Origin of the sequence: Paratractidigestivibacter sp., assembly GCF_963660155.1 — a bacterium.
GTDB lineage: Bacteria > Actinomycetota > Coriobacteriia > Coriobacteriales > Atopobiaceae > Paratractidigestivibacter.
In genome coordinates, this window is sequence record NZ_CAVKWG010000026.1 from 1 (window position 1) to 57333 (window position 57333).

Consider the following 57333-nt stretch of genomic DNA (forward strand, 5'->3'; position numbering starts at 1 on the left):
TGCGTCCGGTCACGTGGCCGTTCTCGATCCACACGATGGAGTGGTCGGGGTCCTTCGCCTTGAGGTCGTGGATGACGACCTCGCACCCGCTGCCGAACTGCAGCGCGATGGCGTGCCCGAGGCGCTTGTAGAAGTCGAGGTGGTTCTCCTGCATGGCAAACACTCCGTATATAGCGTGGGCAAGGTGCCCGGACCGAACCCGCGGCAGCTCACCGTAGGCGTTGAATCATCATAAATACAACGATAGCCCACTCGACCTAACTTTTTGTTAGGCAAAGATTAACACCTCAGTTTGCGCACACGGCAACGCGCCTCGCCGCACACGGCAACGCTGCGCGCCGCCCGCGGCAACGCAACACGCGCCGCCCGCGGCAACCCCGGCGCGCCGCCCGCGGCAACCCCGGCGCGCCGCCCGCGGCAACGCGCCTCACCGCCCGCGGCAACGCAACACGCGCCGCCCGCGGGTTCATCTACCGTTTACCGAATAGCAAACACCTCGCTCAGTGGCCATCACACCCCATAAACCTGCAGATATAACAATTAGTCATTGTAAATAACAGATTTTCTGAAGCAGGTGCGCTCGTCGAGTCGTGGTGCCGCGCGCGCCCGCGCTCAGGCAGAATCAATCCAGCTATACCCTCGTTTCTTGCCGCCCGCACACGGACGCGAACCCACCGATGGCCGCAATCCGATCTATTGGGCGGCGTTTGGCAAGAAACCTCGGGAATACTGGCACAAGGTCGTATCACGGGCCACTCGGCACCGCGGCGGCGAGGAGAGGAGAGCACCATGCTTCTGGTCGGCAACGGACGGGTCATCACGCGAGACGCAAAGAACCCCTACATCGACGGCGGCGCCGTCCTCATCGAGGGCGACTCCATCGTGGCCGTGGGCCCCGAGGCAAAGCTTCGCGCCCAGGCCATCGGCTGCTCCTACGTGGACGCCCACGGCGGCGTCATCATGCCGGGCCTCATCAACTGCCACACGCACATCTACTCGGGCCTCGCGCGCGGCCTTTCCATCAAGGGCTGCAACCCCACGAACTTCCTCGAGAACCTCGAGCAGCAGTGGTGGAAGATCGACGATAACCTGACCCTCGACGGCACCCGCGCGTCGGCCTACGCCACCATCCTGGACTCGCTACGCGACGGCGTGACCACCATCTTCGACCACCACGCGAGCTTCTGCGAGATCCCGGGCTCGCTCTTCGCCATCAAGGACGCGGCCGAGGAGCTCGGCATCCGCAGCTGCCTGTGCTACGAGACCTCCGACCGCCGCGGGACCCAGAAGCGCGACGAGTCCATCCGCGAGAACGCCGAGTTCGCCCAGTGGGCGGCCGATGCCCGCAAAGAGGGAAACCACATGGTCGCGGCCATGTTCGGCGGACATGCCACCTTCACGCTCTCCGACGAGACCATGGACATGATGGCCGAGGCCAACAACGGCCTCACCGGCTTCCACATCCATGTCTGCGAGGGCATGAACGACGTCTGGGACTCTCGCCAGAACCGCGGCGGCATTAGCCCCATCGAGCGCCTCCTGCAGCACAACCTGCTCGGCCCCGACACCATGCTCGGCCACTGCATCCACGTCACGCCCGCCGAGATGGACATCATCAAGGAAACCGGCACCTGGCTCGTCAACAACCCCGAGTCCAACATGGGCAACGCCGTGGGCTGCGCGCCCGTGCTCGAGTTCTTCCGCCGCGGCATCCCCGTGTGCATGGGCACCGACGCCTACACCCACGACATGCTCGAGAGCCTGAAGGTTTTCCTCATCATCCAGCGCCACAACGCCGCCATGCCCAACGTCGGCTGGTGCGAGGACATGGACATGCTCTTCAAGAACAACCCCGCCATGGCCACCAAGTACTTCGGCCGCCCGCTGGGTATCTTGGCCCCGGGCGCCGCGGCCGACGTCATCGTCATGGACTACAACCCGTTCACGCCCTTCTCGGACGAGAACATCGACGGCCACATGCTCTTCGGCATGATGGGCAAGAACTGCCGCACCACCATCGTCAACGGCCGCGTCCTGTACAAGGACCGCGAGTTCGTCGCCTTCGACGAGGAGAAGATCAACGCGTGGACCATGGAGCAGTCGAAGAAGCTCTGGGGCACGCTGAACGGGCGCGAGTACTAGAGGGGCGCCCGTAGGCGCCTGACGCCTAGGTTTTGCGAGGCAGGCCTTCTGACCTGCGGCGCATTGCTTGTGTGATCGCGACCTCCGCGGGGTCGCAAACGTCGCGTCGGGGGACGCGGCACGAAAACCGCCCGTCCACGCGGTCTTGGCCGGGCAGGAGAGGAGCTCATATGAGCGACGTCATGAGGCCGATCCCGTTCGCGCAGCTTATGGACTGGATCCTCACCGAGCATGCCGAGAAGGGCTCGATCTTCGGCATCCGCAAGGTCTACCGCCACGAGGGCGGCGCCGAGCCTATCTTTGCCGAGAAGATCGAGACGCCCTTCGGCCCCGCCGCCGGCCCCAACAGCCAGCTTGCGCAGAACATCGTGGCCTCCTACGTGGCGGGCGCGCGCTTCTTCGAGCTCAAGACCGTGCAGATCATGGACGGCGAGGAGCTCTCTCGTTGCGTGGCCAAGCCCTGCATCGTGGCCGAGGATGAGTGCTACAACTGCGAGTGGTCCACGGAGCTCACCGTTGCGCAGGCCCAAGACGAGTACATCAAGGCCTGGTGGGCCTGCAAGCTCCTCTCGCGCGAGCTCGGGCTCGGCGACGCCGACGGCTTCGTCTTCAACATGAGCGTGGGCTACGACCTCGAGGGCATCAAGAGCGAGAAGGTCGACTCCTACATCGAGAACATGAAGGACGCGAGCGGCACGGGCGTGTGGGCCGAGTGCCGCGCGTGGGCAAGCGCCAACCTCGATCGCTTTACCCACGTTGACCAGGCCTTCATTGACTCTGTGAGCCCGCACGTCTCTGCCTCCGTGACCGAGTCCACGCTCCACGGCTGCCCGCCCGCCGAGATCGAGCGCATCGCCACCTACCTTCTTTCCGAGAAGGGCCTGAACTGTTACATCAAGTGCAACCCGACGCTGCTCGGCTACGACTACGCCCGCGCGCGCCTGGACTCGCTCGGCTTCGACTACGTGGCCTTCGACGACAAGCACTTCCGCGAGGATTTGCAGTGGGCCGACGCGGTGCCGATGTTCCGCCGCCTGATCGAGCTCGCCGCCGAGCGCGGCCTCGCCTTCGGCGTCAAGCTGACCAATACCTTCCCGGTCGACGTCACCCGCAAGGAGCTGCCGAGCGAGGAGATGTACATGAGCGGCCGCTCGCTCTACCCGCTCACCATCACGCTCGCGCACCGCGTGTCCGAGGAGTTCGACGGCAAGCTCCGCATCAGCTACTCCGGCGGCGCCGACGCCCGCAACATCAACGAGCTCTACGCGGCCGGCATCTGGCCGATCACCATGGCCACGACGGTGCTCAAGCCCGGCGGCTACGAGCGCTTCAGCCAGATCGCGGGCCTGCTCGCGGGCGCCCCGCGCAAGGACTGCGTGGACGTCGCCTCCGTGGCCGCGCTCGACGCCTCCGTGGCGGCCGACCACAAGTACCAAAAGCCCGTGAAGCCCGTGCCCGCGCACAAGCTCGACTGGCCGCTTCCCCTTACCAGCTGCTTTACCTCTCCCTGCCGCAACGGCTGCCCCATCGAGCAGGACATCCCCGCCTACCTGGCCGCCGTTGACGAGGGACGCCTGACCGACGCGCTCGCCATCGTGGCCGAGAGAAACGCGCTGCCCTTCATCACCGGCAACCTCTGCCCGCACCCCTGCGGCACCAAGTGCATGCGCGCCTTCTACGAGCCCGAGGGCGCGGCCATCCGCGCGTCCAAGCTCGCGGCCGCCCGCGGCGGCATCGACGAGGTGCTGGCGGCCATCAAGGCCGAGGGGCCGCGCGCAGTCGCGGGCGCGAGTGCTCACAAGGTCGCCGTCGTCGGCGGCGGCCCGGCTGGCCTGGCCTGTGCTTTCTTCCTTTCGCGTGCCGGCGCCGACGTGACCATCCTCGAGCGCAAGGAGACTTTGGGCGGCGTGGCGCGCCACATCATCCCGGCCTTCCGCATCGCCGACGCCGACATCGACCGCGACGTCGAGCTTTGCCTGGCGTACGGCACGAAGGTGCAGACGGGCATCGAGGTGGCCTCCGTGGCCGAGCTCAAGGCCGCCGGCTACACCGACGTGGTCGTGACCTGCGGCGCCTGGGCGCCCGGCCAGGTGGGCCTTGAGTCCGGCGACGAGATCGACGTCCTCGAGTTCCTCGGGGCCGCCAAGAGGGGAGAGGACCTCTCCTACCTGGGTTCCGACGTCGTCATCGTGGGCGCCGGCAACACCGCCATGGACGCCGCCCGCGTGGCCAAGCGCCTGCCCGGCGTGCAGAACGTCCGCATCGTGTACCGCCGCACCAAGCGCTACATGCCCGCCGACGAGGAGGAGCTCGCCGAGGCGCTGGCCGAGGGCGTGGAGCTCTGCGAGCTTCTTGCCCCGAAGGCCGTGGCCAGCGGCGTCTTGACCTGCGACAAGATGGCCCTGGGCGAGCCCGACGAGTCCGGGCGCCGAAGCCCCGTGGCCACGGGAGAGACGGTCGGGGTGCCTGCCACGGCCGTGATCTGCGCCGTGGGCGAGCACATCGAGGGCGAGCTCTATGCGGGCGCGGGCGTCGAGGTCGACCGCCGAGGCCGCCCCGCGGGCGTGGCCACGGGCGTCGAGGGCGTCTGGGCCGCGGGCGACTGCCGCCGCGGGCCCGCGCGCTTCGTCGACGCCGTCGCCGACGCGCAGGAGGTCGCCAAGCAGATGCTCGGCGTCGATTTCTCGGCCTACGCCGCAGCGAACGTCCGCGCCGGCCAGGAGGACGCTTCCTACGCCGCCAAGGGCGAGCTGCGCGTCGGCTGCGAGGCCTGCTCCAAGGGCGGCTCCGGCTGCCTTGGCTGCGCGACCGTCTGCGAGGCCTGCTGCGACGTCTGCCCCAACCGCGCGAACGTCTCCATTACCGTGCCGGGTCTGGCCCAGCACCAGGTCGTCCACGTCGACGGCATGTGCAACGAGTGCGGCAACTGCGCCGTGTTCTGCCCGTGGAGCGGCCGTCCGTACAAAGACAAGCTCACCCTCTTCTGGAGCGCCGAGGATATGGGCAACTCCGAGAACCAGGGCTTCTTGCCGCAGCCCGACGGCTCCTTCCTCGTGCGCATCGGCGGCGCGTGCGCCGCGTACGACGTCGACGACGCCGCCTGCGGCCTGCCCGAGGAGGTGCGTTTGACCATCCGCGCCGTGCGCGATTCCTACGCCTACCTGCTCGCTAAGTAGCCCCCCACGGGACGGCGGGGGCCTCAGCCCTCGCCGCCCCGAAATCGACCTGACCGTTGTCCGATTTTGAGCTAACGCATCTACCAGCCATTTATTTCTTGCCGAGGGACCGATTCACATGGCCTACGACAACAAGAAATGCGATTTTGCTAAGGCGCCCGAGGCGATTCCCGGCGCGAGGCCCGCCGTCGCGGCCAAGCCAAAGAAGCCCTCCCGCCCGCGCCCGGTCGCCGTGGTCATGTGCAACGGCGGCTGCACGGGCAACGGGTTCTGCGAGCAGGGCTGCGTCGGCTGCGGGGCCTGCGAGGCGTCGTGCCGCAAAGGGGCCGTCAAGCTCGACGAGCGCGGCGTTGCCCGCGTGGACGCGGACGCCTGTATCGGCTGCGGCCTTTGCGCCCGTGCCTGCCCGCAGGACATCATCCAGATGGTCGAGCGCCGCTTCAACATAACCGCGCGCTGCTCGAACACCGACGCCGGCCCCGCCGCCCGCAAGCTGTGCGCCTCGAGCTGCATCGCCTGCGGCGCCTGCGAGCGAGCTTGCCCCGCCGGCGCCGTCCGCGTGGTCGGCAACCGCGCCGTCATCGACTGGTCCGCGTGCATCGCCTGCGGCATGTGCGCGGCCAAGTGCCCGCGTGGCGTCATCCGCGACGCCTTCGGCATCCTGGCGCAGAAGTAGGAGGGAGGGACCCATGGCCGAGGAATATCGCCTGCTCATCAACGGCGAGGAGCACGTCACATCCGAGAACAAGTCCATCCTGCGCTACCTGCGCGACGACCTGGGCCTCACGAGCGTCAAGGACGGCTGCTCTGAGGGTGCGTGCGGCACCTGCACCGTCATCGTGGACGGGCGCGCCGTCAAGTCGTGCGTCCTCACCACCAAGCTCGCCGTGGGCCACAAGATCGTGACCATCGAGGGCCTTGCCCACGAGGAGCAGGAGGCCTTTGTCTATGCGTTCGGCACGGTCGGCGCCGTGCAGTGCGGCTTCTGCATCCCAGGGATGGTGCTGGCGGGAGCGGCGCTCATCCGCCGCAACCCCGACCCGACGGCGCCCCAGATCGCCGAGGCCATCCGCGGCAACATCTGCCGCTGCACGGGCTACAAGCGCATCATCGTGGGCATCAAGAAGGCCGCGGCCATCCTGCGCGGCGAAGAGGCCATCGACCCGGCGGCCGAGGAGGGCGCCGACTACGGCGTCGGCAAGAAGATCTTCCGCACCGACGTGCGCCGCAAGGTCCTCGGCTTCGGTAAATACCCCGACGACCTCGACGAGCGCGATTTCCCCGGCCTCGCCTACGCGTCGGCCGTGCGCTCAAAGTACCCCCGCGCCCGCGTGCTCTCCATCGATGCCGAGAAGGCCCGCGCGCTCGACGGCGTCCTCGCCGTCCTCACCGCGGCCGATGTGCCGGTAAACCAGGTGGGCCACCTTATCCAGGACTGGGACGTCATGATCGCCGAGGGCGACGTGACCCGCTGCGTGGGCGACGCCGTTGCGCTCGTGGTGGCCCGCGACCGCGCGACGCTCGCGAAGGCGAAGAAACTCGTCAAGGTGTCCTACGAGGAGCTTGAGCCCGTGCGCAACATCGACGAGGCCGCGGCCGAGGGCGCGCCCCTTATCCACGAGAGCTTCGAGGCCTTCGGCAACCACGTGGTGCTGCAGAACAACATCTGCCAGCAGCGCCACGTGACGCGCGGCGACGCGGCCAAGGCGCTCGCCGAGTCGGCCTTCACCGCGACCCAGACCTTCACCACGCCCTTTACCGAGCACGCTTTCCTCGAGCCCGAGTGCTGCGTGGCCGCGCCCTACAAGGACGGCGTCAAGATTTGGTCCACCGACCAGGGCGCCTACGACACCCGCAAGGAGTGCGCCCACATGTTCGGATGGGACGCGACGCCCGAGCGCGTGGTCGTGCAGACCATGCTCGTGGGCGGCGGCTTCGGCGGCAAGGAGGACGTGAGCGTCCAGCATCTCGCGGCCCTCGCGGCGTATAAGCTGGGCGTCCCCGTCAAGTGCTTCCTCACGCGCGCCGAGTCGCTGGTTTTCCACCCCAAGCGCCACTACATGCGCGGCACCTTTACGCTGGGCTGCGACACAGAAGGCCGCTTCACGGGCATGGACTGCGAGATCAACTTCGACACGGGCGCCTACGCGAGCCTCTGCGGGCCCGTCCTCGAGCGCGCCTGCACGCACTCCGTCGGCCCCTACACCTACCAGAACACCGACATCCGCGGCTACGGCTACTACACGAACAACCCGCCGGCCGGCGCTTTCCGAGGCTTCGGCGTGTGCCAGTCTGAGTTCGCGCTCGAGTCGCTCATCGACGTTCTTGCCAAGAAGGCAGGCATCGACCCGTGGAAGATCCGCTACATCAACGCCATCGAGCCGGGCGAGGTGCTGCCCAACGGCCAGATCGCCGACTGCTCCACGGCGCTCAAGGAGTGCCTCGAGGCCGTGAAGGACGTTTATTACCAGAACCAGGAGCGCGCGGGTATCGCGTGTTCCATGAAGAATGCGGGCGTGGGCGTGGGCCTTCCCGACAAGGGCCGCTGCAACATCCGCGTCGAGAACGGCGTGGCCGTGGCCTATGCGGCCACTTCCGACATCGGCCAGGGATGCAACACCGTCTTTACGCAGGACATCGCCGAGGCCTGCGGGCTGCCCAGGCGCTGTATAGCCAACGGGGAGTGCTCGACCGAGAACGCCCCGGACTCCGGCACCACCTCGGGCTCGCGCCAGACCGTCGTCACCGGCGAGGCCGTGCGCGGCGCGGCGTTCCTGCTGCGCGACGCCATGCTTGCCGTCGAGCGGGGGGAAGAGGTCCCCATGGGCCAGGTTCGCGCGGGCGGCGACGGCAAGACCTTCCGCTTCGAGGACGGGCACGAGTACACGGTGCCGGCCGAGGAGCTTATCCCCGGCCATGCCCGCGTGCCGGCAGACCCTGCGGCGTGCCTCGCCAAGCTCGAGGGCCGCGAGTTCTTCTACGAGTACTTCGAGCAGACCGATAAGCTGGGCGCCGACGTGCCGAACGCCAAGAGCCACATCTGCTACGGCTTCGCGGCGCACGTCTGCGTGCTGGACGAGGTGGGGCGCGCCTCCGAGTTCCACGCGGCGCACGACTCCGGGCGCGTGATCAACCCCATCGCCATCCAGGGCCAGATCGAGGGCGGTGTGCTCATGGGCATGGGCTACGCGCTCACCGAGGACTGGCCGCTCAAGGACTGCGTGCCCACGGCCAAGTACGGCACGCTGGGGCTTTTCCGCGCAGACGACATCCCCGAGATCCACGCCATCTACGTGGAGAAAGACGAGCAGCTGCCTGTGGCCTACGGTGGTAAGGGCATCGGCGAGATCGCCACGATCCCCGCCGCGCCCGCCGTGGCCAACGCTTATTTCGCCCTCGACGGCAAGCTCCGGCCGAGCCTGCCCTTGTCGGATACGTTCTACAGCCGCCGCGCGCACCGCGACTAGGGCGGCGCGGCGGCGCTCGGCCTCGGGAGCCCGGCAATCGTCGTTTGTGGCCGACGCGGCCGTTCCGAGCCCCGAAACCGACGTTTGTGGCCTTCTTGTCGTCAGATTAGCCCCGAAACCGACGGTTGTGGCCAACGCCCGTGGCCACAACCGTAAAAAAGAGGCGCGCGAGGGGCGGCGTGGCCACAACCGAAAATTACGGGGCTGAGTCCGTGCCGACCGGACCTTGGAACGTTGCGTATTCTTAACTACAACGACCTGCGGTTTTATACATGGGTTCAACAATCGACCCTTGCGACTAGGCTCTACGCTCTCATAAAATAATCACATTACATCCGTCGTATAAACCACAGACGTCAGACGCGCTGTTTAACTGGGAAATCAGAAAATCAGTTAGACACCCTGCAACTTTTGCTTAACAAATTGGCGTCAAACGGGTGTAAGCCCGAAACCGAAGCGTCACGTTAGAACGCTATCTTTAGGCACGAATCAGCGTAAGCGCGTCATCCCGACGACCAGCGGGCTGCGCGAGAACCTACCAAGGAGAGGAGGATGACGTGGCGGAACTGCTGAGGATGGAAAAAGTCAGCAAGCGCTTCGGCTCGTTCTACGCCAACAAGGATGTGGACCTTACCGTAGGGGAAGGTGAGGTCCACACGCTTTTGGGCGAGAACGGCGCCGGCAAGTCCACGCTCATGAATGTCCTCATCGGCCTTTATCAGCCGACCGAGGGCAAGATTTTCCTGCATGGCCAGGAGGTGCAGATCACGAGCCCCGGCATCGCCGTCGAGCAGGGCATCGGCATGGTTCACCAGCACTTCATGCTCATCGACGACATGACCGGACTCGAGAACATCATCTTGGGCGACAAACGCCACGGCTCGCCTTTGCTTAAGCTCGCCGACGACCGCAAGACGGTCGAGGAGCTCATGGGGCGCTACGGCATGGAGATCGACCTCGACGAGAAGGTCGGCGCCATGTCCATCGGCATGCAGCAGCGCGTCGAGATCATGAAGGTCCTCTTCCGCGGCGCCGACCTCGTCATTCTCGACGAGCCCACGGCGGTTCTCACGGACCTCGAGGTCGAGGGCCTGTTCGACATCATGCACTCGCTCACCGCCGAGGGCAAGTCGATCATTTTCATCTCGCACAAGATGCGCGAGGTCATGCGCATCTCCGACTACGTCACGGTTCTTCGCCGCGGCGAGTCGGTCGAGACCGTTAAGGTGGCCGACACCACCGAGCAGGAGCTCGCCGACCTCATGATCGGTCAGAAGTTCACCGAGAGCACCTACGTCAAGGTTGAGAACCCCGGCGACGTCGCCTTCGAGCTCAAGGGCGTCTCTTACCGCCCGGGCGTCAAACACGGTGGCCTCACCGACGTTAGCCTTGCCATCCACAAGGGCGAGATCCTGGGCGTTGCCGGCATTGACGGCAACGGCCAGTCCGAGCTCGCCTCCCTGGTCACCGGCCTCATCAAGCCTGAGGGCGGCGAGGTCGCGGGCCCCGACGGCGCGAGCATCGGCTTCTACACCCCTTCGAACTTCATCGAGCAGGGCATGGGCAACATCCCCGAGGACCGCAACAAGATGGGCCTCGTGGGCGACATGACCATCGCCGAGAACCTCGTCCTCAAGCAGACCGAGTCCGACCGCTTTTCGGTGGGCCACGGCGCCTGGCTCAAGCTCGACGCCATCCGCGAGTACGCCGAGCAGCTGCGCGACGAGAACGATATCCGCTGCACCTCCGTTGAGCAGACGGCGCGCAGCCTCTCGGGCGGCAACCAGCAGAAGGTCATCCTCGCTCGAGAGCTCGATGCGCGCCCCAAGCTCCTCATCGCCGTCTACCCGACGCGCGGCCTGGACATCGGTGCCACCGAGTTCATCCACAATCAGATTATCGCCCAGCGCGACGCGGGCTGCGCGGTGCTTCTCATCTCGGCGGACTTCGACGAGGTGCTCAAGCTCTCCGACCGCATCGCCGTCCTCTTTGAGGGCCAGATCATGGGCACCTACCCCGGCGCGAACCCTCCCATCAAGGAGATCTCGCTCGCCATGGCCGGAAAGTAGGAGGGGATACACATGGCAGAAATCAAGAACAACCAGGCCCTCTCCCAGGGCAAAAAGGAACCGAAGACGCCCCGTCGCGGAGCCGTGAACGAAGAGCAGCGCCGCGAGCAGCGCCTCATGGTGCTCACCCCGGTCGTATCGATGCTGCTCGCCCTCATTGTGGGCGCCGTCATCATCGTGTGCCTCGGCAAGAACCCCATCGAGGGCTACGCGGCCATGCTACAGGGCTCGGTCGGCGACCTCTCGAAGATCGGCAAGACGCTCGAGCGCGCCTGCCCGCTCATCTTCACATCGCTCACGGCCGTCTTTGCCTATAAGTGCGGCGTCTTCAACCTCGGCGGCGAGGGTCAGTTCATCATGGGCGGCTGCGCGGCGGCCTACGCGGTCATCACCTTCGGCCTCGACGGTGTGCCGGCGCTGCTCGTCGCCCTCGTCATGGGCATCATCTTCGGCGGCCTGTGGGGCCTTCTTCCGGGTATCCTCAAGATCACGCGCGGCCTGAACGAGATGATCACGACGATCATGTTCAACTACATCGCGCTGTACTTCATGGAGTTCCTCTACAAGAACGTCTACTCCGACGAGGGCCTGCCGCAGACGCCGGCCATGCCCAAGTCGGCCCACCTCGTGGACATCGGCCCCGCGCACGCCGGCGTGATCGTGGCCATTATCCTGGGCATCTTCCTGTGGTACCTGATCTTTCGCACCTCGTTCGGCTTCAAGATCCGCGCCGTGGGCCTAAACCCCACCGCCGCGCGCGTCAACGGTTTCCCGGTGCGCTTCCTGGTTCTTGCCGCCTTCGTCATCTCCGGCGCCGTGGCGGGCCTCGGCGGTGCCGTGGAGCTTTTCGGCAAGACCCCCTTCCGCCTGGCCGACGGCTTCGGCTCCGGCTTCGGCTTCGACGGCGTGGCCATCGCGCTGATCGCCCAGCTCAACCCCGCGGCCTCCATCGTCGTCGCCATCGTCTTCGGCATGCTCTCCACGGGCGGCACCATGATGCAGTCCGTCATCGGTGTGCCTACCGCCATCGTCGACATCATCCGCGGCCTCATCATCATCTTCGCAGTGGCCGGCATGGCCATGGTCAAGCTTCCCAAGGTGAAGGCCTTTATCACCGCGATGTTCTCCAAGGACAAGAAAGCTGAGGTGAGCGCGTAATGGACTTCATGGTCGCACTCCCCACCATCGTCAGGGCCATGGCCATGGGCGCCGTGCCCATCCTGCTCGCGGCCCTAGGTGAGGTCTTCTCCGAGCGGGCCGGCCTCGTGAACATCGGCCTCGAGGGCATCATGGCCGTCGGCGCCTTCGTCGCTTTCGCCGTGGGCAAGGCCACCGGCAATCTTTGGCTGGGCCTGCTCGTCGGCATGCTCGCCGGCGTGGCCATCAATATGATCTACGCCTTCTGCGCCATCACCCTGTGCTCCGACCAGACGGTCACGAGCATGGCCGTGAACATCTTGGCCCCGGCCATCGCGCTGTTCGGCTACAACCTGTTCGTCGGCTCCAACTCCGAGAACGCAACGGGCGCCCAGATGGCGAGCATCGCGATCCCCGGCCTATCCGATATCCCCATCATCGGCAACGGCCTCTTCAACCAATCGGCACTCGCCTACATCACCTTCCTGCTCGTGCCCCTCGTCGCGTTCTTCTTCAAGCGGTGTCGCTTCGGCCTGTCGTTCCGCTCCGTCGGCGAGAACCCCCAGGCGGCCGAGACCCTCGGCATCAACGTCATCGCGGTCAAGTACCTCGCCTGCGCCCTGTGCGGCGCTCTGGCGGCAGCGGGCGGCGCGTTCCTCACCATCTGCTACACCCCTATCTACACCGACGGCATCGTCGCCGGCCGCGGGTTCATCGCCCTGGCCACCGTCATCTTCGGGCGCTGGAGCGCGGTGGGCGTCATGCTCGCGAGCTTGCTCTTCGGCTTCTTCGACGGCCTCAACGTGGCCCTTCAGGCGTCTTTCCAGTCCGCCCCGGTCATGTTCTTCAAGATGATCCCGTACATTTTCACCATCGTCGCGCTCGTGTTCTTCGGATCAAGGCACGGCGGCCCCAAGGCCTGCGGCAAGCCGTATTTCCGCGAGTCGCGCTAGCGACCAGGGGCACATCGAGTGCTAAGGTAGGTATCTCGCGCGGGCTGTTCGGCGACCCTCAGCCCGCGCAGTAGTTTGCACGGCCCGCCATCGCGAGGGGCGAGACGGGATAGGAAGCGGGCACCCGCCCGCACAACCGAAGGGAAGAAACCATGTCCAAGATCAACCTCGACCGCCGTCAGTTCCTCGGGCTCTCCGGCGCCGCTGCCGCCACCATGGGCCTCGCTGCCTGCGGCGGCTCCTCTTCCAGCTCCAGCTCCGACTCCAGCTCCGAGAATAAGACCCGCAAGGTTGCCATGATCATGTCCGGCACCGTCACCGACGGCGGCTGGGACCAGGCCCACTACGAGTCCCTCAAGCGCGCCATCGAGAGCCACGAGGGCTGGGAGATGCTCGAGCCCAAGGAGAACACCGCCTCCGCCGACAACGCCACCGCGGCCGAGACCTACGTCGATCAGGACGTCGACCTCATCATCGGCAACGGCAACCAGTTCGCCTCCGCTTGGGCCGAGGTCGTGGCCGACGCCGCCGCCTCTCACCCCAACGTGCACTTCCTCATCACCAACACCAACGCCGACCAGGAGCTCGCCGAGTACGAGAACACCGACAACGTCGAGGTCGTCCTTCCCGACTTCGTGCAGCTCGGCTCCCTCGCGGGCGTCATCGCCGGCCTCATGACCCAGACGAAGTCCATCGGTTTTATCGGCGGCATGAAGCTCCCCTCCACGCTCAACAAGTACTCCGCGTTCCTGGCCGCGGCCCAGAAGATGGACGCCTCCATCACCGGCCAGTACAACTTCGAGGCCGGCTTCTCCGACGCCGCCAAGGGCACCCAGCTTGCCGAGCAGTGGATTGCTTCCTATAACGTCGACGTCATGTGGGGCGACGCTTCCGCCGTCGACAACGGCGCGCGCAAGGCTCTCGAGTCCGCCGGCGCCGACACCCACTTCGACATCTCCCAGCCCATCGACATCCTCGGCGACTCCCAGCCTACCGTCATCGCCTCCACGGTGACCGACTGGAAGATCGACCAGGCCATGGACGAGATCGAGGCCGGCACCTTCGGCAAGGGTAAGGCCATCACCGCCAACATGGAGAACGGCGGCGTCTCCCTCGGCAAGTTCTCCGACAAGATCCCGGCCGACGTCCAGACCAAGATCGACGAGTACGCCGAGCAGATCAAGACCGGCTCCTTCCTCACCGATGCTGAGGTCGAGGCCATCAAGTCCACCCTCTAGGGATAGACGGCACATAACGGGCCGGTCGGCTCGTTGCATTTGGGCGGGGCGTTTCGGCGCCCTGCCCTTTTTGCTGCGTAGTTATCCGTCGTGCCTTAAGCGAATCGAGCCTGTGATTATTAAGAAATGAACTAGGTTCATTCTGACGTTAGGCGACAGCTGTTAACCATCCCAAACTATAACGACCAGCTCAAAGCCCTATTCCTTCCGTTTGGAGAGAAACGTGGCCGCTCGCCGTATAACGGCATAACGTTACGGGTATTCGTCCGTAAAATTAGTTTGGCTGCAAGACTTTCTTTGAGAGGGGAGACGTCATGCAGGAACTCCGTGAGGTGGGACGCCCCGTGGTCCGTGTCGACGCCGCCGACAAAGTGACGGGTCGCGCGAAGTTTACCGACGACCTGTGCCCGAAGCCGTGCCTGGAAGCCAAGATTCTCCACTCGACCATCGCCAATGGCCGGGTGCTCTCCATCGATTACTCTGAGGCGCTCGAGGTCGAGGGCGTCGTTGCGGTCTACACCTGCTTCGACGTGCCCGAGTTCGCCTACCCAGTGGCCGGGCACCCGTGGTATGCGGACTCCGCCGCCGCGAAGCGCGACCAGGCGGACCGCCGCCTGCTGGACGACCGCGTGCGCATCTACGGCGACAACATTGCCGTCGTTGTTGCCGAGGACGCCGTGGCCTGCGACCGCGCCCTCAAGAAGATTCGCGTGGAGTACGAGGAGTACCCCGTGGTCTACGACGCCTTGGAGTCCCTCGCTGGCACGGACCCGCCCGTGCAGGCGCGCAAGCCCGACAACATCGTGGCCCATACCTGCGCGCGCACCTCGGACGACAAGCTTGCCGAGGCCGGCTACGAGACGGTCGAGCAGGCACTCGAGGACCCGGCCTATCACCACGTGTCCATCCACTGCGAGAGTCGCGAGCAGAGCCAGGTCCACATCGAGACCTGCGTCTCTTACTGCTACATGGAGGGCCACAAGATCGTCTGCGTCTCCTCCACGCAGATCCCGCACGTCGTGCGCCGCGTCATCGGCCAGGCGCTCGGCATCCCCTGGGGCGATGTGCGCGTCATCAAGCCCTATATCGGCGGTGGCTTCGGAACCAAGCAAGATGTCCACTACGAGCCGCTGAACGCCTGGATCTGCAAGCAGCTAGGCGGCCGGTGCGTCCGTCTCGAGCTGTCGCGCGAGGAGCTCTTCTGGGATACCTCGGGCCGGCAGCCCAAGACCTTCGACGTCGAGTGCTCCTACGGCGACGACATGGCGCTCCATGCCCGCAAGATCGTGGCCTACTCCAATACCGGCGGCTACATCCACCACGGCCACGCGCTCGTGCTCAACTCCGTGAACTCCTTCCGCTGGCTCTACCACACCTGCGAGGTGGCCACTCATTCGGAGGCCTATACCATCCACACCAACGGCCCGCACACAGGCGCCATGCGCGCCTACGGCGTGCCGGAGGGCAACTGGGCAGCCGAGTGCCTCATGGGAGACATCGCCTACGACAATGGGTGGGACGGCCTCGAGTTCCGCCTCAAGAACGTTTACACCGATGCCTTCGTGGACGAGTTCACGCCCGGCGGCGTCATCGCCGCGCACACTTGCGCCATCCCGGAGTGCGCGGCCAAGGGCAAGGAATACATCGACTGGGACCGCAAACGTGCCGAGTACGCAAACCAGGTGGGGCCGATTCGCCGCGGCGTGGGCGTCTCGTTTTTCGTGTACAAGACGGCCGTAGCCCCCTTCGCCCTCGAGACCGCCACGGCGCAGCTCACCTTGAACCAGGACGGAACCGTCCAGCTGCAGATGGGCGCGACCGAGATCGGCCAGGGGGCCGATACCGTCTTCTCCCAGATGGCGGCCGAGGCCATCGGCATCGACACCGAGGATGTCCATATCGTCTCGCAGCAGGACACCGACGTGACGCCGTACGACTCGGGCGCCTATGCCTCGCGCCAAACCTACGTGTCCGGCACGGCCGTCAAGAAGGCCGGCGAGACGCTGCGGGCCAAGATTCTCGCGTTCGCGCGGCGCCTCTCGCCGGATGCCCCCGGCGAGCTCGACCTGCGCGACCACGCCATTTGGGACGGTAACGGCGAGAAGGTCTGGGACCTGCCCGCCTTCGCCCTCGAGGCGTATTACAACCTGGACGCGGCCGACCAGCTGAGCGCCCACGAGACCGTCAACGTCCACACCAACGCCATCGCGGGCGGCTGCACCTTCGCCGAGGTCACGGTGGATATCCCCCTCGGGCAGGTCACGGTGGACCGCATCATCAACGTGCAGGATTCCGGGCGCCTCATCAACCCGAGGCTGGTCGAGCAGCAGATTCACGGCGGCATGGCGCAGGGCATCGGCTACGGCCTCTACGAGGAACTGCAGATCGACCCCAAGACCGCGCGCGTGCTCAACCCGACCCTGCTCGATTACAAGATTCCGACCACGATGGATCTGCCCGACCTCAAGGCGGATTTCGTCGAGAAGCCCGACCCCACGGGCCCCTACGGCAACAAGGCGGTGGGCGAGACGCCCGCTATCTCGCCGGCGGCCGCCATCCGCGACGCCGTCCTCAACGCGACGGGCGTCAAGTTCTATGTGGAGCCCATGACCCCTCAGCGCCTGTTCGAGGGCTTTAAGGAAGCGGGGCTGATCTGATGTACGACATCGAGTCTCTTTATGAGGCCACGAGCGTGGCCGACGCTTGCCGAGCGCTTGCCGCCGACCCCGAGGCAGAGGTCATCTCAGGCGGCACGGATGTGCTGGTCAAGCTGCGCGAGGGCAAGGGTGCGCCGGCTCACCTGGTAAGCATCCACGAGCTGCACGATGAGCTCGACGGCGTGCGGCTCGAGGACGACGGGATGGTCTGGGTGGGGCCGATCACCTGGTTCCACCACGTGACGATAAACCCCGTCATCCAGGCCACGGTGCCGACGCTCGGCGAGGCCTGCGACACCCCGGGCGGCCCGCAGCTGCGCGTCTCGGGCACCATCGGCGGCAACGTCTGCTCGGCCGCGACCTCGGCCGACACCGGCTCCACGCTCTTCGCCTACGGGGCGCTCCTGGACGTCGAGTCCGTGCGCGGCAAGAGGACCATCCCCATCGAGGAGTGGTACGCGGGCCCGGGCCGCAGCACGAAGGCGCGCGATGAGGTCCTCACCGGCATCCGCATCCCCCGCGACCACTACGAGGGCTTCAGCGGGCACTACTTCAAGTACGGCAAGAGACGCGCGCTCGAGATCACGACCATGGGATGCTGCTGCTTGGTTAAACTAGGCTCTGACCTGCGTACCATTGACGATATCCGTCTCGCTTTCGGCGTGGCGGGGCCCACGCCCATGCGGGCGCTCGCGGCCGAGGACGCGGTTCGCGGCGCGGACGTGGCCGAGGCCGCCGAGAGGATCGGTGAGCTCGCTGCCGCCTGCACGAACCCGCGCGACTCGTGGCGCGCGAGCAAGGAGTTCCGCCTGCAGCTTATCCGAGAGATGTCTAAGCGCTCTTTGGTCTATGCGGCGCGCAAGGGAGGGGCGAGCATCTGATGGACATGAGGATCTTGACCTGCACCGTCAACGGCAAGCGGACCCAGGTGGGCTACGACCCGCGCGAGAGCCTGCTCGACACTTTGCGAAACCGCCTCGGACTCACGAGCGTCAAGCGCGGCTGCGAGGTGGGGGAGTGCGGCGCCTGCACGGTGCTCATAGACGGCGTCGCTATCGACACCTGCCTTTACCTGACGAGCTGGGCCGAGGGCAAAAACATCCTGACCGTTGAGGGCCTGCAGGCACCCGACGGCACACTTAACCCTGTTCAACAGGCATTTATTGACGAGTTCGCGGTGCAGTGCGGCTTCTGCATCCCCGGCATCATCATGAGCGCCATGGAGATGATCGATTCGGGCAAGACCTACACGCGCGATGAGATCCGTAAGAACCTCTCGGGCCACCTCTGCCGCTGCACGGGTTACCAGAACGTGATCAACGGCGTTGAGCGCGCAATCGAGATCGTCCACGGCACCTGCGGCGAGCAGGAGTAGGGCGCCTTAGGCCTCAAGGGGAATGCCTCTCCGTCCCTCTCGCCGCGCCCGCGCGCAAGCAGTCCGAGCCAGTCACTGCTGGCAGGTTTACGTCGCCCGCAAAGAAAACGTTGCCGCTTGGTCTTCTTGCAAAGAAAACGGATTCGCTTGGTCCGTCCTGCAAGGAAAACGCCTCGCGTTGGTCGGTTTTGCAAAGAAAAGGCCCCCGCTTGGTCCCGATTGGACCAAGCGGGGGCCTTTTCTTTGCACCGCGTCCCTGTCGGTAAGCTCGGCGCCGGTACCAGATACGCGCAACGACGGGACCAGGAAGACGGAATAGCGATACTGAATAGGTGTGCCAATCGGCCCCAAACCGCAGGCGGTGACCTACGCCCAGTTGATGATGATGGTGGAGTCGTCCATCTTGCCGTTGCCCTTCTCGGCGCCGCTGCCTACGCGCACAGCGTAGCCGAGGCGCTCGAGGTCGCGCACGAATTTGGCGAGCTGCGTGGAATAGGTGTTGAGCAGACGGGCGGTCTGGATGGGGCTGATCATGTCCTGCTCGCGGCCGTAGATGATGTCGCAGATGGCGTCGGCCACGTAGGTGTTCGAGTTGCCCACGAGGTCGTTGTAGAAGGAGTTGCCCTCGCCTGCGCAGTCGATGTCGCTTGGGGCGAACTTGACCGAGAGCTGGGCCTTGCCGAACCTCGCGTAGGTGCGGATGCGGGCATCGGTGCGACCGATGGCGTTATGGATGGCCCACTTCATGGCGGAGGCGGCGAGCGTGTCGTTCTCGGCGATCTGGCGGTCGGGGCTGGCCGCGGCCACGAGGCGCTTGGCCTCCTCAGCGCTGACGATATCGACCATGTTTACCTCCGAACCGCGAGTCGAGTGCTTCTCTTCTCGCAAAAACGACGCTTTCTCAATCCCCGCTAGCATAACCGAATGCGAAGATGGACCCGTACGCGGGCCGCTCGGCGGCCGCTGGGCAGAGACGAGGGGGCGTATATGCATATCGAGAAGGTCGCCATCATCGGAAAGGGTGCCGTGGGCCTGCTCTACGGCTCTATGATCGAGTCGGCGCTGGGCGCGGGCACGGTCGAGTTCGTCATGGACGGCGAGCGCTACGCCCGTCACGCCGACGATGCCGTGACCATCAACGGCGAGCCTTGCGGCATCGCGACGGTGCCTGCGAGCAGGGCTCAGTTGGCGGATGCGGTCATCGTCACCATCAAGACGACGGGGCTCGCCGCGGCGCTTGACACCATGGAAGCGGTCGTCGGCCCGCAGACGCGGATCGCGTCGCTGTGCAACGGCATCCGCAGCGAGAGGGCGATCGCCGAGCGCTTCGGCTGGGGGCGCACGGTGCTCTCGGTCGCGCAGGGCATGGACGCGGTCTTTATCGGCGACGCCATGACGTACACGCACTCCGGCGAGATTCGCTTCGGCGCGGCGGAGGGTACCGAGGCCGGCGTAGTGGACGACCTCGCCGACCTGTACGCGCGGGCCGGCATCAGCCACACCGTTGAGACCGACATCGTGCGGCGCTTGTGGACGAAGCTCATGCTGAACGTCGGCCTCAACCAGACGTGCATGGTCTACGGAGGGACGTACGGCAGCGTGCTCGAGCCGAGCGGCGAGCAGCTGCGCTGTTTCGTGGCCGCTATGCGTGAGGCGCGGGCCGTGGCCGAGGCCGAGGGCGTGGGGCTCACCGAGGCGGACCTCTCGGCGATGGTGGATCTTGTGCGCGGGCTCGACCCCGCCGGCATGCCGTCGATGGCGCAGGACCGCGTGAACGGAAAGCTCACGGAGGTGGAGGAGTTCGCCGGCACCATCCGCGAGCTCGGACGTGCCCACGGCATCATCACGCCGACGAACGACTGGCTCTACCAGCGGGTTCGCGTCATCGAGGGCAGTGATTCGAGGTAGCTTGGTGTAAGGGTTGGCTCAAGTAATACGGGATGGTCATATGGCCGGCGAGTCGTTCGTTCTTAAGGGAAACATCTGCTGGAGCTCCTCGAAAACGGAGGTCGAGTGCGTCGAGGGCGGCTGCGCCGTGTGCGCAGGCGGCACATGCGCCGGCGTGTGGGAGGCGGCTGAGCTGCCCGACGTATACGCTGGCCTGCCGCTCATTGACTGTGGCGACGCCCTCGTGGTCCCTGGCATGAGCGACATACACGTGCATGCGCCCCAATACACCTTCCGCGGCCTCGGCATGGACCGCGAGCTGCTCGATTGGCTGAACGCCTATACCTTCCCCGAGGAGGCGCGCTACCGAGACCTGGACTATGCCGAGCGCGCGTACACCGTCTTTGTCGATGACCTGCGCCGCAGCGCCACGTGCCGCGCCGTCGTCTTCGGGACCATCCATGTGCCCGCGACCAAGGTCTTGATGAATAAACTCGAGGCCACAGGCCTCGTGAGCTACGTCGGCAAGGTCAACATGGACCGCAACTCGCCGCTCTCGCTCGTGGAGACGAGCCAAGCATCGGCAGCCGCCACCCGTCGATGGCTGGACGACGTCATTGGGCGCTACGAGCGCACGGCCCCGATCCTCACCCCGCGCTTCACGCCGAGCGTGACGGATGGCCTCATGAAGGACCTCGGGTGGATCCGCGAGGAGTTCGACGTGCCGGTTCAAAGCCACCTTTCCGAGAACCTCTCCGAGGTCAAGTGGGTCGGCGAGCTTTGCCCGTGGGCAAGCTGCTACGGCGAGGCGTATAACTTCTTCGGCCTTTTGGGCCCCCGCACGGTCATGGCGCACTGCGTCTACTCGACGGACGATGAGGTCGAGCTGCTGCGGCGCACGGGCACCTACGTGGCGCACTGCCCGCAGAGCAACACGCAGCTGGCCAGCGGCATCGCGCCGATCCGGCGCTATTTGGACGAGGGGCTCTCGGTCGGGCTCGGCTCCGACGTGGCCGGCGGTGCGAGTCTCTCGATGTGGCGCGCGATGAGCGATGCCGTGGCGGCCTCCAAGCTCCGCTGGCGCCTCGTCGACCAGGCGCTTGCGCCCCTCACCTGGCAAGAAGCCTTCTGGCTCGCCACCGTGGGCGGCGGCTCCTTCTTCGGCTTCGTCGGCAAGTTCGAGGAAGGCTACGAGTTCGACGCGCTGGTGGTCGACGACTCTGCGCTCGCCGGGCCGCGCGACCTCTTGCCCCTCGAGCGCCTCGAGCGCTGCGTCCACCTCGGCAGCGAGGGCGCTCGCCTCACCCGTAAATACGTCGCCGGCCGCCTCATCGACCTCGCATAAGACAAGGGGACGGTCCCTTCGTCTTATTTGCCGCGACGGAGGCTTGCAAGTGGTGACTGGGTCGGGCTGTACGCGCTCGGGCGTGGCAAGGAGGTCGGCAAATCATGAAGCCGGCGACACGCTGGCCGGAAGAATGTGCGGCCCGTGCCTGTCACCACTTGCGGGCACGACAGGTCGGCGTGTTCTTTTTGACCGGCTCCTAAAGGTGCGGAGCGGTGGCGCCGCTCTGCTGGGCAGCGCGGCAATTGCTGGTCGGTGTGTCAGGCATGGTTGCCCCCTGACGTCAGCGGAGAGGGGACGGCTGACCATGTATAACGTTTTACGAATTTCCTCGCAGGTCTCGGCATCCGTGGGATACGATGACGTTGTACAAAATGCGGTAGAGGGGCGTGTGAGACTTCTGTGCGCACCCACTTCAAGGTCTCGTCGCAATGCGATGACGTCTCCGCAGATTTCTTGCTGAAGGAACTCGGCTTATCGGGAGGGGAGAGATGAAGGCCTTGTCCGCGCAACAGGTCGAGGAGCGGTTCGGAATCACGCCCGAGCAGCTTGAGCAATGGGAGAAGTACGTCTCCCAGGGCATTCTTCCCAGCGAGCCGCGCGGTCCTGTTATCACGGGGCCCGGCCGGCCCATGAAGTTCGGGGAAGAGATGCGCCAGGTCGGGTTCAAGGAGCCGAAGAGCCGCGTGGCGCTCATCGACGCTCGCGCCGCCCAGCTCGGCCTCAAGCGCTCCGACTACCTTCGCGGCCTCGTCGATCGCGACCTGGCCTCGTCGGGACTTGTCTAGCCGCCGCCTGACGAACACCTGGTTAGTGCCGGCGCCCCGCCGACGCAGCGCCGTCCCTGCAAAGAAAACGGCTCCGCTTGGTCTGTCCCGCAAAGAAAACGGCTCCGCTTGGTCTGTTTGCAAAGAAAACGGCTTCGCTTGGTCCCGAACGCACCAAGCGGGCGCGTTTTCTTTGCAAAATTACCCCGAACGCACCAACTCGCCGCGTTTTCTTTGCGGCGAGGCCCCGAGCGCACCAACTCGCCGCGTTTTCTTTGCGGCACGGACCGCCCGGGGGCCCGAAACCCAGCCGAACATGTTGCTTGCCCCCGACCCTGCCGGCAAGCTCGGGAGACGTGCTCGCAGCCGCTTTGCGAAGGGCCGTCCTTCTCGTTCACGGGAATTAATGCAACGCTCACCTTGTAGCATCAAACGGTGCTTGAATATTGCCGCCGAGCTGCGTATATTCAATAGCAGACATATTGTTTGTTACCCAAACAAAATGTTGGATTCAAAATAGGGAATAGGCAGCGCCGACCAAAGGAGAGGCAACGTGAGCGAGAAGATCCAGTGGGCATGCAACCACATGCCGAAGAGCGACGACAAGCACCTCGGCATCATGAGCCTCGAGAACGTCGAGAAGGCCCGTTCCTTCCACGGGAGCTTCCCGCAGTACAGCGTGACCCCGCTCGCGCGCCTCGACGGCCAGGCCGCTCGCCTCGGGCTCGCCAACCTCTGCGTCAAGGACGAGTCCTACCGCTTCGGCCTCAACGCTTTCAAGGTGCTCGGAGGCTCCTTCGCCATGGCCAACTACATCGCGGACGAGACCGGCCGCGACGTGGCCGACTGCACCTACGATTACCTGACCTCCGATGAGCTGGCCCGCGACTTCGGCCAGGCCACGTTCTTTACCGCCACGGACGGCAACCACGGCCGCGGCGTCGCCTGGGCCGCCAAGCGCCTGGGCCAGAAGGCCGTCGTCCACATGCCCAAGGGCTCCACGAAGCCCCGCTTCGACAACATCGCAGCCGAGGGCGCGACCGTGACCATCGAGGAGGTCAACTACGACGAGTGCGTGCGCATGGCCGCGGCCGAGGCCGACGCCTGCGAGCGCGGCGTCATCGTGCAGGACACCGCCTGGGAGGGCTACGAGAAGATCCCGTCCTGGATCATGGAGGGCTACGGTACCATGGCCAACGAGGCCGCCGAGCAGCTGCGCTCCATGGCCATCAACCGCCCGACGCACGTCTTCGTGCAGGCGGGCGTGGGCTCTCTCGCCGGCGCCGTCGTGGGCTACTTCACCAACCTCTACCCGGACAACCCGCCCACCTTCGTCGTGGCCGAGTGCGCGCCTGCCGCCTGCCTGTACAAGGGCGCCGCGGCCGGCGACGGCGACCCGCGCATCGTCGACGGCGACATGCCCTCCATCATGGCGGGCTTGTGCTGCGGCGAGCCGAACATCCTCGGCTGGGACATCCTACGCAACCATGTCTCGGCCTTCGTGAGCTGCCCTGACTGGGTCACCGCCCGCGGCATGCGCCTGCTCGGCGCCCCCGAGAAGGGCGACCCGCGCGTCATCTCCGGCGAGTCCGGGGCCGTCACCACGGGCCTCGTTGCCACCCTCATGCTCGACCCCGACTACGCTGAGCTGCGCGACGAGCTCGGCCTCGACCGCACGAGCTCCGTCCTGTGCTTCTCGACCGAGGGCGATACCGACCCCGAGCAGTACCGTGAAATCGTCTGGGAGGGGGAGTACCCCACCTGCTAGGCTCCGCGCGCTGCCCGCATCGCAGATTGCACCAAGCTTTGCACCAACCCGCACCATGCTTCACCTGCGTTTCGTTTAATGGTTGCCAGTCAAGAGAAAGGTCTCGCAAAAATGGCTAAGGATCTGGATTTCGAGCTCATCAAGAAGACCGCCCAGGGCTATCAGGAGGACATGACCGCGTTTTTGCGCGCCATGATCTCCCACCCGTCCGAGTCCTGTGAGGAGGGTGAGGTCGTCGCCTGCATCAAGGCCGAGATGGAGAAGCTCGGGTTCGACGAGGTCAAGGTCGACGGCCTCGGCAACGTCATGGGCTTCATGGGCGACGGCGACAAGATCATCGCCATCGACGGTCACATCGACACCGTCGGCATCGGCAACCGCGACAACTGGGATTTCGATCCCTACGAGGGTTTCGAGGACGACCAGCTCATCGGCGGCCGCGGCGGCTCTGACCAGGAGGGCGGCGTCGCCGCCGCTACCTATGCGGCCAAGATGATGAAGGACATGGGCCTCATCCCCGAGGGCTACAAGGTCATGGTCGTCGGCACCGTCCAGGAAGAGGACTGCGACGGCATGTGCTGGCAGTACATCTACAACGTGGACGGCATTAAGCCCGAGTTCGTCATCTCCACCGAGCCCACCGACGGCGGCATCTACCGCGGCCACCGCGGCCGCATGGAGATCCGCGTCGACGTCCACGGCACCTCTTGCCACGGCTCGGCGCCCGAGCGCGGCGACAACGCCATCTACAAGATGGCCGACATCATCGCCGACGTCCGTGCCCTCAACAACAACGGCTGCAACGAGTCCACCGGCATCAAGGGCCTCGCCAAGATGCTCGAGCCCGAGTTCAACCCCGACCACTATGAGGACGCCCGTTTCCTCGGCCGCGGCACCTGCACCGTCTCGCAGATCTTCTACACGAGCCCGAGCCGCTGCGCCGTCGCCGACTCTTGCGCCATCTCCATCGACCGCCGCATGACTGCCGGCGAGACCTATGAGTCCTGCCTCGAGGAGGTCCGCAACCTTCCGTCCGTCAAGAAGTACGGCGACGATGTCAAGGTCTCCATGTACATGTACGACCGCCCCTCTTGGACGGGCGAGGTCTACGAGACCGAGGCTTACTTTCCGACGTGGATCAACAAGGAGACCGCGCCGCACGTCAAGGCCCTCGTCGACGCTCACAAGGCCCTTTTCGGCGACGAGCGCATCGGCTGCGAGAAGTCGATGAGCAAGCGCACCGGCCGCCCGCTCTGCGACAAGTGGACCTTCTCCACGAACTGCGTCTCCATCCAGGGCCGCTACGGCATCCCCTGCGTCGGCTTCGGCCCCGGCGCCGAGTCCCAGGCCCACGCCCCCAACGAGGTCACCTATAAGCAGGACCTGCCGACCTGCGCCGCCCTCTACGTCGCCGCGCTCAACCTCTACGAGCCGAGCGCCGAGATGGCCGACGCGACCGCGTTCCGCGCCACCCTCACCGACAACGACATCCGCTAGGCGGCTTCCCCTGGCGCCCCATCTAGGGGCACCAGGGGAAGCCGATGAATCACTAATTACCGAATTTATATGGAGAGGAATTTCAGATGAGCGAGATTCAGCAGTACCTCGATACTCTGTCCGGCCTCGATTTCAAGGGGCTCTACGGCGAGGACTTCCTGCACACGTGGGACAAGGCCACCGATGAGCTGCGCGCCCTTTACGCCACGGCCGCGGCCCTGCGCAATCTGCGCGAGCGCAACATCTCCACCAAGATCTTCGACTCGGGCCTCTCGGTCTCGCTCTTCCGCGACAACTCGACCCGCACGCGCTTCTCGTTCTCCAAGGCCTCGAACCTGCTCGGCCTCGAGCTCCAGGACCTCGACGAGAAGAAGTCCCAGATCGCCCACGGCGAGACCGTGCGCGAGACCGCCACGATGATCTCCTTCATGGCCGACGTCATCGGTATCCGCGACGACATGTACATCGGCAAGGGCGACGCCTACATGCAGGAGGTCTCCGAGTCCGTGCAGCAGGCCTACGCCGACGGCGTGCTCGACCACCGTCCGACGCTCATCAGCCTGCAGTCCGACTCCGACCACCCCACGCAGTCCTCAGCCGACCTGCTCTACCTCATCGAGGAGTTCGGCGGCCTCGAGAACCTCCGCGGCAAGAAGGTGGCCGTGACCTGGGCCTACTCGCCCTCCTACGGCAAGCCCCTCTCGTGCCCGCAGTCGCTGATCAGCCTGCTGCCGCGCTTCGGCATGGACGTCACGCTGGCCCACCCCGAGGGCTACGACCTCATGGCCGACCGCGTCGAGGCCGCCAAGGCCTACTCCGCCGAGAACGGCTGCACCTTTAAGCAGGTCAACACCATGGCCGAGGCCTTCGAGGGCGCCGACATCGTGATCCCCAAGTCCTGGGCCCCCTTCGCCGCCATGGAGAAGCGCACGAACCTCTACGCCGAGGGCGACGACGAGGGCATCAAGGCCCTCGAGAAGGAGCTTCTCGCCCAGAACGCCACGCACCAGGACTGGTGCTCCACGACCGACCTCATGGCCAAGACGGCCAACGGCCAGGACACCATCTTCATGCACCCGCTGCCCGCCGATATCTCCGGCGTCTCCTGCGAGCACGGCGAGGTCATGGCCGACGTCTTCGACATGCACCGCGTCGGCATGTACAAGGAGGCCAGCTACAAGCCCTACGCCATCGCGGCCATGATGTTCCTGCAGAAGGTCGCCGACCCCGTGGCCACGCTCGCGGCCCTCGAGGAGCGCGCAACCCCGCGCTGGTACCAGGCCTAAAACCTCACTTGCTTCATAACCGCCCGCCGGGTCAATCCCCCCCGGCGGGCGGCGTTCCTTAACGCGGCGCAGGCCCTGCCTGCGGCGGGTTGGGCGAAGCCTTACCGTTTTCCACCCTTAAAGGAGAGGGGCCCTCATGGGCAAGAAGATCGTCATCGCGCTGGGCGGCAACGCCCTCGGCAAGAACCTCCCCGAGCAGGCGATTGCCGTGCGCAACACGGCCGTGGCCATCGTCGACTTGCTCGAGCAGGGCAACGACGTCGCGGTCGTCCACGGCAACGGCCCGCAGGTCGGCATGATCGCCAACGCCATGACCGAGCTCACGCGATCCGACCCCGAGAAATACATCCCCTGCCCGCTGTCGGTTTGCGGCGCCATGAGCCAGGGCTACATCGGCTACGACCTGCAGAACGCCCTGCGCGAGGAGATGGAGTGCCGCGGCGTCACCCACGGCGTCACCACGGTCCTCACGCAGGTCGAGGTCGACCCGACCGACCCCGCCTTCGAGCACCCCACCAAGCCCATCGGGTCGTTCATGACGCTCGAGGAGGCTGAGGCCCTCAAGCGCGACCGCGGCTACGAATTCGTCGAGGACGCGGGGCGCGGGTACCGCCGCGTGGTCGCCTCGCCCAAGCCCCGCCGCATCGTCGAGCTGGACACCATCGACAGCCTCGTCGCGGCCGACCATGTGGTCATCTGCTGCGGCGGGGGAGGCGTCCCGGTCGTGCCCACGGGCGTCCACCATCACCTCAAGGGCGCGGCTGCCGTCATCGACAAGGACTTCGCGGCGGAGCTTCTCGCCGAGTCGCTCGATGCGGACTACCTCGTCATCCTTACCGCGGTGGAGAAGGTCGCCGTGAACTTCGGCAAGCCCGACCAGCGCTGGCTCGACGAGCTCACCCCCGAAGAGGCCCGCGCCTACATCGACGAGGGCCAGTTCGCCCCCGGCAGCATGCTGCCCAAGGTCGAGGCCTGCGTGCGCTTCGCCGAGTCGAAGCCCGGCCGCCACGCCCTCATCACGCTGCTCGACCGCGCGGCCGACGGCATCGCCGGCAAGACCGGCACCGTGATCCGCGCCGAATAAGACACCGGGACGATCCCTTGCGGACAAGTGGGACAGTCCGTTTGCGGACAAGTGGGACAGTCCCTTTGCGGACAAGGGGGACAGTCCCTTTGCGGACAAGGGGGACTGTTCCACTTGTACGCAATTAAACGCGCCGCAGGTAGCGCATAGCGTGTATAGTGGTGCCAACCGTTATCTCACCGGTGACGCAACGCCGGTCGGCCAGTGCTTGAGGAGGTGCGCGTGCGTCCAGACCTGAGGGCATACCTGCTCGGCGACGAGGGCTCGCGCGCCTTCGGCCCCGGTCCTCGCGAGCTGCTCCTGCGCGTCGAGGAGACGGGCAGCCTCCGTGCCGCCGCGGTGTCGATGGGCATGGCCTACACCAAGGCGACGCGCCTGGTAAAGGACGCCGAGGCCGCCTTCGGCTTCAAGCTGACCGAGCGGACCATCGGCGGGGCCGGCGGGGGAGGCAGCCGCCTCACTGACGAGGCGAAGGACCTGCTCGCCCGCTACGAGGCCTTCGAGCACGCCTGCACCGAGGACCTGCGACGCAACTTCGACGAGTGTTTCAGCGGCTTCTGCGGCGTGCCCCGCGTGGGCTGCGTGGTCATGGCGTCCGGCCTTGCCCGCCGCTTCGGCGCCAATAAGCTCATCGAGCCGCTGGCGGGCGTCCCCGTGCTCGAGCGCACGCTCGCAGCCTTGCCGGACGATACCCTCGACGTCGTCGTGGTCACGCGCCACCCCGAGGTCGAGGAGCTCTGCGACACGGTCGGCGTGCGCTGCGTGCGCCACGACGGCCCCTTGCAATCAGACACCGTTCGCGTGGGCCTCAAGGCGCTGCCGGGCGTCGCCGGGTGCCTCTTTGTGCCCGGTGACCAGCCGCTTCTTCGCGAGGAGAGCGTTCGGGCCCTGGTGGCGGACTTCCAGCGCCACCCGGGCAGCATCGTGCGTCTCGGCTGGAGGGGCGCCCCCGCGAGCCCGATCCTGTGGCCCGCCGAGGAACTGCCCGCGCTGGCGGCGCTCGAGGGCGACGCCGGCGGCAGCGCGCTTCTTGCCCGCAGACAGGAGCTCGGCGTCCGCGTGCGCATCGTCGAGGCAAGAGACGAGCTGGAGATCCGCGACTGTGATACGAGGGAGGACCTCGAGCGCCTCGAGGCCGCCCTCTAGGGTTTAAGGAGGACTTGCATGAAGATCCTTGCGAACGGCACCCTGGTCACGCCCGAGGGCGCGCGTCTTGGGGACGTCGCGCTCGACGACGGAAAGATCGCGCGCGTCGCCGACCACATCGACGCGGCCGAAGGCGACGAGGTCGTGGACGTCTCCGGCTGCTGGGTCTTTCCCGGCTTCATCGACGCCCACACGCACCTGCAGTGCTGGACGGGCATGGACTGGACGGCCGACAGCTTCGAGACGGGCACCCGCGCCGCGGCCTGCGGCGGCACGACCACCGTGGTCGACTATGCCACGGCCGACCGCGGCGTAACCATGCCCGACGCGCTCGCCGAGTGGCATCGCCGCGCCGACGGCACCTGCACCGCAAACTACGCCTTCCACATGGCGCTCGCCGAGTGGAACGAGGAGAACCGACGCGACCTCGCCGCCATGCGCGAGCAGGGCGTCTGCTCCTTCAAGACGTACTTCGCCTACGACCACCTGCGCCTGGACGACGCCGAGACGCTCGAGGTCCTCGAGGCCCTGAAGCCGCTCGGCGCCACGCTCTGCGTCCACTGCGAGAACGGCACGCTGGTCAATCGCCTGCAGCAGCGCGTCTTCGACTCCGGCGTGACGGGCCCCGAGGGGCACCCCTTAAGCCGCCCGGACGTGTGCGAGGCGGAGGCCATCGGCCGCCTGCTCTACATCGCGCGCCTCGCCGGCGACGCACGTGTGAACGTCGTGCACCTCTCGACGAAGCTCGGCCTCGAGGCCATCCGCGACGCCAAGGCGCGCGGCCAGCAGAACATCTTCGTCGAGACCTGCCCGCAGTACCTGCTGCTCGACGACTCACGCTACAAGGAGGAGGGCGACGACGGCTTCGCGGGCGCGAAGTACGTGATGAGCCCGCCTCTGCGCAAGCCGGCCGACGTCGCGGCCCTGCGCGACGCGCTTCTTGCCGGCGAGGTCGACACCATCGCCACCGACCACTGCAGCTTCAACCTCCACGGGCAGAAAGAGCGCGGCCGCGGCGACTTCCGCAAGATCCCCAACGGCGGCGCGGGCATCGAGCACCGCCCGGCGCTCGTCGCCACGAGCTTCGCGGGCCAGCTCGGCCCCGAGGACCTTTGCCGCCTCATGAGCGAGAATCCCGCGCGCGTCTTCGGCATGTGGCCGCGCAAGGGCCGCCTGGCCGAGGGCGCCGACGCCGACGTGTGCGTGTGGGACCCCGAGGCCCGCTGGACCATCAGCGCCGCCACCCAGCACCAGGCCGTCGACCACACACCGTATGAGGGCTTCCAGTGCCGCGGCCGCGCGCATCTCGTCTACGTGGGCGGCGAGCTCGTGGCTAAGGACGGCGAACCCACCGGCGCCAAGCCCGGCGCCTTCGTCTCTCGATAGGACGAAGGGGCTGTCCCCCTCGTCTTATCATGTGATTGCGTACCAGCTCATAGGAGCAGTGCATAGAGAAAAGGAGAACCACCAATGAACAAGGCCATCGTTACCGACAAGGCCCCCGCGGCCCTCGGCCCCTACTCCGCCGGCGTCGTCTCCGGCAACGTCATCCACGTCTCCGGCCAGCTCGGCGTCGTGCCCGAGACCGGCGAGTTCGCGGGCGAGACCGCCGTCGAGCAGGCCCGCCAGAGCTTGACCAACGTGCAGAACATCCTCGAGGCCACCGGCGCCACCATGGCCAACGTGGCCGAGACCACCGTGCTCCTCGCCGACCTGGCCGACTTCGCGGCCGTGAACGAGGTCTACGCCGGATTCTTCACCGAGCCGTACCCCGCCCGCGCCTGCTTCGAGGTCGCCGGCCTGCCCAAGGCCGCCAAGGTCGAGATCAAGGCTGTGGCATACCTGTAAGCCTAAGCCTTACCGAGCAACAAGAAAACCGGCCGCGACGTGCATCGCGGCCGGTTTTTTCTGTTGCTTGAATTCGAGCTGAGGAGCTCTTGCGCTATTCGGCGTCTTCGGTGCCCGGCTCGGTCTCCTCGGCGGCCTCGGCCTCGGGCTCCTCGTGCGGAAGGTCGCTGCCGCAGTGGCAGCACTTGGTGGCGCCGGGCTTGACCTCGTCCAGGCAGTAGGGGCAGGTGGGGGCGGGAGCAGCCTTCTCCTCCTCGTGATGGGCGGCCTTCTCGGCGAGCTTCTCGGCGGAGTTAACGGCCTTGACCAGCAAGAACACGATGAATGCGACGATGAGGAAGTTGATGATCGCGCCGATGAACTTACCGAAGTTGATGTTGGTGCCGGGGACGACGAGGCCGCTGATGGAGTCGATGCCGCCGCCGATGAGGGCCGCGATCAGCGGGTTGATGATGTTGTCGGTGAGCGCGGTCACGATGGAGGTGAACGCACCGCCGACGATGACGCCGACCGCCATGTCCATCACATTGCCGCGGTTGATGAACTCCTCGAACTCCTTGAGCATCTTCTTCATTCGATCCCTTTTCCGTTTGCTTGCAAAGCTTGTTAACTATAGCGTTTGAGCGGCCGCTTAACGGTTGGTTCAGCACATATCACGCCCTTTGGAGCTCGTGGCCGCGCAGGCTGCCGGCAAAGACGGGTTCGGTGAGGCGCGCGGCCAGCCTGCTCGCGGCGGCAAGGGCGCCGGGCGTCTCGGCTTGGTTGACGACCACGGTGTCCGCCAGCGCTTCCGCGGCGATGATGCGGGCGATGAGCTCGGGCGTCGCTGCGTCTGCCTGCGCGCATCCCGCGAGCTCGCAGAAGAGCTCAGGCCGGTGCACCGCGCTTGCCACGCGCCCGCCGAAGCCGCTCGCGCCCACGACGAGAATGGCCCGCTTCGCCTCCTGCGGCACGACCGGCTCCCACGCCGCGTGCGCCTTGAGGGGCAGCCGCTTGCTGCCGTCCGCCTCGACGAGCACGTAGTCTGCGAGCGCCGCCAGGCGCCCGAAGCCCATTGCGGGGGCGGCGAGCTTGCCCTTCTCGGCGGGCTCGCCGACGCAGGCGACGCCGTGCTTCGCCAGGGAGGCCGCCACCGCCTCCTCGTCGGTCCCGCTCACCGTGGCCACGTCGTCGAACGGCAGGATCCGCGTGCTCGTGGCCAGGACAACGGTGGAACCGTCGTCGATGAGCTCGCGGGAAAGCTCGCGCAGCAGGGTCGTCTTGCCGCCGCTGCCGACGACCGCCGTGACCCCTCTGTGCACGCGAAGCGCTTCCTGCAATTTCATTAGGCAACCTAACAATTAGTAAGAAATCAAGCCGCACATAACGAGTTGCAAACACATCCGAGCAGCTAAGCGTTGATGCAAGCAGGATATAACGCCCATACGCTTTGCTGTTACCATTGATAGGTCGATTGTAACGCCAAGCGTTAAGGGAGGGGTCTCGATGCTGGTCTACGTTCGCGGCGCGGGGGACATCGCCACGGGCATCGCGCTGCGTCTTCACCGCTGCGGCCTGCAGGTCGTCATGGCCGACCTCGCCGTTCCCACCTCCATCCGCCGCACGGTCTGCTTCTCGGAGGCTATCCGCCTCGGCGAGACGACCGTCGAGGACGTGCGCGGCGTGCTCTGCGCCGACGCCCAAGCGGCGCGCTCGGCCGTCGCCGCGGGCGACGTGGCCGTGCTCGTGGACCCCGAGGCGGCCCTTGTGCCCGCGCTCGCGCCCGACGTCCTCGTCGACGCCATCCTCGCAAAGAAGAACCTCGGCACCACCCGCGGCATGGCCCCCGTCGTCATCGGCGTGGGCCCCGGCTTCACCGCCCAGGTGGACGTGGATGCCGCAGTTGAGACCATGCGCGGCCACTACCTTGGGCGCGTTTATTACCAAGGCTCGCCCATTGCGAACACGGCGATCCCCGGCCTCATCGGCGGCTACGCCGGCGAGCGGGTGCTTCGCGCCCCCGCCGACGGCGTCTTCGAGCCCTGCGTGCGCATCGGGGACGAGGTCCACGCGGGCGATGTCTGCGGCACCGTGGCCGGCCAACTCATGTGCGCGACCATCGACGGCGTCGTCCGCGGCCTTCTGCAGGAGGGCGTCGAGGTCCGACGCGGGCTCAAATCCGGCGACGTGGACCCGCGCTGCCGCCCCGAGTACATCCGCACGACCTCCGACAAGGCGAGCGCCGTCGGCGGGGGAGTGCTCGAGGCTATTCTTCATCTCACAGGTGCTTTGACCTGCGGCGGGTTTGCGTCGAGCAGCCCTGCGCCCGTGGTGGCCGCGGCCGCGGCCGAGGGTCTCGACCTCGACGGCGCGGAGGCGTTCGCGTGAACGATGTCGCTGGAACCATAAACGACCCCAAGATCCTCGCCGCCGCCCGCGCCGAGCTCGCGGCGGGCCGGCCCGTCGCCCTGGCGAGCCTGCTCTCCACCAAGGGCTCGATGCCTCGCCACGAGGGCGCCCGCATGCTCGGCCTCGCCGATGGCTCCTACCTGGGCACGGTCGGCGGCGGCAACATCGAGTTCATCGTCCAGCGCCGCTGCGGGGAGCTTCTTCGCGCCGCCTCGGCGGGCGGGCCCACGCCCGCGTCCCTCGAGTGGATGACCCACGAGAAGAACGCCATGGCCTGCGGCGGCGACGCGCTTCTCGCCGTCCGCCTTTTGGGCGCGGGCGACGCCGCGTGGCTCGACGACCTCGCGCGCGCCGTCGATTCCGGCGAGGCCGCCTGGCTCGTCGAGGACTGGTCCGACCCGTCCGCCCCGCGCGTCTTTGTGCTTTGCGAGGGCGACGGCTGCGACGTGCCCGCCTGGGACGAGGGGCGCTTGCGCTACGCCGAGCCTGTGGGCGCCGAGCCCGTCTGCTACGTCTTCGGCGGCGGCCATGTGGGGCGGGCGCTCGTGCCCGTGCTCGCCTCGGTCGGGTTCGTCGTGGACGTCGTTGATGACCGCGAGGGGGTCTGCGACCCCGCGAATTTCCCCGCCGCGCGTAACGTGACCTGCGGCGCGTTTGAGGACCTCGACTCCTATACGCACATCACCCCGCGCGACTACGTCGTCGTCCTCACCCATGGGCACCTGGGCGACGCCGCCGTCCTCGAGCGCGTCTTGCCCCACCGCCCGGCCTACGTGGGCTGCATCGGCAGCCGTCGCAAGGCCGCCTTTGTCCGCGACGCCCTCGTGGAGCGCGGCATCGACCGAGCGGCCGCCGACGCGGTCCACCTGCCCATCGGCGAGGACATCCTCGCCGTCACCCCCGCCGAGATCGCGGTCTCCATCGCTGCGCAGATCATCCGCTGCCGCGCCGAGCTCCGTCCCCAAAAGCCTCATGGAAAGGTATGAAACATGATTGACAGAAGGCAGTTCGTCAGCGGCTCCGTTGCCGCCATCGCTACTCTGGGCCTCGCGGCTTGCGGCGGGAGCTCCAGCTCCAGCAGCTCCGACTCCAGCTCCAGCACCGCCACCACCAGCCCCGATGCCAAGACCATCACCGTCTTCGCGGCGGCTTCCATGACCGAGTCCCTCACCAAGGCCGGCGATCAGTTCAAGGTCGCCAACCCCGGCTACGAGCTCTCTTTCAACTTCGATTCCTCGGGCACCCTGAAGACCCAGATCGAGGAGGGCGCCGACTGCGACGTCTTCATCTCCGCCGGCCAGAAGCAGATGAACGCCCTGGATGCCGAGGCCGAGAAGGACCACGAGGAGGGCCTCGACTTCATCGACCACTCCACTCGCTTCAACATTCTTGAGAACAAGGTCACCCTGTGCGTGCCCGACGGCAACCCCAAGGGCATCGAGAGCTTTGACTCCCTCGCCGAGCACCTGAAGACCGGCGACGTCTTGCTCTGCATGGGCAACTCCGACGTGCCCGTGGGCCAGTACACCCAGAAGATCCTTGCCTACTACGAGCTTGACGAGGATGCCCTGGCCAGCGCCGGCTGCATCACCTACGGCTCCAACGTCAAGGAGGTCACCACGCAGGTCTCCGAGGCCGCCGTCGACTGCGGCGTCATCTACAAGACCGACGCCTTCTCCGCCAGCCTGACCGTGGTCGACGAGGCCACCAAGGAGATGTGCGGCCAGGTGGTCTATCCGGCTGCCGTCTGCAAGAACGCGCCGCAGGCCGAGGGCGCCAAGGCCTTCCTCGAGTTCCTCAAGGGCTCCGAGGCCTCTGCCGACTTCGAGGAGGTCGGCTTCACCCCGCTGGCCAGCGCTTAAACCTGCAAAGGGGACAGTCCCTTTTGCAGGTTCACCAGCAAAAGGGACTGTCCCCAATGTTGGTGGCATGAATGTAAGGACGACGATGGATTGGTATCCGCTCTATAACTCGGTGCGCATCGCCGCCGTCTCCACGGTGGCCGTCTACTTCCTGGGAATCTTCCTGGCAAACGTCGTGGCCAAGGCCCCGCGTCTGGTCAAGGGCGTGCTGGACGTCATCCTGACGCTGCCCTTGGTCCTGCCGCCCACCGTTGTGGGATACCTGCTGCTCGTGGTCTTTGGTCCCAAGCGTGTGCTTGGCGCGTGGCTGCTGGAGACCTTCTCCATCAAGATGACCATGGTCTGGTACGCGGCCATTCTCGCCACCATCGTGGTGAGCTTCCCGCTGATGTATCGCACCACGCGCGGCGCCTTCGAGTCCTTTGACGAGAACCTCGCGGACGCCGCGCGCACCTTGGGCCGCTCGGAGACCTGGATCTTCTGGCATGTCAAGATGCCGTACTGCCAGCAGGGCATCGTGGCGGGCGCGGTCCTTGCGTTTGCCCGTGCTCTGGGCGAATACGGCGCCACGGCAATGCTGTGCGGCTACACGCCGGGCTCAACGGCCACCGTCTCCACCACGGTCTACCAACTGTGGCGCACCGGAGACGACGCGGGCGCCCTTGCGTGGGTGATGGTCAACCTGGCCATCTCCGCCGTGGTGCTTCTCGCCATGAACTGGTTCGAGGGCCGCTCAAAGGAGAAGCGCGCCACGGCCGGCGCGGGCAGGAACGCCGCAGCCGCGGGAGGTGCGCGATGAGCCTCTCCGTCAACGTCAAGAAGCGGCTAGGCAGTTTCAACCTTGATGTCGCCTTCGAGGTGGAGCGCGCCGACGAGACGCTCGCCCTTCTCGGCCCCTCGGGCTGCGGTAAGTCCATGACGCTCAAGTGCATTGCCGGCATCGTCACTCCTGACGAGGGCCGCATCGTGCTGAACGAACGCGTGCTCTTTGACAGCAAGGCGCACGTTAACCTGCGCCCGCAGCAGCGCCGCGTGGGCTACCTCTTCCAGAACTACGCGCTGTTTCCCAACATGACCGTGGAGCAGAACGTCTCCTGCGGCATCCTGGACGGCAGCCGAGAAGAGCGCGCCGCCCGCGTGGCCGAGCAGGTCAGAGCCTTCCGGCTGGAGGGCCTGGAGGGCAAGCGCCCCGCGCAGCTCTCCGGCGGCCAGCAGCAGCGCGTGGCCCTGGCGCGCATCATGGCAAGTCGCCCCGAGCTGCTGCTTCTTGACGAGCCGTTCAGCGCTCTCGACGGCTACCTGCGCTGGCAGCTGGAGCTCGAGCTCACGGACACGCTGCGACAGTTCCCCGGCGGCTCCGTCTACGTGAGCCACAACCGCGACGAGGTCTATCGCATGTGCGACACCGTGTGCGTGGTCTCGGGCGGCCGCTCCGAGGAGAAACTCAGCGTGCCCGAGCTCTTCGCCACGCCGACGACGGTCGCCGCGGCGCTCATCTCCGGCTGCAAGAACGTGAGTGCGGCTACGGTGGGGGAGGACGGCCTTCTGACCTGCGCGGACTGGGGCGTGCGCCTGCGCACGACGCTTCCGGTGCCAGCCGCCTGCGACCACGTTGGCATCCGCGCCCACTACTTCGCCGTGGAGGCTGTCGGAGCGGACGGGGAGCCAGCGGGCGAGAACCGCGTTTCCTGCACGGTCAGCCGCGTCATCGACAACACCTTCTCGACCATCGTCATGCTGCAGGCCCCCGGCGGCGGTCTGCTGCGCTACGAGTGCGAGAAGGACGCATGGACGGCGCTTGGCAATCCACAGCAGGTCAGCGTGGGTATTGCGCCCGAGTGCGTGATGCCTCTGGCAGGTGACCCCGCGTGATCGACGGCCAGGGCCGGCAGATCGGCTACCTGCGGCTCTCGGTGACCGACCGCTGCAACTGCCGCTGCACCTACTGCATGGCGGAGGGCGGCGTGCCGATGCTGGGTCACGCGGACATCCTCTCCTTCGAGGAGCTCACGGCCATCGTGCGCGCCGCGGCGGAGCTCGGCGTGACCAAGGTGCGCCTCACGGGCGGCGAGCCCCTTGTGCGCCGCGGCATCGTGGACCTCGTGCGCATGGTGGCGGCGGTCCCGGGCGTGGCCGAGGTCGCCATGACGACAAACGCGTGCCTGCTTGCGCCTGTAGCGGCGGAGCTGCGCGAGGCGGGACTGACTCGCCTCAACGTGAGCCTGGATACCCTGCGCGCCGACCGCTACGAGAAGATCACGCGGGGAGGCCGGCTGGAGGACGCTCTTGCGGGCCTTGAGGCGGCGCGCGCGGCCGGCTTCGAGCACACCAAGATCAACTGCGTGCTGATGGGCGGCGTGAACGACGACGAGGTGGCGGACGTGGCGGGGCTTGCCAAGGGCGAGCCCTACGACGTGCGCTTCATCGAGCTCATGCCCATCGGCCCTGCCGCCACGTGGCCGCAGGGGAGCTTCGTCTCTGCGGACGTGGTGACCGAAACCCTGCCTGAGCTGCGCTTTATTGGCCGCGAAGGCGTGGCCGAACTCTACCAGGCAAAAAGCTGGGCCGGCTGCGTGGGCCTCATCCGCCCGATGAGCCACAAGTTCTGCGACGGCTGTTCCCGCATCCGCGTGACGGCCGACGGGCGCCTCAAGCCCTGCCTGCACTCGGCCGCAGAGATCGGCCTGCGCGGCCTGGGGCATGACGAGCTTCTTGCCGCGCTGAGGGCCGGAATCGCCGCCAAGCCGAAGTATCATCACATGGACGAGAACCACGCGAGCGAGTCCGCGCGCGACATGAACGAGATCGGGGGATGACGTCGGTGTCCGAGGACCTCACGCACATAAACGAGCAGGGCCGAGCTCGCATGGTGGACGTCTCGGCTAAAGAGGCGACGCAGCGCGTGGCGCGTGCCGCGGGCTTCGTGCGCATGGCCCCGGAAACGCTCGAGCTCGTGCGCACGGGCGGCTGCAAGAAGGGCGACGTTCTCGCCGTGGCGCAGGTCGCGGGCATCATGGCGGCCAAGCGCTGCTGGGAGCTCGTGCCCATGTGCCACCCCATCCAGCTCACGGGCGTCGACGTGCGCTTCTCGCTGTTCGACGGCGAGAAGGACGGCGTGGGCTGTGGCGTTGCCATCGAGGCCGAGTGCCGATGCTGCGGCCAGACCGGCGTGGAGATGGAGGCCCTGACCGCGGCCTCCGTGGCCGGTCTCACCATCTACGACATGCTCAAGGCTGCGCAGCGCGACATGGTGATCGACCAGGTCCGCCTTCTCGAGAAGTCTGGCGGCAAGTCCGGCCACTTCGTGCGCGAGGACACGTCCGATTCAAACGCGCCGCAGGCCACGGGCACCGTCGTCGCCGTCAGCGTGAGCGAGCGCAAGGGTACCCGCAAGGTCCCGCAGGACGCTATCAAGCTCGTCGTGGGCGCGGGCGTTTCGGGCGACGCCCACGCCGGCAACTGGCACCGCCAGGTGAGCCTTCTGCCCGAGGAGTCCGTCGATCTCATGTGCGAGAAGCTCCCCAAGCTTGCCGCCGGCGACTTTGCCGAGAACATCCTCACGCGCGGCATCGACCTCAAGGCGCTGCCCGTGGGCACCGTTTTGCGCGTCGGCGAGGCCGAGCTCGCCATCACCCAGATCGGCAAGACCTGCCACAACGACTGCGAGATCCGCCGCCTGACGGGCGACTGCGTGATGCCGCGCGAGGGCGTCTTTGCCGTCGTCACTCGCGGCGGCCTCGTCCGTCCCGGCGACGCCATCGAGACAAGGAGCTAGCCGTGAAACTCATCCGCACCGAGGACGCCGTGGGGCAGGTTCTCTGCCAGGACATGACGCAGATCATCCCGGGCAAGTCCAAGGGCCCGCGCTTCAAGAAGGGCCACGTGGTCACCGAGGAGGACATCCCCGTGCTGCTCAGCATGGGTAAGGTGAATCTCTACGTGTGGGAGATGGAGCCAGGCATGGTGCACGAGAACGACGCCGCGCACCGACTGGCGGCACTGTGTCTGGGGCCGGGGACCGTGGCCGCGGGCGAGCCCTCCGAGGGCAAGATCAACATCAAAGCCGCAACCGACGGCGTGCTTCTCGTCAACACCCAGAGGCTGAACGCCGTCAACGCCACCGACGAGGTCATGGTGGCCACGCGCAAGGGCGGCTTTGCCGTGCGCGAGGGCGAGGCGTTGGCGGGGACGCGCGTGATCCCACTGGTCGTGCGCGAGGAGGTCCTTCTCGCCGCCGAGGCTGCCGCCGCGGGCGAGAAGCTCCTGGAGGTCCAGCCATTCGTTGTGAAGACCGCAGCCGTCATCGCCACGGGCTCCGAGGTGGCATGCGGCCTCATCGAGGACGCCTTCACGCCCGTCATGGTGGAGAAGCTCGCCGCGTACGGCATTGAGGTCACCTACACAGTGACGCCCGGCGACGAGATGGACGCCGTGGTGGCGGCCATCAACGAGGCGCACGAGGCGGGCGCTGAGCTCGTGCTCTGCACCGGCGGCATGAGCGTGGACCCCGACGACAACACCCCCGGCGCCATCAAGCGCGCGGGCGCGCGGATCGTCACGTACGGAAGCCCCGTGCTGCCCGGCGCCATGCTGCTCGTGGGCTATTTCGACGAGAACGTGGCCGGCGAGAAGCTCGAGCGCCCCGTGCCCGTCCTGGGCGTTCCCGGCTGCGCCATGTACAACAAGGCGACGGTGCTCGACCTCGTGCTGCCGCGCGTGGCGGCCGGCGTCCCGATGTCCAAGCAGGACTTTGTCGTCATGGGCGAGGGCGGCTTCTGCCTCGGCTGCAAGCCCTGCACCTTCCCCATCTGCCCCTTCGGCAAGTAGGGGAGCAACTAGGACTCTATCTGCCAATAAAACAAATCCCAGGCTCCTCAGTCATTTTGAAGCTGAAGAGCCTGAGATGTTCACTGGCCCTTTTCTAAATCCCGGCTGGGCGCGCAGTCTACAGCCCCAGGAGCTCCTTCTTCTTCTGGTCGAACACTTCCTGAGTGATAGTTCCGTTATCGAGTAGCTTCTTGTAGCCGAGAAGCTCATCCGCCGCTCCGATGCTACTTGCTGCCGAGGCGGCCGAGGTGGGTTTGTCTAATGCCTTAACGTACATCGAGACGCACACCAGTGAAATTCCTGCGAGCAGCATGAGATCCATTGCTAGCGCAGGCGCCATACACGACGTGTCATCGAGTAGGTAAATCCATTCATTTGTTTCTGAAATGCAGCAACCCATGTATGCCAGTTGGAACACGATTGGCAGCGCCCATGCCAAGTGCGATACATCCCTTTTCTTCGTCTGCAAAATGCCAAGCACAAGTAGGGACGCGAGTGCGGCAAGCTCGAGGTACCGGCCCGGCTGAAGAGTCAGACCATAAACGTGGTAATCGTTAAAGCCGAGGATTACGTCCAAGAGCACATAAGCGGCTAGGGCACCCAATCCAACCAGCGTGTCCGTCCTGCTGAGAGCAAGAAGCGAAATAGCAATGACCAAGATCCCTAGGGTTCGAAGAACAACAAAGTCGACATCAGTGTGCGAATAGCTAAGAAAGTATAGTGAGAGAGTGCCGAGCGCGAACACGGCGATTGTGGCATGTATCAGTAGACATGCCGCAGCGAGCCGAGGCGGTATCCGCGGGTTTATGCTCTTCATGCTTGGTCCCGGAGTTTCTGATTTGGTCATCTCGCCCATGCCGGCCCCCTAGACAAGCTTAAGGAGCTGGTCTTTTTTGGCCTGGAGCTCCTCCTCGGTGATGACGCCCTGTTCTTGCAGCTCCTTGTACTTGGCCAGCTCGGCATCAATCTTCTCGCTTGTAGGGGTGTCGGAGCCTGCGCCCTTATCGGGCAGTGCGCTCACGATGACGGCTGGGGTGAAGGCAAAACCGAAGAAGCCGATGAACCAGAGCTTGCCGGTGATGTCTCTGTAGCCCTTGTGCTCGGCAACCTTCGCGATTAGCTGCATCGCCATCACCCACGCGACGATGTAGCAGACGAGCAGTGCCAATACAATCCACTCGAGGCCGTACATAACTACCTCCCTTCGCGCGGCTTGAGCTTAAGCTCAAGCCCTTCTACCTAAGAACAAGGTAGAAGGCGGGGAGTTTTCCTTGAGCGGTTTCTGAAGGCGGGGCGCACCGTCGTCGTGGTTGTAAAACTGTACTAAAATCGAGTAAGAATCCGGCAACTAGGGAGGCCTCACATGCGCATCGTTTCCTCAAAGACGCTTCGCAACGACTACTCGGCCGTCGCGGCCGACGCCCACGAGTGCGGCGAGCCCATCTTCGTCACGCGCAACGGCGCCGAGGACCTTGTCGTCATGAGCCACGAGGCGTTTCTCGCCAGGGAGAGGATGCTCGACGAGCGGGCCGCCGTCCTGGAGGCCGAGGCGGACTACCGCCTGCGCGGCGTCTCCTACGGCCTAGACGACGCCGCCTCCATGCTGCGCGCGGCGCGCTCCGCCCAGGGCGTCGCCTGATGGTGCGCCTGCTCGCAAGGGCCTACGAGGACCTGCTCGGCCTCGACGCCCACCATGGCCGCACCGGCGGCGCGGAGCCGTTCCCCTCGGACGTCGTAATCGATAAGCTCCGCCTGCTCGAGGAGTTCCCGCTCGCGGGCCCGCTGCACCACGACCGGTATCTGGCCGACCGCGGATACCGCAAGCTCCTCGCAGACAAGTGGCTTGCCATATACCGCGTCGAGGGCAATGACGTGCTGGTCGCGCGCGTATTTCACCAGAGGGCGGACTACCTCAAGGGCCTCAAAGGCGCTTTTGGCGAATAGCCACGGCGACAAGGTCGGTCACGGCAAGAAAGGCCGAGACGGCGACGTGCTCGACGAACGGGATGGTTGTTGAGCTCTCATTGAGGCGCCCCGCGAGAAGCAGCCAGAAGCTTGTGCGGAACCCGCAGCCGAGGCACGGGTTGGCGTCTGTCGGCGGCTACTTCGTGACGTCCAGCACGCATGTGCCGAGGGTTTCCTTCGCGTAGTACACCTGTGTCCCGTCACTCAGGTTATCGATGCTTGAGACGTCGGAGATCTTGTCGGTCGTGGCCGCGTGGAACTCGAAGGTTACCTGGCCGTTCTCGAAAGATTCCGCGAGCTCGTTGGACTTCGGGTAGTAGAAGCTGATGGCGACGGTGTCGAGCGAGCTGACATCGTCGACCGGCGTGACGTTCGCCCCGACTTCGTACTTGTCGTTTATCACGAGCGGGGCTTTGATGCCGAAGTCGATGCAGAGCTTGTGGGTCGAGTAATTCTTGACCGTGGCGGTAACACGCAGGAGCGTCTCGCCGCCGACGTTGCCCGCGGAGACGTGCGCGTTGCCCTGCTTGAACTCGTTGCACCACTCGAGGCCCGTGATCGTCAGCTCACTGTCGCCGACCGTGACGGTCTGGCCGACCTCGATGGCCGGGGCGCTTGCTTCCGACGACGATTCGGCGCCTTGAGTGGTCGCCGTCCCCGACTTCACGCATCCCCCGATGAGCGGTGTGATGCAGAGGGCACCGGCAATTGCGACGGCTGCGACGGTCCTGTCCATGGCGCTCCCTTCGCGCGGCTTGAGGTAAACCTCCCCGCCCTTCTACCTAAGAACAAGGTAGAAGGGCGGGGAGGTCTCCTTGAGCGGTTATATGGGAGCCGAAGTGGATAAGACGACAGCGCCGGAGGCCCTCAAATCCGGAATGCAGCGCCGGAATTGAGGGGGATGAGGGCCTGTTTCATTAGGCGGCCCTTGCCGCCGCACGTTAAGTGGCTGGGAATAGGCCGATTTAGGCCGAAATCACCTCTTGCGTGCAACAAAATCGAGATTGTGCGTGCTTCTGGACCGAAATTCTGGCTTAAAGGGGCGCCGGATCGTGCCCAACACGCGGCCGCGCCGTGTCTTTAGTCGCGTTTGCCCAGTTGAGCGAAGCCTGAATAAACATCAAAACCTGAATAAACCACGCACAATCTCGATTTTGTTGTCGCCGCGTTGCGCAAGACCCGTGAAAACCGCTCACTGGGGCCCATATAACACAGCCCGCCCCCGTTTCGAAGCCCGCATCAAAAAACGACCGATACCACGGGGGTGCCGGTCGTCGTTTTTTGGAGCATGTGCCGCCGGGGCTTACAGCGTGCCGAAGATGCGGTCGCCGGCGTCGCCCAGGCCAGGAACTATGTAGGCGTCCTCGTTCAGGCACTCGTCGATGGCGCAGGTGTAGATGTGCACGTCAGGGTCTCTATCGGTGAGCGCCTTCAGTCCTTCGGGCGCGGCCACGATGCAGAGCATGCGGATATCCTTCACGCCGCGGCCGCGCAGATAACCGACGGCCATCTCGGCCGACCCGCCCGTGGCGAGCATCGGGTCCACCACGAGGCAAGTGCGCTGGTCGATGTCCTTGGGCATCTTGCAGTAGTACTCGTGCGGCTCGTGGGTCACCTCGTCGCGCTCCATGCCGATGTGGCCCACGCGAGCAGAGGGGACAAGGTCGAGGATGCCGTCGACCATGCCGAGGCCTGCTCGAAGAATGGGCACGACCGCAAGTTTACGCCCGGCGAGTTGCTTGAACGTCGAGGCGCAGATAGGGGTCTCGACCTCGACGTCCTCCAGAGGCAGGTCGCGCATGGCCTCGTAGCCACCGAAATACGCGAGCTCGCGAACGAGCTTGCGGAACTGGTTGGTGCCCGTGTCCTTGTTGCGCAGGATCGAGAGCTTGTGCTGCACGAGCGGGTGGTCGACCAGGGTCACGCGGGATGCGTCGTACTCAACGGCCATAAGCCGGCACCTCGTTTCTTGGCAGTTAGGCTGGTCCCTAGATCTTGATCTTGGCGCCCATGAGCTTGACGAACTCGCGGACAATGGCGGTATCGCCGGGCCATGCGGGCGCGGTCACGAGGTTCTTGTCGACGACGGCCTCGTCCATGCCGGCCTCAACGTAGGTGCCGCCGGCAAGGGTGATATCGGGCCCGACGGCGGGGTAGGCCGTGGCCTTGTAGCCCTCGAGGACGCCGGCCGCGGTGAGGACCTGCGGGCCGTGGCAGATGGCTGCGACGGGCTTGTTGGCGGCGAAGAACTCGCGGACGATCTCGAGCACGCGGGCGTTCAGGCGGATGTACTCGGGCGCGCGGCCGCCGGTTATGAAGAGGCCCTCGTAATCGGCGGTGTCCACGGCGTCGAAGTCGGCCGTCAGCGCGAAGTTGTGGCCGCGCAGCTCGGTGTAGGTCTGCTCGCCCAAAAAGTCGTGGACGGCGGTGGCCACGGTGTCGCCGGCCTTCTTGTCGGGGCAGACGGCGTCGACCTGGTAGCCGAGCATGCTCATGGCCTGGAACGGCACCATCGTCTCGTAATCCTCGGTAAAGTCGCCGCAGAGCAGCAGGACCTTCTTGGCCATTTTGGTGTCCTCTCGTCGAATTGTTTATGCGGGCAGGCGCCCTGTTGGATTGGGAGGTTACCAACTGGGCAGGAGGGTTCGACCGCTCACCGCTCGCCTAGTCGGCGGATGAGCCGAATTCCCTGTAGAGTGGTCGTTGAGCAGGGCCTGATTTGGCGACTTTGTGGAAGGGCGTGGCGGCATGGCGGACGACCTGGCGGGCGAGAAGTACACGGCGGCCGTGATTACGGTGAGCGACCGTGCGTCGGCGGGGGAGCGCGAGGACGGCTCCGGCCCGGCGCTTGCGGCGCTCCTCGAGGCGCGCGGCTACGAGGTCGTCTATACCCGCGTCGTGCCCGATGAGCAGGACGTCATTGCCCGCGTGCTCACCGATTGCGCGGCTTCCGACGTCGCGCTCGTCCTCACCACGGGCGGCACCGGCTTCTCGCCGCGCGACGTCACGCCCGAGGCCACGGCGTCCGTGTGCGAGCGCATGGCGCCCGGCATCCCCGAGGCCATGCGCGCCGCGTCCATGGCGATAACCCCGCGAGCCTGCCTCTCGCGCGAGGCGGCCGGCATCCGTGGCTGCACCCTCATCGTCAACCTCCCCGGCAGCCCCAAAGCCGCCCGCGAGAACATCGAGGCCGTCATCGAGCCTATCGCCCACGGCCTGCGCATCCTTCGCGGCGGCACGGCCGACTGCGCCGCCGACGATCACCCGCGCTAACGGTACGTGTCGAGTTTTTTCATAAGGCCGAGCAGCTTCTTGTCGAACGTGAGCACTTCGCGCCCGTTGACGTCGTGCTCCGCCGCGAGGACGCAATCCACGAAGTCGAAGCGCGAGCCCGTGAAGAGCGACATCGCCTCGATGGCCACCTTCTCGTCCCTGCAAGAAACATCTTCGAGCAGGTAGCTCAGGCTCTCGCGTATCCTCGACCTCGTGAGTCCGTACACGCCCTCGAGCACATACACGACCTCGGCGAGCACCTCGATCGGCACCTCGGCCCGGTTGTCTATCACCGCTTGCTCAACGATTGACGCCTGCTCCGCGACATCTTCTATGAGGTAGCGAAGGACGGCATTGGCGTCAAGCAGGACCTTATTGCCGGGCATGTTTGGCCACCATCGCGTTCGCAAAGGCCGAGGACTCGAGCCCCCGCTTCTCTTCGTCGGCGATCTGGGCGAGGATTCCCCGCGCTTTGGGGGAGCGGGCGGCGGGGGCCTTTGGGAAAGGCACGATGAGGGCGGCGGGCTTTCCGTAGCGCATGACGACCACGGGCACCTCCCGCTCCTCAACATCAAAGACGACGCTACTCAAATTTGCCTTGCACTCTGCGAGTTCCATCCGTGGCGCGTCTTTGATGTCCAATGTCAGAGTTGTCATCGCAGTCCCTTCTCGATGGCGCAAAGAATACCCCGATGTTGGCCAAAAATATTGGTCAACATCGGGGTAAATTCAACGAGGTTAGTCCGACCTTACGTCCTTACGCCTCGGCTTCTGCGGCGGCGCGGCCCTGGCGGAAGGCCTCGATGTTGGCCTCCACGGTCTTGGGCGGCACGCGGCGGCTGATGGCGTCTTCCCACGCCTCGGCCGAGAAGGGCAGCGCCGTGGAAAGCGCGCCCACGAGCACGACATTCGTGGATCGGGGGCTGCCGACCTCGCGGGCTATCTGTCCGGCGGGGATCTTCACGGCGCCGAGCTCGTCCAAGGCCCCGTCGACGTCCTCGGGCATATCGAAGGTGCCGATGGCAACGGAGACGGGCACGATGACCTCGTCGTTCACGAAGATCTTGCCGCCCTCGCGCAGGAACTCCTGCGCGCGCAGGGCCTCCATGGACTCGAAGGCCACGATGACGTCGGCACAGCCCGGGTCGGCGACCATGGAGTCGACCTTCTCGCCCATGCGCACGACGGTGGAGACCGAGCCTCCGCGCTGGCTCATGCCGTGGATCTCGGAGACCTTGACGTCGAGGCCGGCCTCGGCGGCTGCCATGGCAAGAAGCGAGCCGGCAAGGATCGTGCCCTGGCCGCCCACGCCGACGAGCAGCACCGTCATGGTGCCGTCGAGCTGGACTTTCTCGGAGACCGCGACCTCGGCGGCCTTATCGCTTGCGGTGTAGTGGGGCATGCTTACTCACCTTCCTGGATGCAGCCGAAGGGGCAGGACTGGATGCACTGCCCGCAGCCGATGCACTGGTTGGGGTCGATGACGGCGAGCTCGTCCTCGTCGCGGCCGAGGGCGGGGCAGCCGATCTGGATGCAGGTGCCGCAGCCTTGGCAAGACTCGATCACGGGCGCCGGGCGGCGGCTGCGGTCGATCAGGCGGCAGGGCGACTTGAACACGACGACGGAGAGCTTGTCGGTGTGGCCGACGGCGGTCTCGAGCGCCTCGCGGATGGCGGAGGCGTCCTGGGAGTCCACGAGGGTGACCTCGTCGACGCCGATGGCCTCGCACAGGGCCACGATGTCGAGCGCCTTGCCGGCGGGCACGTCGAGCGGCGAGACGCCCGCGGCCTGCTCGGCCAACGTGACGCCGTTGCAGGGGTTGCCCTGGGCGCCCGTCATGGCCGTGGTGCGGTTGTCGAGGATGCAGAGCGTGCCCTTGCCGCCGTTGTACACGGTGCCAAGAAGGCTCGTGATGCCGGAGTGGGCAAAGGTCGAGTCGCCGATGACGCCGACGACGGGGCGGCCGGTGCGCCCGGGCGCACCGGCGAGCTCCATGCCGTGCGCCATGGAGAGCGAGGCGCCCATGTCGATGACGGAGTCGACGGCTCGGTAGGGCGCGACGGCGCCCAGCGTGTAGCAGCCGATGTCGCCGGTGACGATGGCGTTCATCTCGCGGAGCTGCACGTAGACGAGGCGGTGCGGGCAGCCGGAGCAGAACGCCGGCGGGCGCGCCGGCAGGCCCTGGGCCGCGACGGGGTGGGGCGGCTCGGCCAGGCCGAAGGCGGCGCGGATGTGGGCGGGGCGGATCTCGCCGCCGCGGGGCAGCGCGCCCGCAGGCGGCACCGAGACATCGACGCCCATGGCGCGGACCTTCTCGGTAAAGTATGTGCAGGTCTCCTCGACGACGTAGAGCTTCTCCACGCTGGCCGCGAACTCGGCGATCTTTGCGGGCGAAAGCGGCCAGGTGAGGCCGAGCTTGAGCACCGAGGCGTCGGGCAGGGCCTCGCGCACGTGCGTGTAGAGGGCGCCCGCGCAGATGATGCCGATGCTGGCGTCGCGCATCTCGACGCGGTTGAGCTCGGACTCTTCCGCATAGGCGATAAGCGCGTCCTCGCGCTCGTCGGTGACGGAACGGCGGCGCACGGCGTTCGCGGGCATCATGACGTACTTGGGGATCTGGCTCTCGTAGTCGCGCGGGGCCACCTCGACGCGCTCGCCGGCGACGTCGACCATGGTGCGGGTGTGGGCCACGCGCATGGTCTCGTGCAGCATGACGGGGGTGTCGAACTGCTCGGAGAGGTCGAAGGCCAGCTTGGAGAACTCGTAGGCCTCCTGCGAGTCGCAGGGGTCGAGGCACGGGACGCGCGCGAAGCTCGCGTAGTAGCGCGAGTCCTGCTCGTTTTGGGAAGAGTAGCAGGACGGGTCGTCGGCCACGAGCAGCACGAGGCCGCCGTTCACGCCGGTGTTCGCGGCGCTCATGAAGGGGTCGGCGGCCACGTTCAGGCCGACGTGCTTCATCGCGGCCAGCGCGCGCACGCCGCCCATGGCCGCGCCCAGCGCGACCTCAAGGCCGACCTTCTCGTTTGGCGCCCACTCGCAGGTGACGTCCTCCTTCTTGACCAGGTTCTCGAGGGCCTCGGTCGACGGGGTGCCGGGATATCCCGACCCGACGGCCACGCCGGCCTCCCAAAGGCCTTGCGCGATGGCCTCGTTTCCGCTCAGAAGCTGCATGCGCTTCTCCTCTCTCTAGCGGCTAATCTGCGGCGATTAGCGGCGGTTCTCGTAGTCTACCAGCGACTTCGTGCCGTACTGCTCGCGCAGGCGCGGCTTCTCGATTTTGCCGGTGGGGTTTCTGGGCACGGGCGCGAAGATGATCTTGCGCGGGCGCTTGTAGCGCGGCAACGCGAGGCAGTACTTCTCGATCTCGGCCTCGCCGACGCCCGCGGCCTCCTCCTTGAGCTCGATGACGGCGCACGAGACCTCGCCGAGGCGCTCGTCGGGAAGGCCGATGACGGCCACGTCCTTGATGGCGGGGTAGCCCATGAGGAAGTCCTCGATCTGGACGGGGTAGATGTTCTCGCCGCCCATGATGATGACGTCCTTCTTGCGGTCGACGAGCCAATAGAAGCCGTCCTCGTCCTGGCGGGCCATGTCTCCGGTGTGGAGCCACCCGTCGATGAGGGTCTCGTCCGTGGCGTCCTTGTCCTTGTAGTAGCAGTCCATGAGACCGGGGCCGCGCACGCACAGCTCGCCGACCTCGCCGGGCTCGACCTCGGCGCGGGCCTCGTCGACGATCTTGCACTCCCAGCGGTAGCCCGGCACGCCGATGGCGCCCACGTGGTCGACGTTCTCCACGCCCAGGTGGACGCAACCGGGGCCCATGGACTCCGAGAGGCCGTAGTTCGTGTCGTACTGGTGGTTGGGGAAGACCTCGAGCCAGCGCTCGACCATGCTGCGCGGGACGGGCTGGGCGCCGATGTGCATGAGGCGCCACTGGTCAAGCTCGTAGTCGGAGAGCGTGAGGCGGCCCTCCTCCAGCGCCACCAGGATGTCCTGGGCCCAGGGCACGAGCAGCCAGACGATGGTGCAGTGCTCGTCGGAGACGGTCTGCAGGATGGACTTGGGGCTCACGCCGCGAAGCAGCACGCCGCGGCTGCCGGAAAGCAGACTGCCCATCCAGTGCATGCAGGCGCCCGTGTGGTAGAGCGGCGGGATGCACAGGAAGACGTCGTCGGCGGTCTGGCCGTGGTGGACCTGCTCCATCTCGGCCGCCTGCGAGAGCGACTCGTGGTTGTGGAGGATGGCCTTCGGGAAGCCCGTGGTGCCGGAGCTGAAGTAGATGGCGGCGTCGTCGGTAAGGTCGAAGGAAATGTTGGGGTCGGAGGAGCTGCAAAGGGCGGTGAGCTCGTAGTAGGGCTCGGCCCAGGTGGGGCAGTCGTCGCCGGCGAAGAAGAGCAGGCGGCCGGGGGCGATGCGGTCCACGATGTCCTCGACGCGGCCGATGAACTCCGGGCCGAAGACCAGGATGTTCACATCGGCCTTATCGATGCAGTACTCGATCTCGTCGGCGGAGTAGCGGAAGTTCAGCGGCACCACGGTGGCGCCGGTCTTCAGGATGCCGAAATAGATGGGCAGCCACTCGATGCAGTTGTAGAGCAGGATGGCGACCTTGTCGTCGCGGCGGACCCCGCGCGAGAGCAGCAGGTTCGCGAAGCGATTGGCCTTCTCGTCGAAGACGGCCCAGCTCATCTCGCGGCGGAAGGGCTTCTCGTCGGTGGTCTCCACCAAGTCGTAGTCGCGCCAGGTGATGTGGCGGTTCTCATGGCGCTCTGGGTTGACCTCTACGAGCGCGACCTCGTTTGGTTTTGCCGCGGCGTTGGCGCGCAGCATGTCGACGATGGTTTTCACGTCTGGATTCTCCCGGATGTTCGGCGCGCCCCCTCGGCGCGCAATTACTTAATCATAGGCAAGTAGAGGGTCGTGCGGGCGCGGCGCCGGCCAATGGGCAAGGCGATGGGGCCGCCCATTCGTCTTGTCGATCGATGTCGCCGTTAGCCGAAGCCGAGCGAGTTCGGGCCGAGGCCAAATCCATGCATAGATAATATAAATATGGTGCCGCAGGGCGAGGGGCCTTCGGCGAATTCGTGAGAGGATGAAAGCATGGCACGCGTCTTCATCAGCCCGAGCAAGTATCTGCAGGGTCCCGGCGAGCTCGACCGCCTGGGCGAGTACACCAAGGTCTACGGCAAGAAAGCTCTGGTCATCATTTCGTCGGGCGGTCTTAAGCGCTTCGGCGAGCGCGTCTCGGCGAGCTTTGCGGCGGCGGGCGTTGAGTTCGTGTACAACAACTTCAACGGCGAGTGCTCCCAGGCCGAAATCGACCGTCTCGTCGCCGTTCTCAAGGATTGCGGGGCCGACGTGGTCGTCGGCCTCGGCGGCGGCAAGATCTTCGACACCGCCAAGGCGGTCGCGGCGGTGCCCGACGTCCCCGTGATCGTCGTGCCCACCATCGCCGCCACGGATGCTCCGTGCTCGGCGCTGTCGGTCATCTACACCGACGAAGGGCAGTTCAAGGAATACCAGTTTTTTAAGCAGAACCCGAACCTCGTGCTCATGGACACCGACGTCATCGTTAAGTCGCCGGTTCGCCTTACGGTTTCCGGCATGGGCGATGCTCTTGCCACCTATTTTGAGGCCCGCGCCTGCACCCGCTCCGATGCCGGCACCTGTGCGGGCGGCAAGGTGACGGGTGCCGCCATGGCGCTTGCTCGCCTGTGCTACGACACGCTGATCAACGACGGCGCCAAGGCCAAGCTTGCCCTCGAGGCCGGCGCCTGCACCGAGTCGGTCGAGAAGGTCATCGAGGCCAACACCCTGCTCTCGGGTCTCGGCTTCGAGTCGGCGGGCCTCGCCGGTGCACACGCCATCCACAACGGCATGACCGCCATGGAGGAGACCCACGCTTATTACCATGGCGAGAAGGTCGCCTTCGGCACCCTGACGCAGCTCGTGCTCGAGAATGCCGAGGAGCTCTATGAGGTCCTGGACTTCTGCATTGAGGTCGGCCTGCCCGTCACCTTCGCTCAGCTCGGCGTTAAGGACGCGAGCTACGAGCGCGTGCTCGAGGTGGCGAAGCTCGCCTGCGTCGAGAACGACACCCTGCACAACATGCCCTTCGAGGTTACGCCCGAGAAGGTCGCCTCCGCGATGCTCGCCGCTGACGCCTATGGCCGCGCCGCCCTCGCCGAGGCCTAAATCGGCGTTGTTTGCCGGGTTTTGGCCCCGGTGGCGACCAGAATTCGCTAAGTATGCAAACAAAACTCGCCTCGTCGAGTGGCAAGGAATACCGCAGGTCGTTTACCTGCGGTTTTCTTTGCCGGAATCGTCGTCTACTCGGCGAGTCCCGTTTTGTTTGCATACTTAGCGAGAATTCCCCGAATGAGGACCCGGCTTGGGCCTGAGCGCGGCATTTTGGCCGCCGAGCGCGGCGTCGCTCGGCTCGCGCGGGCGAAAAAAGCGTGGGCCGTCCGACGAAGACGCCGGGCGGCCCATCCTCTCCCGCGGCCCTTTTTCCCAGGGGGGCCGCTGCTATCCCCAAAATCATAACATGCGCAAAGGAAAGCGGCCGCCACGCTCGGGTGACGACCGCTTATATAAGCAAATCTCCTTGAGTCGCAAGGGGAGCGCTACTCCTTCTCGCTCTGGATGGAGGCGTAGAACGTCGCGTGCTCGAAGACGTCGGCGATGGTCTTGCCGTTGACGAAGGGCAGCGACAGGAACTCGTCGACGGTGGGGACGAGCTCGGAGCAGTCCACGAAGTGGTCCTTCTCGTTGCGGCGGCTCGTGTCCTGCGCGCGCCACGCCTCGAAGTTCGCGTCGGTTAGGTAATAGACCGCGCTGTCGACCTTCATATACACAGAGTGATTGACGTGCAGGTACTCGGCGAGCTCGTTGTAATTGATGTCGAGCGCCTCAGCTGCCTTCTTGCCCATGGTGTCTCCTTTCGTCGGAAGACCAAACCAAAACTTGCCTTTGAATATAACCCGCAGGGCCTGAAGTTAACTGAACGAAATCGAATTGTACGGTGAGCGTTGCCCGCACGGCCGCTCGCGGAATTCTCAGCCCTCGTTGCCAAGAAGAACGCGCTGCAGCTCGGCGGGGGTATCGACGATGGTCTGCGCGCCCGCGGCGGCGAGCTCCTCTCGCGTGCGGAACCCCCATGTGCAGGCCACGCACGGGCAGCCGCACGAGGCGGCGGTGGCCACGTCCACCTCGGAGTCGCCGACGTAGACGAGCCCCTCGCGCACGCGCCCCATCTGCGCGAGCACGGCGTCGACCATGTCGGCCGCGGGCTTTTTGGCGATGCCCCGTTCTTCGCACTCGCCGAGCACGGCGTCGAAGCAGCCGGCCATGCGCGAGGCGATAATCTCCTGCACGGCGTAGTCGGCCTTGTTGGACACGACGGCGCACTTGATGCCGGCCTCGCGCAGGGCCGCGATCATCTGCGGGATGCCCTCGTAGGGGAGGGTGTGGTCGAGCGCGTGCTCGCCGTACCAGCTCTTGAACTCGTCGAACACCTTCTGCCAGAGCTCGCGAGAGGTGCCCTCGGGTACGCTTCTCTCGACGAGGCGGACGATGCCGTTGCCGGTAAACGAGATTATCTTCTCCTCGGCGCGCCGCGGCAGGCCGAACGCCTCGAGCGCGTGGTTCACGGCGAGCGTGAGGTCGATGGCGGTGTTCAGCAGGGTCCCGTCCAAATCGAATACGACGGTTGTGTACGGCATGGGGCGTTCCTTTCGGGTGGAGATTCAGGGAAAGAGTACACCCTGTGGCGAGCGGCGCGCCCGCGCGTCTCCTGGGGCTCAGCGCTCGCTGCGCTCGCTTGCTGGCGCGAAATCGCCCGAGGAGAAGCGCAGTCGCGCCGCTCGCCACAGGGTGTTGCCGGCTTGTGACGTGCTGAGCATCTCGGGCGGCCGGGACCGATACCGTAGTAAACTCAATCCTCGCGCGAGTCGTCGCCGTTTACGGCGTCTCGCCGTCTTGTTGCAAGTCCGCCCGTCACGGCACGGGGCGGAAAAGACGAAAGGGAACCACATGTCCTTCTCCATGCATACGCACACCTGCGGCGAGCTTCGCGCCGCCAACATTGGTGAGACCGTCACCCTTACGGGCTGGGTCTGGCACCGCCGCGACCACGGCGGCCTCATCTTCATCGACCTGCGCGACCGCGCCGGCGTGACCCAGATCTCCTTTGACCCCGAGCACTCCGGCGGCGCCGCCTTCCACACCGCCGAGAGCGTCCGCTCCGAGTGGCCGATCAAGGTCACCGGCGTCGTGCGCGAGCGCCCCGAGGGCCAGGACAACGAGAAGCTCGCCACCGGCCACATCGAGGTGCTTGTCTCTGAGCTCGAGGTCCTTAACACCTCTAAGACCCCCGCCTTCCAGATCGAGGACCACGTCGACACCTCCGAGGATGTCCGCCTGCGCTACCGCTACCTGGACATCCGCCGCCCCAAGATGGCGGCCAACCTGAAGCTGCGCTCCGACCTCACCTTCGCCATCCGCCAGGCCTTCCACGACGCCGAGTTCACCGAGGTCGAGACCCCTGCCCTGTTCAAGTCCACCCCCGAGGGCGCCCGCGACTTCCTGGTTCCCTCTCGCCTGCAGCCGGGCCACTTCTACGCCCTGCCACAGTCCCCGCAGCTGCTCAAGCAGCTCCTCATGATCGGCGGCGTCGAGCGCTACTACCAGGTGGCCAAGTGCTTCCGCGACGAGGACCTGCGCGCCGACCGCCAGCCCGAGTTCACCCAGGTGGACGTGGAGATGTCCTTCGTCGACCAGGACGACGTCATGGGCTGCATCGAGTCCGTGCTGGCCGAGGCCCTGGGCAAGATGGGCGCCGAGATGCAGCTGCCGCTTCGCCGCATCGACTACTGGGACGCTATGGACACCTACGGCTCCGATAAGCCGGACACCCGCTACGGCATGGAGCTCCACGACGTCACGCCGATCTTCAAGAACTCCAAGTTCAAGCTCTTTGCCAGCGCCGCAGCTGACGAGAAGCTCTTCGTCAAGGCCATCAACGCCAAGGGCGCGGGCCTGTGGCCGCGCGCGCAGATCGACCGCCTGGCCGACGTGGCCTCCGGCTTCGGCGCCAAGGGCCTGGCCTACATCGCCTTCCGCGAGGACGGCTCCGTGACGAGCCCCATCGTCAAGTTCTTCTCCGACGAGGAGATGGAGGGGCTGCGCTCCGAGATGGGCGTCGAGCCGGGCGACCTGGTGATGTTCGCGGTGGAGAGCCGCCTTAAGGCCGACGAGATCCTGGGTGGCATGCGCCGTCACATGGCCGACGCCCTGGAGCTGCCGCGCGAGGGCCACGACTTCCTGTGGGTCGTCAACTTCCCGCTGTTCCACTGGGACGAGGACACCAAGAGCTACCAGGCCGAGCACCAGCCCTTCACCCTGCCGACCGAGACCGATCCCGAGAAGATCATGGCCGACCCGCTGGCCGTGGGCTCCTACACCTACGACTTCGTCATGGACGGCTACGAGGCCGGCGGTGGCGGCATGCGTATCCACAACGCCGAGATGCAGATGGCCATCCTCAAGATGCTGGGCTTCACCGAGGAGGACGCTCGTGAGCAGTTCGGGTTCCTTCTCGACGCGCTTGCGTTCGGTGCGCCCCCGATGGGCGGCTTCGCCCTGGGTCTGGACCGCGTCTGCATGCTGCTCACGCACTCCGACTCCATCCGCGAGGTCATGGCGTTCCCCAAGACGAGCTCCGGCTCCGATCTCATGAGCGACGCCCCCTCCGAGATCGGCATGAAGCAGCTCAAGGAAGTCTCCCTGCGCCTGCTGTAAGACACGAGGACAGTCCCTTCGTCTTATTCGGCCGTTCCGCCGCGCGCGGAGCGGCTGTTTTTGTGCGCGTCTCTCGACTTTCGCGTGCGCGGCGGGCAGCAGTCTCCTGATTTTGAGGGTTTTGCGTCCTTAGTTGAGCTGACGCGACGCAAAACCCCTGAATACAGGGGAATCTCTTCCTGCTTTTGAGGGTTATGCGTTATCTGGCTCGGGCGAGCGACGCAAAACCCCAAATACAAGGGGAGTGGGCCGGTGTTCCACCTACCTGCAGCGCGAAATTCGTTTTCCTCGGGTGCTAGAATCGAACAAGATTTCCGATTTTGAAGGAGCGTGCCGTGAAGGTCCTCATCATCCCCAACTACTCGCGCCCCGATGCCCTCGAGGACGCGCGACGGCTCGACGAATGGCTCGATGAGCAGGGCGTCGAGGCCAAGTGGGCCCACGACAAGAAGCTCTTCCCCAACCAGGTCACGGACGGCTCGGGCTGCGACTTGGTCGTCTCGCTCGGCGGCGACGGCACGCTTTTGCGCGCAGCGAGCATCGTCGGTTACGCGGGTACGCCGATCCTCGGCGTTTCCTATGGTCACCTGGGCTTTCTTACTAGCGGCGGGCCGGAGGACCTGACGCTGCTCGTGGCTGATGCGCTGGCCGGCGAGCTCCACGTGAGCCACCGCGCGTCGCTCGATATTGAGTCCGAGTTTGTCCGCCCCGACGGCTCTACTTACACCGTCCACAGCTTCGCCTTGAATGACTTCGCCGTCTCGCGCGGCGGCCGAGGCGACATGGTCGAGTTCGACGTCTCCGTCTCGGGCAACAAAATCGACCGCCTGCGCGGCGACGGCTTCGTGGTCTCGACGGCCACGGGTTCCACCGGCTACGCGCTCGCGGCCGGCGGGCCCATCGTCACGCCCGAGTTCGCGGGCATGGTCTGCGTGCCTATTGCCCCGCACAAGATCATGGCGCGCGCTTTCCTCACCTCGCCTTCCGATGTGGTCGAGATTGACATGAGCCCCGAGAGGCCCGTCGAGCGGCGCTTCTTCGCCGACGGGCAGGCCATCGGCACCGACGACGCGAGCTGGGCCAACTGCGCCAGGATCAGTCGCGGGCCCGGCGACATCATCCTGCTCGATCGCGGACCCCAGAGCTTTTACAGCTCCGTCGCGCGCGTCTTCTACGGCGGAGGGCGCGACCAATGATCGACGAGCTCACCGTACGAAACGTCGCCCTCATCAAGGAGGCGACCATCGCGCCGTCGTCTCGGCTCACCGTGCTCACAGGCGAGACGGGCGCCGGAAAGTCGGCGCTGCTCTCGTCCATAAAATTGCTGGTAGGGGAGCGTGCGGACGCGGGAGCCGTGCGCGAGGGCGCCGATGCGCTCGAGGTCGAGGGGCGTTTTTATCTACGAGGCGGCGACCCCGATGGCGTCGTGGTGGCCCGCCGCGTGTCGGCCGACGGGCGCGGGCGCGTCCGCATCGACGGACGCATGGGCTCGGTCCGCGAGCTTGCCTCAGGGGTCGGCGCCACGGTCGACCTCTGTGGCCAACACGAGCATCAACGATTGTTACAAGTCCGGACCCACGTCGATATGCTCGATGCCTGGGCTGGCGACGCCGTGGCGGAACCTCTCGCTGCCTACAAAGAGGCCCTCGAAGTGTCAACTGCCGCAGCCTCTGAGCTGCGGCGCGTTCGCGAGCTCAGCCGAGCGAACGGGGCCGCGCTCGAGGAGGCGCAGTTCGTCTTGGCGCGCATCGAGGAGGTCGAACCGCGCGAGGGCGAGCTCGAGGAGCTCAAGGCTGCGCTGCCGCGAGCCGAACACGCCGAGGCCCTTCTCCAGGCGACGATGGCTGCGTGCGGGGCGCTCTCCGCAGACGGCGGGGCGCTCGACGCCGTCCGCGCCGCCGCGAGCGAGATGCGCGGCGCCGCTCGCTACGACAAGGAGCTCGCGACCCACGCCGATGTGCTCAAAAGCGCCCTTCTCGACCTCGAGGACGTGGCCTCCGAGCTGCGCGATTACGCCGACGGTCTCGACTTCGACCCTGCGGAGCTCGAGCGGATGCAGGAGCGTTACTCGGCCATCCAGGGCATCCTGCGCGTTTATGGGCCGACCGTGGCCGACGTGATTTCCCGCCGCGATGCCGCCCGCGAGGTCGTCGAGGCCGCAAGCGACGGCGGCCTCGCCGTCCGCCGCGCAAAGAAGGCCTACCTTGTCGCTGAGAAGCGCCTCGCCGCTGCAGCCGATGCCCTCGATACCGCGCGTGCGGAGGCCGCTCCGCGCTTCTCCACCGAGGTCAGCGCCCAGATGGCACGCCTCCAGATGGGCACGGCGACCCTCGGGGTCGCATCCGAGCGCCTGCCGCGCGACAAATGGGGCGCGC

The 57333-nt window shown here is 66.0% G+C and carries 52 protein-coding genes (1 of these 52 only partly in view); 36 read left to right on the forward strand and 16 right to left on the reverse strand.

Features of this window, described 5'->3' with window-relative positions; translation table 11 throughout:
- Positions 1–154: PAS domain-containing protein (locus tag U5709_RS04320; protein WP_321972898.1), on the reverse strand; the 154-nt coding region annotated here is incomplete at its 3' end.
- A gap of 635 nt (positions 155–789) precedes the next feature.
- Between U5709_RS04320 and ssnA the strand changes: the two genes are divergently transcribed.
- The 11 genes from ssnA (at position 790) to xdhC (ending at position 18214) form a co-directional block, all read left to right on the forward strand.
- The gene (ssnA, locus tag U5709_RS04325) at positions 790–2142 is read left to right on the forward strand and encodes a putative aminohydrolase SsnA (RefSeq protein WP_321972880.1); all 1353 of its coding nucleotides are present in this window, start codon (positions 790–792) and stop codon (positions 2140–2142) included.
- A 170-nt stretch (positions 2143–2312) separates the two neighbouring features.
- Positions 2313–5318 carry a putative selenate reductase subunit YgfK gene (gene ygfK, locus U5709_RS04330; RefSeq protein WP_321972881.1) on the forward strand — a complete coding sequence of 1002 codons (3006 nt, stop codon included), beginning with the start codon at positions 2313–2315 and terminating at the stop codon, positions 5316–5318.
- A gap of 118 nt (positions 5319–5436) precedes the next feature.
- Positions 5437–5994, forward strand: coding sequence for a 4Fe-4S binding protein (locus tag U5709_RS04335; protein ID WP_321972167.1), 558 nt, complete (start codon positions 5437–5439; stop codon positions 5992–5994).
- Positions 5995–6007: 13 nt separating this feature from the next.
- Entirely contained in the window at positions 6008–8785 is a 2778-nt protein-coding gene (gene xdh / locus U5709_RS04340) for a selenium-dependent xanthine dehydrogenase (protein WP_321972166.1), read from the forward strand.
- A gap of 557 nt (positions 8786–9342) precedes the next feature.
- The gene (locus tag U5709_RS04345) at positions 9343–10854 is read left to right on the forward strand and encodes an ABC transporter ATP-binding protein (protein ID WP_321972165.1); all 1512 of its coding nucleotides are present in this window, start codon (positions 9343–9345) and stop codon (positions 10852–10854) included.
- A gap of 12 nt (positions 10855–10866) precedes the next feature.
- The gene (locus tag U5709_RS04350) at positions 10867–12012 is read left to right on the forward strand and encodes an ABC transporter permease (RefSeq protein WP_321972164.1); all 1146 of its coding nucleotides are present in this window, start codon (positions 10867–10869) and stop codon (positions 12010–12012) included.
- Complete coding sequence (locus tag U5709_RS04355; protein ID WP_321972163.1) at positions 12012–12944, forward strand: ABC transporter permease; 933 nt, start codon at positions 12012–12014, stop codon at positions 12942–12944. Before U5709_RS04350 ends, U5709_RS04355 begins: the two co-directional genes overlap by 1 nt.
- Before the next feature lie 152 nt (positions 12945–13096).
- A complete protein-coding gene (locus tag U5709_RS04360; RefSeq protein WP_321972162.1) occupies positions 13097–14182 on the forward strand; it encodes a BMP family lipoprotein in 1086 nt (361 codons plus the stop codon).
- A gap of 314 nt (positions 14183–14496) precedes the next feature.
- On the forward strand, positions 14497–16839 hold the full coding sequence (gene xdhA / locus U5709_RS04365) for a xanthine dehydrogenase subunit XdhA (RefSeq protein WP_321972161.1): 2343 nt from the start codon (positions 14497–14499) through the stop codon (positions 16837–16839).
- Entirely contained in the window at positions 16839–17720 is an 882-nt protein-coding gene (gene xdhB / locus U5709_RS04370; protein ID WP_321972160.1) for a xanthine dehydrogenase subunit XdhB, read from the forward strand. The genes xdhA and xdhB overlap by 1 nt, the downstream gene beginning before the upstream one ends.
- Positions 17720–18214 carry a xanthine dehydrogenase subunit XdhC gene (gene xdhC, locus U5709_RS04375; RefSeq protein ID WP_321972882.1) on the forward strand — a complete coding sequence of 165 codons (495 nt, stop codon included), beginning with the start codon at positions 17720–17722 and terminating at the stop codon, positions 18212–18214. The genes xdhB and xdhC overlap by 1 nt, the downstream gene beginning before the upstream one ends.
- Before the next feature lie 366 nt (positions 18215–18580).
- Here the strand turns inward: xdhC and U5709_RS04380 are convergent, their stop codons facing one another.
- Entirely contained in the window at positions 18581–19060 is a 480-nt protein-coding gene (locus U5709_RS04380) for a hypothetical protein (RefSeq protein ID WP_321972158.1), read from the reverse strand.
- Positions 19061–19201: 141 nt separating this feature from the next.
- On the opposite strand from U5709_RS04380, the gene U5709_RS04385 reads away from it, so the two are divergent.
- The 10 genes from U5709_RS04385 to U5709_RS04430 all read left to right on the forward strand — a co-directional run bounded on the left by U5709_RS04385 (position 19202) and on the right by U5709_RS04430 (position 30842).
- The gene (locus U5709_RS04385) at positions 19202–20122 is read left to right on the forward strand and encodes a 2-dehydropantoate 2-reductase (protein WP_321972883.1); all 921 of its coding nucleotides are present in this window, start codon (positions 19202–19204) and stop codon (positions 20120–20122) included.
- A 40-nt stretch (positions 20123–20162) separates the two neighbouring features.
- A complete protein-coding gene (locus tag U5709_RS04390; protein WP_321972884.1) occupies positions 20163–21446 on the forward strand; it encodes an amidohydrolase family protein in 1284 nt (427 codons plus the stop codon).
- Positions 21447–21937: 491 nt separating this feature from the next.
- Positions 21938–22234 carry a hypothetical protein gene (locus U5709_RS04395; RefSeq protein ID WP_321972155.1) on the forward strand — a complete coding sequence of 99 codons (297 nt, stop codon included), beginning with the start codon at positions 21938–21940 and terminating at the stop codon, positions 22232–22234.
- Between the two features lie 532 nt (positions 22235–22766).
- Positions 22767–23981 carry a diaminopropionate ammonia-lyase gene (gene dpaL / locus U5709_RS04400; RefSeq protein WP_321972154.1) on the forward strand — a complete coding sequence of 405 codons (1215 nt, stop codon included), beginning with the start codon at positions 22767–22769 and terminating at the stop codon, positions 23979–23981.
- A gap of 111 nt (positions 23982–24092) precedes the next feature.
- Positions 24093–25478, forward strand: a complete 1386-nt coding sequence (locus U5709_RS04405) for a YgeY family selenium metabolism-linked hydrolase (protein WP_321972885.1) — start codon at positions 24093–24095, stop codon at positions 25476–25478.
- Positions 25479–25564: 86 nt separating this feature from the next.
- Positions 25565–26764 carry a knotted carbamoyltransferase YgeW gene (ygeW, locus tag U5709_RS04410; protein ID WP_321972152.1) on the forward strand — a complete coding sequence of 400 codons (1200 nt, stop codon included), beginning with the start codon at positions 25565–25567 and terminating at the stop codon, positions 26762–26764.
- A 136-nt stretch (positions 26765–26900) separates the two neighbouring features.
- On the forward strand, positions 26901–27848 hold the full coding sequence (arcC, locus tag U5709_RS04415; RefSeq protein ID WP_321972151.1) for a carbamate kinase: 948 nt from the start codon (positions 26901–26903) through the stop codon (positions 27846–27848).
- Between the two features lie 222 nt (positions 27849–28070).
- Positions 28071–28994: an NTP transferase domain-containing protein gene (locus U5709_RS04420; RefSeq protein ID WP_321972150.1), complete on the forward strand. Its 924-nt coding sequence runs from the start codon at positions 28071–28073 to the stop codon at positions 28992–28994.
- Between the two features lie 18 nt (positions 28995–29012).
- Positions 29013–30380 carry a dihydropyrimidinase gene (gene hydA / locus U5709_RS04425; RefSeq protein WP_321972149.1) on the forward strand — a complete coding sequence of 456 codons (1368 nt, stop codon included), beginning with the start codon at positions 29013–29015 and terminating at the stop codon, positions 30378–30380.
- Positions 30381–30464: 84 nt separating this feature from the next.
- Positions 30465–30842 carry a Rid family detoxifying hydrolase gene (locus tag U5709_RS04430; RefSeq protein ID WP_321972148.1) on the forward strand — a complete coding sequence of 126 codons (378 nt, stop codon included), beginning with the start codon at positions 30465–30467 and terminating at the stop codon, positions 30840–30842.
- A 94-nt stretch (positions 30843–30936) separates the two neighbouring features.
- Here the strand turns inward: U5709_RS04430 and mscL are convergent, their stop codons facing one another.
- Complete coding sequence (mscL, locus tag U5709_RS04435; protein WP_321972147.1) at positions 30937–31416, reverse strand: large conductance mechanosensitive channel protein MscL; 480 nt, start codon at positions 31414–31416, stop codon at positions 30937–30939.
- A gap of 79 nt (positions 31417–31495) precedes the next feature.
- Positions 31496–32167, reverse strand: a complete 672-nt coding sequence (gene yqeC / locus U5709_RS04440; RefSeq protein WP_321972146.1) for a selenium cofactor biosynthesis protein YqeC — start codon at positions 32165–32167, stop codon at positions 31496–31498.
- Between the two features lie 160 nt (positions 32168–32327).
- Here yqeC and yqeB point away from each other — a divergent pair, with 160 nt between their 5' ends.
- From yqeB to U5709_RS04485, 8 genes are all read left to right on the forward strand, one after another.
- Entirely contained in the window at positions 32328–33209 is an 882-nt protein-coding gene (gene yqeB, locus U5709_RS04445) for a selenium-dependent molybdenum cofactor biosynthesis protein YqeB (protein ID WP_321972145.1), read from the forward strand.
- Positions 33206–34216: an XdhC family protein gene (locus U5709_RS04450; protein ID WP_321972886.1), complete on the forward strand. Its 1011-nt coding sequence runs from the start codon at positions 33206–33208 to the stop codon at positions 34214–34216. The genes yqeB and U5709_RS04450 overlap by 4 nt, the downstream gene beginning before the upstream one ends.
- Positions 34217–34219: 3 nt before the next feature.
- The gene (gene modA, locus U5709_RS04455; RefSeq protein ID WP_321972143.1) at positions 34220–35092 is read left to right on the forward strand and encodes a molybdate ABC transporter substrate-binding protein; all 873 of its coding nucleotides are present in this window, start codon (positions 34220–34222) and stop codon (positions 35090–35092) included.
- A gap of 85 nt (positions 35093–35177) precedes the next feature.
- Positions 35178–35891 carry a molybdate ABC transporter permease subunit gene (gene modB, locus U5709_RS04460; RefSeq protein ID WP_321972887.1) on the forward strand — a complete coding sequence of 238 codons (714 nt, stop codon included), beginning with the start codon at positions 35178–35180 and terminating at the stop codon, positions 35889–35891.
- Positions 35888–36964 carry a sulfate/molybdate ABC transporter ATP-binding protein gene (locus U5709_RS04465; RefSeq protein ID WP_321972141.1) on the forward strand — a complete coding sequence of 359 codons (1077 nt, stop codon included), beginning with the start codon at positions 35888–35890 and terminating at the stop codon, positions 36962–36964. Before modB ends, U5709_RS04465 begins: the two co-directional genes overlap by 4 nt.
- Positions 36961–37908, forward strand: a complete 948-nt coding sequence (gene moaA, locus U5709_RS04470) for a GTP 3',8-cyclase MoaA (RefSeq protein WP_321972140.1) — start codon at positions 36961–36963, stop codon at positions 37906–37908. The genes U5709_RS04465 and moaA overlap by 4 nt, the downstream gene beginning before the upstream one ends.
- Positions 37905–38867 carry a cyclic pyranopterin monophosphate synthase MoaC gene (gene moaC / locus U5709_RS10660; RefSeq protein ID WP_415913447.1) on the forward strand — a complete coding sequence of 321 codons (963 nt, stop codon included), beginning with the start codon at positions 37905–37907 and terminating at the stop codon, positions 38865–38867. The genes moaA and moaC overlap by 4 nt, the downstream gene beginning before the upstream one ends.
- A gap of 2 nt (positions 38868–38869) precedes the next feature.
- Entirely contained in the window at positions 38870–39919 is a 1050-nt protein-coding gene (locus U5709_RS04485) for a molybdopterin-binding protein (RefSeq protein WP_321972139.1), read from the forward strand.
- A 118-nt stretch (positions 39920–40037) separates the two neighbouring features.
- Here the strand turns inward: U5709_RS04485 and U5709_RS04490 are convergent, their stop codons facing one another.
- Entirely contained in the window at positions 40038–40775 is a 738-nt protein-coding gene (locus tag U5709_RS04490) for an SHOCT domain-containing protein (RefSeq protein ID WP_321972888.1), read from the reverse strand.
- A 9-nt stretch (positions 40776–40784) separates the two neighbouring features.
- Complete coding sequence (locus U5709_RS04495; RefSeq protein ID WP_321972889.1) at positions 40785–41111, reverse strand: SHOCT domain-containing protein; 327 nt, start codon at positions 41109–41111, stop codon at positions 40785–40787.
- 171 nt (positions 41112–41282) lie between these two features.
- Here U5709_RS04495 and U5709_RS04500 point away from each other — a divergent pair, with 171 nt between their 5' ends.
- Both U5709_RS04500 and U5709_RS04505 read left to right on the forward strand, forming a co-directional pair.
- On the forward strand, positions 41283–41558 hold the full coding sequence (locus tag U5709_RS04500) for a type II toxin-antitoxin system Phd/YefM family antitoxin (RefSeq protein WP_321972890.1): 276 nt from the start codon (positions 41283–41285) through the stop codon (positions 41556–41558).
- A complete protein-coding gene (locus U5709_RS04505; RefSeq protein WP_321972891.1) occupies positions 41558–41863 on the forward strand; it encodes a type II toxin-antitoxin system RelE/ParE family toxin in 306 nt (101 codons plus the stop codon). The genes U5709_RS04500 and U5709_RS04505 overlap by 1 nt, the downstream gene beginning before the upstream one ends.
- A gap of 157 nt (positions 41864–42020) precedes the next feature.
- Here U5709_RS04505 and U5709_RS04510 read toward each other — a convergent pair whose 3' ends face one another.
- The 3 genes from U5709_RS04510 to U5709_RS04520 form a co-directional block, all read right to left on the reverse strand.
- On the reverse strand, positions 42021–42620 hold the full coding sequence (locus tag U5709_RS04510) for a hypothetical protein (protein ID WP_321972892.1): 600 nt from the start codon (positions 42618–42620) through the stop codon (positions 42021–42023).
- A 567-nt stretch (positions 42621–43187) separates the two neighbouring features.
- Positions 43188–43835, reverse strand: a complete 648-nt coding sequence (upp, locus tag U5709_RS04515) for a uracil phosphoribosyltransferase (RefSeq protein ID WP_321972133.1) — start codon at positions 43833–43835, stop codon at positions 43188–43190.
- Between the two features lie 37 nt (positions 43836–43872).
- The gene (locus U5709_RS04520; RefSeq protein ID WP_321972132.1) at positions 43873–44451 is read right to left on the reverse strand and encodes a DJ-1/PfpI family protein; all 579 of its coding nucleotides are present in this window, start codon (positions 44449–44451) and stop codon (positions 43873–43875) included.
- 181 nt (positions 44452–44632) lie between these two features.
- Between U5709_RS04520 and U5709_RS04525 the strand changes: the two genes are divergently transcribed.
- On the forward strand, positions 44633–45157 hold the full coding sequence (locus U5709_RS04525) for a MogA/MoaB family molybdenum cofactor biosynthesis protein (RefSeq protein WP_321972131.1): 525 nt from the start codon (positions 44633–44635) through the stop codon (positions 45155–45157).
- Here U5709_RS04525 and U5709_RS04530 read toward each other — a convergent pair.
- The 5 genes from U5709_RS04530 to U5709_RS04550 form a co-directional block, all read right to left on the reverse strand.
- On the reverse strand, positions 45154–45543 hold the full coding sequence (locus U5709_RS04530) for a PIN domain-containing protein (RefSeq protein ID WP_321972130.1): 390 nt from the start codon (positions 45541–45543) through the stop codon (positions 45154–45156). The genes U5709_RS04525 and U5709_RS04530 overlap by 4 nt on opposite strands.
- Positions 45530–45775, reverse strand: coding sequence for a hypothetical protein (locus U5709_RS04535; RefSeq protein WP_321972893.1), 246 nt, complete (start codon positions 45773–45775; stop codon positions 45530–45532). The genes U5709_RS04530 and U5709_RS04535 overlap by 14 nt, the downstream gene beginning before the upstream one ends.
- 139 nt (positions 45776–45914) lie before the next feature.
- On the reverse strand, positions 45915–46559 hold the full coding sequence (locus U5709_RS04540; RefSeq protein ID WP_321972894.1) for an indolepyruvate oxidoreductase subunit beta: 645 nt from the start codon (positions 46557–46559) through the stop codon (positions 45915–45917).
- Between the two features lie 2 nt (positions 46560–46561).
- On the reverse strand, positions 46562–48328 hold the full coding sequence (locus U5709_RS04545; protein WP_321972895.1) for a thiamine pyrophosphate-dependent enzyme: 1767 nt from the start codon (positions 48326–48328) through the stop codon (positions 46562–46564).
- A gap of 36 nt (positions 48329–48364) precedes the next feature.
- Positions 48365–50005 (reverse strand): class I adenylate-forming enzyme family protein, encoded by a 1641-nt coding sequence (locus U5709_RS04550; protein ID WP_321972126.1) that lies wholly within the window; start codon positions 50003–50005, stop codon positions 48365–48367.
- A gap of 252 nt (positions 50006–50257) precedes the next feature.
- On the opposite strand from U5709_RS04550, the gene U5709_RS04555 reads away from it, so the two are divergent.
- Positions 50258–51352: a glycerol dehydrogenase gene (locus U5709_RS04555; protein WP_321972125.1), complete on the forward strand. Its 1095-nt coding sequence runs from the start codon at positions 50258–50260 to the stop codon at positions 51350–51352.
- A gap of 431 nt (positions 51353–51783) precedes the next feature.
- On the opposite strand, the gene U5709_RS04560 is transcribed toward U5709_RS04555, so the two are convergent.
- Both U5709_RS04560 and U5709_RS04565 read right to left on the reverse strand, forming a co-directional pair.
- Positions 51784–52089 carry a CDP-alcohol phosphatidyltransferase gene (locus U5709_RS04560; protein WP_321972124.1) on the reverse strand — a complete coding sequence of 102 codons (306 nt, stop codon included), beginning with the start codon at positions 52087–52089 and terminating at the stop codon, positions 51784–51786.
- A gap of 126 nt (positions 52090–52215) precedes the next feature.
- A complete protein-coding gene (locus tag U5709_RS04565; protein WP_321972123.1) occupies positions 52216–52881 on the reverse strand; it encodes an HAD family hydrolase in 666 nt (221 codons plus the stop codon).
- A gap of 310 nt (positions 52882–53191) precedes the next feature.
- Here U5709_RS04565 and aspS point away from each other — a divergent pair, with 310 nt between their 5' ends.
- From aspS to U5709_RS04580, 3 genes are all read left to right on the forward strand, one after another.
- Positions 53192–54958 carry an aspartate--tRNA ligase gene (gene aspS, locus U5709_RS04570; protein ID WP_321972122.1) on the forward strand — a complete coding sequence of 589 codons (1767 nt, stop codon included), beginning with the start codon at positions 53192–53194 and terminating at the stop codon, positions 54956–54958.
- 335 nt (positions 54959–55293) lie between these two features.
- On the forward strand, positions 55294–56154 hold the full coding sequence (locus U5709_RS04575; RefSeq protein ID WP_321972121.1) for an NAD(+)/NADH kinase: 861 nt from the start codon (positions 55294–55296) through the stop codon (positions 56152–56154).
- Positions 56151–57333: the 5' portion of a DNA repair protein RecN gene (locus tag U5709_RS04580; protein WP_321972896.1), read on the forward strand. It continues 446 nt past the right edge of the window; the window shows 1183 of its 1629 coding nt (coding positions 1–1183); it begins with the start codon at positions 56151–56153; the stop codon falls past the right edge of the window. The genes U5709_RS04575 and U5709_RS04580 overlap by 4 nt, the downstream gene beginning before the upstream one ends.

Coding starts and splice junctions, on each gene's coding strand:
- U5709_RS04335 (WP_321972167.1), top strand. CDS start 5,437: ATGGCCTACGACAACAAGAAATGCGATTTTGCTAAGGCGCCCGAGGCG.
- U5709_RS04385 (WP_321972883.1), top strand. CDS start 19,202: ATGCATATCGAGAAGGTCGCCATCATCGGAAAGGGTGCCGTGGGCCTG.
- upp (WP_321972133.1), bottom strand. CDS start 43,835: ATGGCCGTTGAGTACGACGCATCCCGCGTGACCCTGGTCGACCACCCG.
- U5709_RS04545 (WP_321972895.1), bottom strand. CDS start 48,328: ATGCAGCTTCTGAGCGGAAACGAGGCCATCGCGCAAGGCCTTTGGGAG.
- U5709_RS04505 (WP_321972891.1), top strand. CDS start 41,558: ATGGTGCGCCTGCTCGCAAGGGCCTACGAGGACCTGCTCGGCCTCGAC.
- hydA (WP_321972149.1), top strand. CDS start 29,013: ATGAAGATCCTTGCGAACGGCACCCTGGTCACGCCCGAGGGCGCGCGT.
- U5709_RS04360 (WP_321972162.1), top strand. CDS start 13,097: ATGTCCAAGATCAACCTCGACCGCCGTCAGTTCCTCGGGCTCTCCGGC.
- U5709_RS04495 (WP_321972889.1), bottom strand. CDS start 41,111: ATGTACGGCCTCGAGTGGATTGTATTGGCACTGCTCGTCTGCTACATC.
- modB (WP_321972887.1), top strand. CDS start 35,178: ATGGATTGGTATCCGCTCTATAACTCGGTGCGCATCGCCGCCGTCTCC.
- xdhA (WP_321972161.1), top strand. CDS start 14,497: ATGCAGGAACTCCGTGAGGTGGGACGCCCCGTGGTCCGTGTCGACGCC.
- U5709_RS04390 (WP_321972884.1), top strand. CDS start 20,163: ATGGCCGGCGAGTCGTTCGTTCTTAAGGGAAACATCTGCTGGAGCTCC.
- U5709_RS04540 (WP_321972894.1), bottom strand. CDS start 46,559: ATGCCCCACTACACCGCAAGCGATAAGGCCGCCGAGGTCGCGGTCTCC.
- U5709_RS04430 (WP_321972148.1), top strand. CDS start 30,465: ATGAACAAGGCCATCGTTACCGACAAGGCCCCCGCGGCCCTCGGCCCC.
- U5709_RS04355 (WP_321972163.1), top strand. CDS start 12,012: ATGGACTTCATGGTCGCACTCCCCACCATCGTCAGGGCCATGGCCATG.
- U5709_RS04510 (WP_321972892.1), bottom strand. CDS start 42,620: ATGGACAGGACCGTCGCAGCCGTCGCAATTGCCGGTGCCCTCTGCATC.
- U5709_RS04535 (WP_321972893.1), bottom strand. CDS start 45,775: ATGGAACTCGCAGAGTGCAAGGCAAATTTGAGTAGCGTCGTCTTTGAT.
- xdhB (WP_321972160.1), top strand. CDS start 16,839: ATGTACGACATCGAGTCTCTTTATGAGGCCACGAGCGTGGCCGACGCT.
- yqeC (WP_321972146.1), bottom strand. CDS start 32,167: ATGAAATTGCAGGAAGCGCTTCGCGTGCACAGAGGGGTCACGGCGGTC.
- U5709_RS04520 (WP_321972132.1), bottom strand. CDS start 44,451: ATGGCCAAGAAGGTCCTGCTGCTCTGCGGCGACTTTACCGAGGATTAC.
- xdh (WP_321972166.1), top strand. CDS start 6,008: ATGGCCGAGGAATATCGCCTGCTCATCAACGGCGAGGAGCACGTCACA.
- U5709_RS04530 (WP_321972130.1), bottom strand. CDS start 45,543: ATGCCCGGCAATAAGGTCCTGCTTGACGCCAATGCCGTCCTTCGCTAC.
- aspS (WP_321972122.1), top strand. CDS start 53,192: ATGTCCTTCTCCATGCATACGCACACCTGCGGCGAGCTTCGCGCCGCC.
- arcC (WP_321972151.1), top strand. CDS start 26,901: ATGGGCAAGAAGATCGTCATCGCGCTGGGCGGCAACGCCCTCGGCAAG.
- yqeB (WP_321972145.1), top strand. CDS start 32,328: ATGCTGGTCTACGTTCGCGGCGCGGGGGACATCGCCACGGGCATCGCG.
- mscL (WP_321972147.1), bottom strand. CDS start 31,416: ATGAAGAAGATGCTCAAGGAGTTCGAGGAGTTCATCAACCGCGGCAAT.
- U5709_RS04380 (WP_321972158.1), bottom strand. CDS start 19,060: ATGGTCGATATCGTCAGCGCTGAGGAGGCCAAGCGCCTCGTGGCCGCG.
- U5709_RS04560 (WP_321972124.1), bottom strand. CDS start 52,089: ATGGGCAAGAAGGCAGCTGAGGCGCTCGACATCAATTACAACGAGCTC.
- U5709_RS04395 (WP_321972155.1), top strand. CDS start 21,938: ATGAAGGCCTTGTCCGCGCAACAGGTCGAGGAGCGGTTCGGAATCACG.
- U5709_RS04490 (WP_321972888.1), bottom strand. CDS start 40,775: ATGGGCGAGATGACCAAATCAGAAACTCCGGGACCAAGCATGAAGAGC.
- moaC (WP_415913447.1), top strand. CDS start 37,905: ATGACGTCGGTGTCCGAGGACCTCACGCACATAAACGAGCAGGGCCGA.
- U5709_RS04525 (WP_321972131.1), top strand. CDS start 44,633: ATGGCGGACGACCTGGCGGGCGAGAAGTACACGGCGGCCGTGATTACG.
- U5709_RS04405 (WP_321972885.1), top strand. CDS start 24,093: ATGGCTAAGGATCTGGATTTCGAGCTCATCAAGAAGACCGCCCAGGGC.
- U5709_RS04465 (WP_321972141.1), top strand. CDS start 35,888: ATGAGCCTCTCCGTCAACGTCAAGAAGCGGCTAGGCAGTTTCAACCTT.
- modA (WP_321972143.1), top strand. CDS start 34,220: ATGATTGACAGAAGGCAGTTCGTCAGCGGCTCCGTTGCCGCCATCGCT.
- ygeW (WP_321972152.1), top strand. CDS start 25,565: ATGAGCGAGATTCAGCAGTACCTCGATACTCTGTCCGGCCTCGATTTC.
- U5709_RS04555 (WP_321972125.1), top strand. CDS start 50,258: ATGGCACGCGTCTTCATCAGCCCGAGCAAGTATCTGCAGGGTCCCGGC.
- ssnA (WP_321972880.1), top strand. CDS start 790: ATGCTTCTGGTCGGCAACGGACGGGTCATCACGCGAGACGCAAAGAAC.
- xdhC (WP_321972882.1), top strand. CDS start 17,720: ATGGACATGAGGATCTTGACCTGCACCGTCAACGGCAAGCGGACCCAG.
- ygfK (WP_321972881.1), top strand. CDS start 2,313: ATGAGCGACGTCATGAGGCCGATCCCGTTCGCGCAGCTTATGGACTGG.
- U5709_RS04500 (WP_321972890.1), top strand. CDS start 41,283: ATGCGCATCGTTTCCTCAAAGACGCTTCGCAACGACTACTCGGCCGTC.
- U5709_RS04565 (WP_321972123.1), bottom strand. CDS start 52,881: ATGCCGTACACAACCGTCGTATTCGATTTGGACGGGACCCTGCTGAAC.
- U5709_RS04350 (WP_321972164.1), top strand. CDS start 10,867: ATGGCAGAAATCAAGAACAACCAGGCCCTCTCCCAGGGCAAAAAGGAA.